Source organism: Tsukamurella sp. II2bb, assembly GCF_057815145.1.
Genome location: NZ_JBYPZI010000005.1, coordinates 266,213 through 321,411 on the forward strand (window position 1 = coordinate 266,213; position 55,199 = coordinate 321,411).

The following is a 55,199-nucleotide window of genomic DNA, read 5'->3' on the forward strand; positions in this document are numbered from 1 at the left end:
CGCGGTACGCAGACCGGGTCGGAGCGCTGCATGTCAAGGACTGCTTCGCCGACCATCTCGACGGCCGCGGCGACGGGGCCGGGTACCACGAGCTGTCGGACACCAAGCGCCTGTGGGCCGAGCCCGGGCTCGGGGTGATCGACCTCGCCGGCGTCCTGGCCGCCCTGCCCGCCGGTTTCGACGGTGACCTGATGATCGAGGTCGACGAACCGAGCGTCGCCACCCCCGTGGAGTCGCACCGGATCTCCTACGACTGGGCCGTCCGTCACCTCCCGGGCGTCGCGAGCGCTCCGGCCTGAGCGCGGCCGACAAGGCCGGATCCCAGCGGGGGTTCGCCGTCGACCCCCGCCCGCGGCTCACGCCGCGACGATGCTGCGCTTGGCGAGCCCCATCCAGAAGCCGTCGATCGGCTCCTCGGGCGCCGCTTCGGGATCCGTCGCCGCGCCGAGAGTGACGAACAGCGGCGCGAAGTGCTCGATCCGCGGGTGCGCGTAGGGCATGCCCGGCGCCTCCTCGCGGAAGCGCATGAGGCCGTCCACATCCCCGGCGGCGAAGCGCTCGTGCGCCCAGGCGTCGAACTCGACGGACCATCCCGGTGCCGCGGCGTCGGCCCGTGGGTCGGTGAGGAAGGGCAGGCCGTGGGTGGTGAACCCGGACCCGATGATCATCACGCCCTCCTCGCGCAGCTCCGCGAACCGTCGGCCCAGCCCGAACAGCGCCTCCGGCTCGAGCGTCGGGAGGGAGACCTGCAGGACGGGGATGTCCGCCTCCGGGTACATGACGGTGAGCGGCACGTACGCGCCGTGATCCAGCCGGCGCCGCGCGTCGCGGTGCACGGGCTGATCGTCGGGCGCCATCGCAGCGATCCGGTCCGCCAGCTCGGGCGCGCCGGGGGACGGGTAGACGGTGCGGTAGTACCGCTCGGGGAAGCCGCCGAAGTCGTAGGTGAGTGGGATCCGGGAATCGGTAGCGCCCACCGTGAGCGGCGCGGCCTCCCAGTGGGCGGAGACGATGAGGATCTGTTCGGGCCGCGGCAGCTCGGCGGCGAGGCGACGTAGCTGCGCGACCCACCGCTCGTCGTCGACGAGCGGCGGTGCACCGTGGCTCAGGAACAGGGCGGGCGTGGTGGTCATGGCATCCCTTTCGAGCGTGGCGAGCGCGTGACGACCGTTCCTGAGGGTCGGTAGGCCCGAGGTGTTGCGCTCACCTTTCGTCCGTGCTTCGATGGTAGCGAAAGCTTGAAGCTTCAACAATAGAACGGAGTGGTCCACATGGCCGCACAGCTCGAGCGGGGCCAAGGCCTCGCCTCCACGATCGCCCGGGTGATCCTCGGCGCCATCTTCTTCGCGCACGGCTGGCAGAAGTTCGTCACGTACGGCATCGACAACGTCGCCGCGAGCTTCGAGAAGATGGACGTTCCACTCCCCACCCTGTCCGCGTGGTTCGCCGGCCTCGTCGAGCTCGTCGGTGGCGCCGCCCTCATCATCGGCCTCGCCGTGCCGATCGTCGCGGTGCTCGGCATCATCGACATGCTCGGCGCGATCGTCTTCGTGCACTGGGACAACGGCTTCTTCGCCTCGAACCCGGGCGGCGGCGGCTACGAGCTGCCCCTGGCGCTCATCGCCGGCCTGATCGCCGTCGGGATCGCCTCGCACGGCCCGCTCGCCGCCGACACGCACCTGCTCAAGGGCCGTTCGAAGGCGGTGGCCCGATGAGGATCACCGTCTTCGGCGCCTCCGGCTACTCCGGCGGTCACATCACCACCGAGGCCCTGTCCCGCGGTATCGAGGTCGTCGGCGTCGCCCGCGACGTGGCGAAGGTTCCCGCCGGCGCCACCGCCGAGGCCGGCGACGTCACCGATGCGGACTTCGTCGCCCGCGCGGTCGAGGGCTCGGCCGTCATCGTCTCCGCCCTGCCGACCGCGGCACCGTCGGGCCACGGTACGGACCTACCCACCGCACTGGAAGCGCTGGTCGCGGCCGCCCGCTCCACCGGTGCGCGCCTCGGCGTGGTCGGCGGCGCCGGCAGCCTGCTGGTCGCCGAGGGCGGCCCCAAGCTGGTCGACACCCCGTCGTTCCCCGAGGCCGTCAAGCCGATCGCCCAGGAGCACGACCGCGCGCTGGACTACCTGCGCACCGTCGACGACGTGGACTGGTTCTACCTGAGCCCCGCCGCGAGCTACGGCTCCTTCAACCCCGGCGAGAAGCGCGGCACCTTCCGCACGAGCGGCGACCTGCTGCTCACCGACGCCGAGGGGAACTCGGAGATCTCGGGCGCCGACTACGCGATCGCCTTCGTCGACGAGATCCTCACCCCGGAACACGAGCGGGAGCGGTTCTCGGTCGCGTACTGAGAGCGGCCCGCGCCGCGCCGTCGTATCCTCGGCTCACGAGACCGAGCAAAGGGGTGTGATGGCGCGGCGCGAACCCGTCTACGAGGTGGTGCAGGCCCTGGCGAAGGGCATCGTCACGGCGCAGGGCCTGCGGGTCGACTACCGCGGCCTGAAGAACATCCCGGCCGAGGGCGGCGTGCTCCTCGCCGTCAACCACACCAGCTACGTCGATTTCCTCGAGGCCGGTCTCGCCGCCCGCCGCGCCGGGCGCTGGCCCCGCTACATGCTCAAGGCCGAGCTCAAGAAGATCCGGATCATGGCCTTCCTGATCAAGCACTGCGGCGCGATCGGCGTCGACCGCGAGCACGGGGCCGAGAGCTATCACGAGGCCGTCGCCGCCCTCGAGGCCGGCGAGGCCGTGATCGTCTACCCCGAGGCCACCATCAGTCGCAGCTTCGAACTCAAGGAGCTCAAGTCCGGGGCCGCGCGGATGTCGATCGAGGCCGGGGTGCCGATCGTGCCCGTCATCATCTGGGGCACGCAGCGCATCTGGTCCAAGGGCACGCAGCGCCGCATCGGCCGGCACCGCTTCCCCGTCGTCGTGGAGGTCGGCCCGCCCCTGCTGCCCGACGGTGACGACCCCGTCGCCCTGACGGGCCGGCTGCGCGCCGCGATGGAGAGGGCGCTCGCGAGCGCGCAGCGCGGCTTCCCGGCCCCTGCCGGCGCCGACTGGGTGCCCGCCCGCCTCGGCGGCGGCGCCCCGCCGCCCGACGAGGCGCTGCGGCTCGAGGAGCAGGAGTTCGCACTGCGGAGGGCCCGGCGGGAGGCGAAGTGACACGCCGGTAACGGTCGACGGTCCTCCTATGGTGTGCTTGTCGTGCGATTGGTAGGTTTGCCGAGATCGTTCAATGGCGAGGAGGAGACCATGACGCAGCCGCCGAACTACCCTGGTGACAACCAGGGCGGCTACCCGCAGAACCCGCAGGATCCGAACCAGGGCGGGTACCAGCCGGGGGGATACCCGCAGCAGCCCCCGCAGCAGCCGGGATACGGGCAGGGCGGTTTCCCGCCTCCGCCCGCGGGCGGCTTTCCGCCGCCGCAGGATCCGGGGTACGGCCAGGGCTTCCCGCCGCCGCAGGGCGGTCAGGGGTTCCCGCCTCCCGGTGGCCAGGGCGGCTTCCCGCCCCCGCCGCAGGGCGGCTTCCCGCCTCCTCCCGGCGGCGGCTTCGGCGGCCCGCAGTTCGGCGGGCCGCAGCCCTTCAGCATCGGTGACGCCTTCACGTGGGCGTGGAACAAGTTCACCAAGAACGCGGTCCCGCTCGTCGTCGCGGTCCTCGTCTACGTGCTCGTGGTCGGCGCGATCGTCGGCGTCGGCTACTTCCTCATGTTCTCGATCCTCCTGGGCTCGTCGACCACGGACGCGGACGGGCTCACCACCGTGTCCACCGGCGGCTCGATCGGTGCGATCGTCGCCATGGCGGTGCTGACCCTGGTGGCGGGGATCGTGGGCTGCATCGTCCAGGCCTCGCTGTACTCGGGGCTGCTCGACATCGCCGACGGCAAGCCGGTCGAGATCGGCTCGTTCTTCAAGCCGCGCAACACCGGCCAGGTCGTGCTGGTTGCCGTGATCATCGGCGTCGTCACCGCGATCCTCGGTCTCATCCCGATCCTCGGCAGCATCCTGTCGATCGTCATCGGCTTCCTGACGATGTTCGCGGTCCCGGTGATCGTGGACCGCGGGATCCCCGCCGTCGAGGGCATCAAGCAGGGCTTCGCGGTCATCCAGCGCGATATGGGCAACTCGCTCATCACGTTCGTCGTCGCGGGCCTGATCGGCCTCGTCGGCGCCTGCCTGTGCGGCATCGGCCTCCTGGTCGCCGGGCCGGTCTCGGCGCTGCTGATCACCTACGCCTACCGTCGCCTCTCCGGCGGCGTGGTGGCTCCGCTGACCCCGTAGCCGACACCCGACGTGGACCCGAGGGCCCGCTCACCGAGAACCGGTGGGCGGGCCCTCGTCCCGTCTTCGGCACCGTCGACTAGGCGCTCCGCTACCGGAGGAATTCCAGGACCGCCCGGGCGAACGCGGCGGAGGCCTCGCGGTGCACGGTGTGGCCGCCGCGCAGCTCGAGGTACTCGCCGCGGGGCAGGGCGTCGGCGACGAGGCGCAGGTACTCGGGCCGGAGGAAGTCGCGCGGCCCGCCGGAGATCACCAGCGTCTCCTGCGTCGTCCGCGAAAGCCGTTCCCACCACGCCGGATCGGGTTGGAACTGGGGCGAGACCGAGTCCATCATCGACCCGTCGAACCGGGAGAGCGCGCCGGGCGTCTGCACCACCTGCTTGAGTCCGAGCCACACCCGCCGCGGCGTCAGCGGCAGGTCCATCGACTCCGCGACCTGTCCCGCCTCGAGCGCGACCGGCGGCATCTCCTCGAGCACGAGGCGCCGGACCGCGTCGGGCAGGCGCCACGCGAGCCGCAGTGCGGCCTGGCCGCCGAGCGAGTGCCCGACGACGTCGAACCGCTCCACGCCCGTGTGCCGCGCGACGTGTTCCGCGTCCGCGGCGAGCTCGTCCAGGAGGTACTCGGGACTGTGGTCGCTGCGGCCGTGGCCGCGCTGGTCGTAGGTCACGGTGTCGCGGCCGGCGGCGTGCAGGGCGCGGACGGTGCGCCGCCACGTCCGGTGGTCGGCGGCCATGCCGTGGATGAGCAGGACCGGCGGCCCCGTCGGTTCCGGCACGCGGCGGTGCTGAACCCGGAGGCGCACGTCGCCGGCGGTGATGGTCTCCTCGCGCATCAACCCATGGTGCCAGCCGGATCAGCCCAGCGCGTAGCTCAGCGCCACGCACACCGCGGTGCCCGCGACGATGCTGAGCACCGCGTTGCGGCGCCACAGATGCGCGAGCACGGTCGCGGCGACGCCTCCGATCTGGGGCAGCCCGTGCGCCGGAGCCGCGTAGTCCACCTGCGCCATGCAGTAGACCGCGAGGACCACCACGGCGCCCGCGGGCATCCACTTCCCGAAGTCGGCGAGCAGTGGTGAATCCCGCAGTGCCGTCGCCAGTCCGAACGGTGCCAGCCGCAGCGCGACGGTGATCGCGGCGGCGATCGCGATCCCGGTCAGCAGATACCCGGTGCTAGGCATGCGCCGCCTCCTTCGACTTCCGGCGCGCCGCGACGTGCCGCACCACGAGCAGCCCGGCGAAGCCGCCCATCGCGACCAGCAGCATCGCGCCGGGCGCCGCGGTGAGTGCGACAGCACACGCGGCCAGCGCCAGCACGAGCGTCGTCCGGTCCGGATGCGCGTCCAGCGCCAGCACGACGAACAGCGCGGTCAGCACGAAGTCGACGCCGGGTACGTCGCGCAGGAAGGCGCCGCCCGCGAGCCCGCCCACCAGCGAGCCGCTCACCCACGCGACGTGCAGGCCGAGCTGGGTGCGCAGGATCATCGGCCCCGTCATCATGGCCGACGGTGCCGTGCTCACCAGGGCGTAGGCCTCGTCGGTGAGCGCGTACACCCCGTACGCGCGGCCGATGCGGCTGCGGATCCGGCCCAGCGGAAAGGTGAGGCCGTAGAACAGGTGTCGCGAGTTCACGAGAAAGGTGGTGGCGGCGATCGCGGCGAGCGGCGTGGCCGCGGCCAGCAGCCCCGCGAGCAGGAACTCGACCGACCCGGCGTACACCGCCATCGACAGCACGGGGGCGATCCACCACGGCAGGCCGTTGCCGGTGACCACCACGCCGAGGCCGATGCCGAGCACGAACAGGCCCAGCTGCACCACGGCGACCTTCGACGGAACTCCCATGGGCACAATTCTATTTCGCCTCTTGCGCAATATGCTTGCGAGAACTTTGAACTATTGGCCGCCAAAAGCAATACTTGACGGGTGGATGCACTCGATCGAGCAATCATCGACGAGTTGGTGCGTGACGGACGGCTCACCAACCAGGAACTGGCGCAGCGGGTCGGCCTCACGCCCGCGCCGTGCCTGCGGCGCGTGCGCCGGCTGGAGGCGGACGGCGTGATCACCGGCTACACGGCCGTTCTCGACCCGGCGGCGCTCGGCCGCGGCTTCGAGGTGCTGATCCACGCGGACCTCTCCGCGAACGACCGCGCGTCCGTGGAGGCCTTCGAGGCGCGCATCGCCTCCTTCGACGAGGTGATCGAGGTCCGCCGCATGTTCGGCCTGCCGGACTACGTGATCCGGGTGCGCGTCGCCGACCTCGACGCCTACGAGCGCTGGGTCACCACGCATCTCATGGGCGATCCGGCGATCGTGCGCGTGGACTCCCGGATGACGATGAAGGTGGTCAAGTGAGCGATGCCGCCGTCGCGCAGCGCATCGCCGACGGTGCGTTGCCCGGCGCGGTCGTCGAGCCGCTGCTGGTCAGCGAGAACGCCACCTTCCGGGTGCGCGGCGGGCCGCGGCCGGCGGTACTCCGGCTGCACCGGCCCGGATACGTCGGCGATGCGGCGATCGCCGCCGAGCTGGCCTGGATCGCCGCCCTGCGCCGGGATACGGCGGTGCCGGTGGTCGAGCCGCTCAGCGACGTCCTGATCGACCCGCCGACGGGACGCCGCGCGGTCCTGTTCGCGGAGCTGCCCGGCGGTCCGGTTCCCGACGAGGCCCTGGACGTCGCGCACTTCGCCGCGCTCGGCGGCATCGCCGGAGCGTTCCACGACCACGCCGAGAGCTGGCATCGGCCAGCGGGTTTCGAGCGCTTCACGTGGGGCGTGGCGGAGACGATCGGGCCGCGCCCCCGGTGGGGCTCCTGGCGCGACGGCCTCGCGGTCGGGGAGGCGCACCGTCGGGCGATCGAGCCGGCGGTCGAGCGGGTCGCGCAGCGGATCGTCGGATTCGGCCGCGGCGCGGACCGGTTCGGCCTGATCCACGGCGACCTGCGCGCCGCCAATCTCATCACCGCCGGGCCGGACGAGGGATTCACCGTGATCGACTTCGACGACTCCGGGTTCGGTTGGCACCTCTTCGAATTCGCTGCCGCGACGTCCTTCGTGGAGACCGATCCGCGGCTGCCGGACTGGGCGGCGGCGTGGACCGCGGCGTACCGGCACCGTCGGGCGCTGCCGGACGCGCACGTCGAGCTCCTGCCCGACTTCGTGCTGCTGCGCCGCCTGCAACTGCTCGGCTGGCTCGGCACGCACGGGCACGCGCTGGAGGCCGACCCGGCGTTCGCGGACGGCACCGTCGAACTGGCGCAGCGGTACCTGGCCGGGCGACTACTGTGAGCGGCGTGAGCTTCTCCGAATCCGTCGCCGCACACGTCGTGCGCTACGGCGGCACCTTCGCGCCCCTGCCCATCGACCGCGCCGCGGGCACGTACGTGTACTCGGGCGAGCGGCGCTGGCTGGACTTCACCTCCGGCCAGATGAGCGCCATTCTGGGACACAGTCATCCGGCGATCGTAGAGACCGTGCAGCGCGAGATCGCGACGCTGGACCATCTGTTCTCGGGCATGCTCTCGCCGCAGGTCGTGACGCTGGCGGAGCGGCTCGCCGCCACCCTGCCCGAGCCCCTGAGTCACGTCCTGCAGCTGACCACGGGCGCCGAGTCCAACGAGGCCGCGCTGCGGATGGCCAAGCTGTACACGGGTAAGCACGAGGTCGTCAGCTTCTCGAAGTCCTGGCACGGCATGACCGCCGGCGCCGCCGCGGCGACCTACTCGTCGGGGCACAAGGGCTACGGGCCCACCGCGCCCGGCAACTTCGCGTTGCCCACGCCGAACGCCTACCGCTCCCGGTTCGTCGACGCCGCCGGCAAGTACGACTGGCAGGCCGAGCTGGACTTCGGCTTCGAGCTCATCGACGCGCAGTCCACCGGCTCGCTCGCCGCCTGTCTGGTGGAGCCGATCCTGTCGTCGGGCGGGATCATCGACGTGCCCGTCGGCTACCTCGCGGCGCTGGGGCGCAAGTGCGAGGAGCGGGGGATGCTGCTCATCGTCGACGAGGCCCAGACGGGCCTGTGGCGCACCGGCGCGGCGTACGCCTTCGAGCGCGACGGCATCGTCCCGGACATCCTCACCCTGTCCAAGACGCTCGGCGCGGGCCTGCCCATCGCGGCTGTCGTCACCTCGGCGGAGATCGAACGGGTCTGCCACGAGCGGGGTTTCCTGTTCTTCACCACGCACGTCAGCGATCCCATGGTCGCCGCCGTCGCCACGACGGTGCTGGACGTGCTGGACGACGGTGTCGCCGCGTCCGTGACGGCGCGGGGCGCGCGCCTGCGCGCGGGCCTCGACGAGTTGGCCGCGCGGCACGAGGCGATCGGCGACGTCCGCGGGCGCGGCCTCATGCAGGGCATCGAGCTGGTCCGCGACCGCGACTCCAAGGAACCCGCGAACGAACTCGGGCTCGCCGTGACGCAGCGCTGCTACGAGCGGGGCCTGCACATGAACGTGGTGCAGCTGCCGGGGATGGGCTCGATCTTCCGCATCGCGCCGCCGCTGACCGCCTCCGACGCCGAGATCGACGAGGGCCTGGGCATCCTCGATTCGGCCCTGCAGGGGTAGCGGAAAAAAATATTCTCCGGGAGCGATGAGTTCCGCTGCGCCGACCGGTCTAACCATGTGACGGCATCCGAGAGCGGGTGCCACCGACACAGCAGGAGTCCGACATGCACAAGATGATCTTCGTCAACCTCCCCGTCGCCGACATCGACCGTTCGCGCGCGTTCTTCACCGCGGTGGGGTACACCATCAACGAGAAGTTCAGCGACGAGAACGCCCTCGCCGTCGAACTGGGCGAGAACATCGCCGCGATGCTGCTCAAGACCGACTTCTTCGGCAGCTTCCACGAGGCCACCACCGCCGCGCCCGGCGTCAAGGAGACCCTCATCGCGCTCAGCGCCGAGAGCCGGGAGGAGGTCGACGAGGTCGTGAACCGCGCCGTCGCCGCCGGCGGCACGGAGGGGCGCGCCGAGGACCACGGCTTCATGTACGGCCGCGCCTTCGACGATCCCGACGGCCACGGCTGGGAGATCATGTGGATGGATCCGGCGGCCGCCGAGGCGGGCCCGGAGCACGTCGGCGCCCAGGGCTGAGATGACCGTCACCGACCCCGGCTTCGAAGAGATCACCGCCCCGCTGCGGGCGGAGCTGCTCGCGCACTGCTACCGCATGTCGGGCTCCGCGTCCGACGCGGAGGACCTGGTGCAGGAGACCTATCTGCGCGCGTGGAAGGCCTTCCACCGCTTCGAGGGCCGGTCGTCGGTGCGGACCTGGATGTACACGATCGCCACGAACGTCTGCGTCAGCGCCGGAACCGCCCGGCGGGTGCTGCCCGTCGGGCTGGGCGGCGAACCGTCGAATCCCCTGGAACCGGTGGTCCCCTCGCCCGAGGTGCCGTGGCTGCAGCCCCTTCCGGACGCCGCGCTCGGCGATCCGGGGGAGGCGGCGGTCGCCCGGGAGGGCGTCGGCCTGGCGATGGTCGCGGCGCTGCAGGAGCTGCCCGCGAAACAGCGGGCGGCGCTCATCCTGCGCGACGTGCTCCAGTTCTCGGCCGCCGAGACCGCCGCGGCGCTGGAGACCTCGGTCGCGTCGGCGAACAGCGCCCTGCAGCGGGCGCGGGCCTCCATCGGCGACGGTGCCGGGCGCGACGGACGCAGGGCCGCTGAGCTCGATGAGCACGAGCGGGAGGTGTGGAACGAGTTCTGCACCGCCTTCGAGCGGCACGACATCGACGGCGTGGTGCGCATCCTCGCCGCCGACGCCACCTGGGAGATGCCCCCGATCCCGGGCTGGTACCGCGGTGCGGAGGCGATCGGCGAGCTGTCGCGGACGCAGTGCCCGGCCCAGGCGGCGGGGGATCTGCGGATGATCCCGACGGTCTGCAACGGGCTGCCCGCCGCCGCGATGTACCTGCGCGACGACGCGGCCGGCGGCGATGTCTGGCTGCCCTTCCAGCTGGACGTGCTCACCTTCACCGGCGGTGAGCTCACCCACGTCTCCGCCTTCCTCGACCCCGCACCGCTGTTCGCCCTCGCCGGCCTCCCGGCCTCGCTCGCGTAGAGCGGTCCGATCAGCGGCTACCGTGCCGGATCGGTCGTTCGAAGGCGGGGGCGATGACCGAGGCGATCATCATGCAGATCGCCATGCTCAGTAGCGAGAGCGCGGCGTTGCCGCCCAGGGAGGCGAGTGCGCTGTCGTGGACGATGTCGCCGCTCAGCGCGACGAACCCCAGGGACCCCGGCACCATGAGCCAGAACGAGGGCAGGTACATCACCAGAAAGCTCGGGTGCCCCTTCATGCGCGCGGCGACGGCGCGGGCGGCGATGAGTGCCACCCCCATCGCGATGCCGCCGGCGTAGGCGGGCCGGACCTCCATCTGGAGGAGGTTGTTGATCCAGAAGGTCCCGAAGGCGAACAGGATCGTCCAGCCCCACATCCGCGGTGGGGTGGCGAGATACAGGATGTTCCCGAGCCCGAACACCGGTCCGGCGATCCACAGCACCCAGTAAGGAGCCTGATTGGCGGTGATGTCCTGCAGGTGGGACTGGGACAGGCCCGTGATCTCGATCGCCAGGGCGAGGCCGAAGGCCATCGAGAGCAACATGACGACCGCGGAGATCAGCCGTGTCGCACCGGTGATCATCTCGCCGGCGGTGAGTTCGATGACCGCGGTGGTCACGGCGGCGCCGGGGATCAGCATCACCACGGGGATGACCGCCAAGCGCACGGGATCCGGCATTCCCCCGTGGATCGCCCAGAGGGCGATGATCAGGGCCGAGGCGAAGGTCAGGAGGAACGGCATGAGGGCGGAGAGGGTGACCCTCCGGCTGCTCCACAACAGCAGAGCGGCGGCCGGGATCGAGAGCGCCACCGCGGCCGCCGTCGCCGGCAGGCTCATCCGGAAACACATGGCGAATCCGAGTGCCATCAGCGCGTAGCCGAGGATCCGGACACCGGGATGGACCGGCGACGGGGACGCGGCGATGGCGCGGATGCGGGCCACCGCGTCCGGGAAGGGAACCGTGCCGCTGCGCAGTTCTCGGACGAGCGCTTCGGTGGCGGCGATCTGGTCGAGCCGGAAGGAGCCGCCGGTCGTGCTGATCGCGACCTTCCCCGTCTGTTCCTCCAGCGCGACCAGATAGGTGGCGAAGACGACGGTCCGGATCTCTCGCCGGTACACCTCGCTGATCTCGGCCAGCGTCTGGCGGACGAGGGGGACGGGATACGACGAGCGGTTGAGCGCGTCCCCGATCTCCGTGATCAGCGTCAGGCCGACGTCGTCGCTCGATGCTTCCGGACCTGCCGCACCGTTGGCCACCATGCGCTCGACCACCCTTGTCCTAGAGCTGGAGTTGCTGCGTCAGTCTAGAGACGGCCGCGACTGCGCACGGTCAGCGGGCGGCACCGTCGGCGTAGGCGGCGACGGCGAGCGTCCACGCCCGGTCCTGCGCAGCGGCGGTGCTGCCGAGCAGACCGTGCCGGTCCTTGGTGGACAGGCCCTCGAGGAGCGCACCGAAACCGAGAGCGAGCGCCTCGACGTCCGCGCGGTCGGGATTCCCGGTGAGCGCGGTGAAGGCGTCGACGAGGACGCGGCGACAGTCGTGCACCGGGTGCTCGGGCGGGATCGGCCCCGTGAGCGGTCGCGCGAACATCACGTCGATCAGGGCGGGCTCCTCCGCGGCGAAGCCGCGATACGCGGCGGCCCACGCCGTGAGCACGTCGCGGGGTGGGCCGTCCGCCGTGGGGAGGTGCTCGACGAGGAGGGCGAAGCCGCGCAGCGCGACCGCGTCGACGAGCCCGTCGCGGTTCCCGAAGAGCTGGCCCAGTGCGGCGATGTTGGTGCCGGCGGCCGCGGCGGCGCGGCGCGTCGTGAGTGCGTCGGCGCCCTCGCTGCGGACGATCTCCAGTGCGGCCGCGGCGATCCCGTCCGCGACCTCGGGTGTTCTCGTTCTCTGTCTGGGCACCTTCCCCGCCAATCGTATCAATGATATGTTTCGGCCATGACGACTTCCTTCCACGCCCTCACGCACGTTCTCGCCGCCATGCCCGTCGCTCGGTTGCTCCAGCTCTCGGTCGACGATGTCACAGCCGAGCGCGCCGTCGTGTCGATGCCCATCGTGCCCGACCTCACCTTCGACGGCGTGCACTGCCAAGGTGGCATCCTCGCCATGCTGGCGGACTTCGCGGCGGTCGGCGCCGCGTACACCGCGGTCTACGAGTCCGGACGCGCCGTCGCGACGACCGCGATGAATTCGCACAACCTGCGGCCGGCGCGCGGAGAACGGCTGGTGGCCGTGGGACGCCTCATCAGTGCGCCCGGCCGCACCATGATCGCGGCCGCCGACGTCTTCGTCGACTCGCTCGACGGCACCCGCTGTCTCACCGGCCTGTACACCGCCACCGCGATCGATCGGCCGCTGGGCCGCTGAGCGCGGATATGCGGTGCGCCGGAGGTCAGTAGTGGTAGCGGCAGGCGGCGATGAGGAGGTTGATCCGCTTGAGCGTCCTGCGGTCCTGGGCCTGCCACCAGCGGTTTACGGGATGAAGCGGTAGCCCATGCCGGGCTCGGTGACGAAGTAGCGGGGGTTCGACGGGTCCGGCTCGAGCTTGCGGCGCAGCTGCGCCAGGTAGACGCGCAGGTAGTTCGTCTCGCGCGAGTACGACGGCCCCCACACCTCGTGCAGCAGCGTCTGCTGTGAGACGAGGCGGTCGGCGTTGCGCACCAGGACGTCCACGATCCTCCACTCGGTGGGGGTGAGGCGCACGGTCGTGCCGTCGCGGGTCACCGTCCGCGCCTCGAAGTTCACCTCGAAGGCGTCGGTGCGCACGGGCGCCGGAGCGTCGACGAGCCCGGTCCGGCGGACCTGGGCGCGCACCCGGGCCAGGAACTCGTCCATGGCGAAGGGCTTGGTCACGTAGTCGTCGGCGCCGATGTCGAGCGACTCCACCTTGTCATCGCTGCCGTGCCGCGCGGAGAGCACGATCACCGGAGACGTGCAGAACTCGCGCAGCTTCGCCAGCACCGCGGTGCCGTCGAGGTCCGGCAGGCCCAGGTCGAGGATCACCACGTCGGGCGTGCGCTCGCGTGCGATCTGCAGTGCGGAGCGGCCGTCGGACGCCGTCTCCACCTCGTACCCGCGGGCCCGCAGGTTGATCCGGAGGGTGCGCAGGATCGCGGGCTCATCGTCGACCACCAGAACGAACGTCACGAGACCACCTCATCACCGGCCACCGGATGCGCGGCGGGCAGGTCCACGATCATCGTCAGTCCGCCACCCGGGGTGTCCTCCGCGGTGAGCGTGCCGCCCATCGCCTCCGTCAGCCCGCGGGCCACCGCAAGGCCCAGCCCCACCCCGTTGCCCGCCGGAGCGTCGCCCATCCGCTGGAAGGGCTTGAACATGGCCTCCCGCTGTTCCTGCGGCACGCCCGGCCCGTGGTCGCGCACGTGGACCTGCAGCCGATCCCCGTCGGGCGTGCGCACGCCGGAGACGCCGACGGTGACCGGCCCGCCCCGCGAGTGCCGCGCGGCGTTCTCGACGAGGTTCGCCAGGACCCGTTCCAGCAGCCCCGGATCGGCCAGCGCGGTGGGCGGCGCATCGGACTCGCCGCAGGAGAAGTCGAAGGCCAGGTCCGCGTCGGGGAGCGTGGTCCAGATCGCGGGCAGCACCTCCTCGATGCCCACCTCCCGGGTGAGCAGCGTCAGCGAGTCGGACTGCAGCCGCGACATGTCCAGCAGGTTGCCCACCAGCGAGTCGAGCCGGTCCGCGCTCTCCTCGATGGTCGCGAGCAGCTCGGCCTCGTCCTCGTCGGACCACTCCACGTCGTCCAGGCGCAGCGACGAGACCGCGGCCTTGATCGCCGCGAGCGGCGTCCGGAGGTCGTGCGAGACGGCGCTGAGGAGGGCGGTCCGCGCGCGGTTGCCCTCCGCCAGCGACCGCGCCTGCCGCGCCTCGGCGCTCAGCGTCTCCCGGTCCAGGCGGGCCGCGGCGTGCGCGGCGAATGCCACCAGCAGGCCGTGCTCGGAGGCGCTGAGCGGGCCGCCGTCGACGGCCAGCGCCACCGTGTCGCCGACCATCGCGGCGTCGGTGCCGTCTTCGGGCGTGAGCGGCGACTCGCGCCGCCCCGCGACCACCTGCCAGGGGGAGTCGGTGTCGTCGCGGCGCAGCAGCGAGGCGCCGCGCAGGCCGAAGGTCGCGATGGCCTCGTCGAGCAGGGCGGGGATCTCCTCGTCGTTCTCGGTGGCGAGGAGGGTGTCGGCGAGCCCGCTGAGCACATCGGCCTCCGCCCGAGCCCGCGCGGCGCGCGCCGTCTGCCGGGCCGCGATCGAGACCACGCTGGCCACCGCGATGGCGGTCAGCACGAACATGGCCACCGCGAAGGCGTTCTCGCCCGAGGCCACCGTGAACGTGTACAGCGGCGGCGTGAAGTAGTAGTTGAGCAGCATCGATCCGAGGACCGCCGCAGGGACCGCGGGCCGGATCCCGCCGACCAGCGCCACCGCCACCGTCAGCATGAGGAAGAGCATCAGCTCGGTCGGCAGCGAGTGCCAGTGCCGGGTCTGCGCGAGCGCCGCGGTGAGCAGCACCGGCCCCGCGACGGCCAGCACCCAGCCGGCGACGGTGCGCCGCTTGCCGAGCAGCACGGGGTCGGGACCGTCGATGCGGGGGAGCAGCCGCCGGCGGCCTGCGCCCGCGGCCCGCTCGTGCGTCACCACCTGTACGTCGATGTCGCCGGAGCCCTCGATCACCGCGTCCGAGACGGGCCAGCGGACCAGCGCGGTCAGCGCGCGGTGCCGGGACTTGCCGAGCACGATCCGGGAGGCGTTCACCGACGTCGCGTACTGCAGGATCGCGGCGGCCACGTCGTCGCCGGTGACGATCTGGAACGTGCCGCCCAGCGATTCCGTGAGCTGCCGCAACTGGGCGAGCGAGGCGGGCGAGGCGCCCGAGAGCCCGTCGCTGCGCGCCACGTACACCGCGCGCAGCTCGCCGCCCGCGCCCTTCGCCGCGATCCTGGCGCCGCGCCGCAGCAGGGTCCCGCCCTCGGGGCCGCCGGTCAGTGCGACGACGGTCCGGTCCCGCGTCGGCCACGCCGCCGAGATGCCCTGCTCGGCGCGGTACTGCTCGAGCTTCTCGTCGACCCGGTCGGCGAGCCAGAGCAGCGCCAGTTCCCGCAGCGCCGTGAGGTTCCCGATGCGGAAGAAGTGCGAGAGCGCGGCGTCCACCTTGGCGGGTGCGTAGATGTTGCCGTGCGCCATGCGGCGGCGTAGGGCCTCGGGTGTCATGTCGACGAGCTGCACCTGCTCGGCGCGGCGGACGACGGTATCGGGGATCGTCTCGCGCTGCCGCACACCGGTGATCGACTCCACGACGTCGCCGAGGGACTCGAGGTGCTGGATGTTCACCGTCGTGATCACCGTGATGCCCGCGTCGAGCAGCTCGGCGATGTCCTGCCAGCGCTTCTCGTTGCGCGATCCCGGGGCGTTGGTGTGCGCGAGTTCGTCGACCAGGGCCACCGTCGGGTGCGCGGCGATCACCGCGTCGACGTCCATCTCCTCCAGCACCGCGCCCCGGTACTCCACGCGCCGGCGGGGGATCACCTGCAGCCCCTGCAGCTGGGCCTGCGTCTGCGGCCGCCCGTGCGTCTCCACGTAGCCGACCACCACGGACGTCCCGCGGGACGCGCGGCGCGCGCCCTCGGTGAGCATGGCGTAGGTCTTGCCCACGCCGGGTGCGGCGCCCAGGTAGACCCGCAATTGGCCCTTCGGCATGTTCCCCCTCCTCCTCGGGCCCGGCTACTTCCCGGCGGCGAGTTCGGTGAGCGCGAGGTTCAGATTCACCACGTTAACCCGCTCCTCGCCCAGGTAGCCGAGCTGACGCCCCTGCGTGTGCGCGGCGACCAGCGCGCTCACCCGGTCCGGCGCCAGGCCGCGCGCCGCGGCGACCCGCCGCACCTGCTGCCGCGCGTAGGCGGGGGAGATGTCCGGGTCGAGGCCGGAGAAGCTCGCGGTGACCGCGTCCGGGGGTACGTCCGACGGTGCCACCCCGTCCTCCCGTGCGACCGCGGCCCGGCGCTCGGCGATGAGCTCGACCAGCTTCGGGCTGTTCGGGCCGAGGTTGGTGCCGCCGGTGGCGAGGGGGTCGTAGCCGCTCGCCGACGGCCGCGGGTGGAACCACTGCGCACCGTCGAACGTGCTCGCGAGCAGCTCGGACCCGACGATCCTGCCGCCCTGCTGGACCTGCGAGCCGTTCGCCTTCGCCGGGAAGGCGAGCTGCCCGGCACCCCAGACCACCAGCGGGAACAGGACGCCGAGGACGACGGTCATGACGATCAGCATGCGCAGGCCGGCGAGGAGCTGGCGGGGCGCGGAACTCAGCATGTCAGTGCCTTTCAGTACGTTCACGACAGGCCGGGGAGGAGCTGGACGACGAGGTCGATCAGCTTGATCCCGAGGAAGGGGACGACGATGCCGCCGAGGCCGTAGACGGCGAGGTTGCGCGCCAGCAGCTTGTCGGCCGATTTCGCGGTGTACTTCACGCCGCGCATCGCGAGCGGGATCAGCGCGACGATGATGAGCGCATTGAAGATCACCGCCGAGAGGATCGCCGACTGCGGGCTGTGCAGCCGCATCACGTTGAGCACCTCGAGTCCCGGGGCCAGCGGGACGAACATCGCGGGGATGATCGCGAAGTACTTCGCGACGTCGTTGGCGATCGAGAACGTGGTCAGCGCGCCGCGCGTGATGAGCAGCTGCTTGCCGATCTCCACGATGTCGATCAGCTTCGTCGGGTCGGAGTCCAGGTCGATCATGTTCCCGGCCTCCTTCGCGGCGGAGGTGCCGGTGTTCATGGCGACGCCCACGTCGGCCTGTGCGAGCGCGGGGGCGTCGTTGGTGCCGTCGCCCGTCATCGCGACGAGCCGGCCGCCCTCCTGCTGCTGCCTGATCAGGGCGAGCTTGTCCTCGGGGGTGGCCTCGGCGAGGTAATCGTCGACGCCGGCCTCCTGCGCGATGGCCTTCGCGGTCAGGGGATTGTCGCCGGTGATCATGACGGTGCGGATGCCCATCGCGCGCAGCTGCGCGAAGCGCTCCCGCATGCCGGCCTTCACCACGTCCTTGAGGTGCACGACGCCCTGCACCGTCGGGGCCGCGCCGGGGCCGGCGTGCGCGACCACGAGCGGCGTGCCGCCCGACGCCGAGATCTCCTCGACAGCGATCCGCACGTCGACCTCGCCCACGGTCTCGGTGACCGTGCCGCCGAGGCGCCCGGCACCGTCGACCCGGCGCTCCGTGGCCACCCACGCGAGCACGGCCGCAGCGGCGCCCTTGCGGATGCGGGTGCCGTCGGGCAGGTCCACGCCGGACATGCGCGTCTGCGCCGTGAACGGCACGACGGTGCCCAGGCGCACCGTCGGGATGGCGTGCCCGTGCTGCGTCGCCAAGTCGACGATGCTGCGCCCCTCGGGCGTCTCGTCGGCGAGCGAGGCGAGCAGGGCGTGCCCCGCCAGACCGTGCTCATCGACGCCCTCGGCGGGGTGGAACGACGTGGCCCGGCGGTTGCCGTAGGTGATGGTGCCGGTCTTGTCGAGCAGCAGCGTCGAGACGTCGCCCGCGGCCTCGACGGCGCGGCCGGACTTGGCGATCACGTTGCGTTGCACCAGCCGGTCCATGCCGGCGATGCCGATCGCGGACAGCAGCGCGCCGATCGTCGTGGGGATGAGGCAGACGAGCAGCGCCACGAGCACCACCACGTCGACCGCGCCGCCGGAGTAGACCGCCATCGGCTGCAGCGTCGCGACGGCCAGCAGGAAGATGATCGTGAGCACGGTGAGCAGGATGTTCAGGGCGATCTCGTTCGGCGTCTTCTGCCGGTTCGCCCCCTCGACCAGGCCGATCATCCGGTCGATGAAGCTCTTGCCGGGCTCGGTCCGGATCTCCACGACGATGCGGTCGGAGAGCACGCGGGTGCCGCCGGTGACGGCGCAGCGGTCGCCGCCGGACTCGCGGACCACCGGGGCGGATTCGCCGGTGATCGCGGACTCGTCGACGGTGGCCATGCCCTCCACCACGTCGCCGTCGCCGGGGATGACCTCGCCGGCGTCGACGATCACCAGGTCGCCGACCTTCAGCTCGGAGCCGGGCACCCGGCGTTCCTTGTATTCAACGGCGTCGGTGAGTCCCCCGGGTCCGGCGCCGTCGCTCCGGCGGTTGCCTCCCTCCGCAATGCGCAGCCGCGCGACGGTCTCCGTCTTGGCCCTGCGCAGCGACTCCGCCTGCGCGCGACCGCGGCCCTCGGCGACGGCCTCCGCGAGGTTGGCGAAGAGCACCGTCGCCCAGAGGAAGACAGCCACCGACCAGGCGAACACCGAGGGCTTCGTGACGGCGAGCGCGGTCGTGTACACCGAGGCGATCCACACCACGAAGACGACGGGCTGCCGGATCTGCGTGCGCGGGTCCAGCTTCGCGGCCGCGCGGGGCAGTGCCGAACGGATCTCATTCCCTGTCATCGGGTGACCTCCGAGATCGGTGCGAGCGCGAGGGCGGGGACGAAGGTCAGTCCGGCCACCAGGACCACGACGCCCACGGTCAGGCCCACGAACAGCGGGCGGTGGGTGGGGATGGTGCCCGCCGTGGCGGGCACCGGGTGCTGCTTCGCGAGCGCGCCGGCCAGCGCGAGGATCGCGACCATGGGAGCGAACCGGCCGAGCAGCATCGCCGCGCCGAGCGTGTAGTTGAACCACGGCGTGTCGACCGAGAGCCCGGCGAAGGCGCTGCCGTTGTTGTTCGCGGCGGAGGCGTAGGCGTAGAGGACCTCCGTGAGGCCGTGCGCACCGTCGTTCGCCATGGCCGCGACGCCCTGGTCCTGGACGACGGTGGCGGCGGTGCCGACGAGCACGAGCGCGGGCATGACGAGGATGTACAGCGCCGCGAGCGTGATCTCGGTGCGGCCGATCTTCTTGCCCAGGTACTCCGGGGTGCGGCCGACCATCAGGCCGCACAGGAAGACGGTGAGGACGGCGATGACGAGCATGCCGTACAGGCCCGACCCCACGCCGCCGGGACTGATCTCGCCGAGCAGCATGTTCACCAGCGCGGCGCCGCCGGCTCCGGGCGTGAGGCTGTCGTGGGCGGCGTTCACGGCCCCCGTCGACGTGCTCGTGGTGGCGGTGACGAACAGGCCCGTGCCCCACTGGCCGAAGCGCAGCTCCTGGCCCTCGAGTGCCGCGCCGGCGGCCGCGCCCGCCGTGCCCTGATTCCCGAGCTGGGTGGCGATCGAGATGGCGGTGGAGACGGCGAAGATCACCGTCATCGAGCCGAGGATCGCGTAGCCCTGCCGGTGGTTGCCGACGAGGCCGCCCAGCATGCGGGGCATCGCGACCGGGATGAGCAGGATGAGGAAGATCTGGAACAGGTTCGTCGCGGCCGTCGGGTTCTCGAAGGCGTGCGCCGAGTTGGCGTTGAAGTAACCGCCGCCGTTGGTGCCGAGGAGTTTGATCACCTCCTGGCTCGCGACAAGACCGCCCGTGAGCACCTGCTTGTGCCCGTCGAGCCCGACGATCTCGTGCCGCTGCCACAACGTCTGGACCACGCCCTGCGCCACCAGGATGACGGCGCCGATCACGGCGATCGGCAGGAGAACGCGCAGCGTGATGCGGGTCAGATCCACCCAGAAGTTGCCCAGCCGGTCGGTGCGGGAGCGGACGAAGCCGCGGACCAGCGCCACCGCCACCGCGATGCCGACGGCCGCCGAGACGAAGTTCTGCACCGCGAGGCCGACCGCCTGCGCGATGAGGTTCGTCGCGGACTCACCGGAGTACCACTGCCAGTTGGTGTTGGTGACGAAGGAGATCGCGGTGTTCAGGGCCTCGTCGAACCGCCACTGCCGCGGGTGCACGCCGGGCAGCAGACCCTGCGCGAGCAGCAGGATCGTGAGCCCGGCGATGCTCACAGCGCTGAAGGCCAGCGCCGCGACCGCGTACGTGCGGTAGCCCTGATCGGCCTCCGGATCGGCACCCACGAGCCGGTAGACGGCACGCTCGACACGCCAGTGCCCGGGCGTGGTGACGACGTGCGCCAGGTAGTCGCCGAGCGGGCGGTACGCGATCGCCAGCGCTGCGACCAGGGTGAGGATGGTCAGCAGGCCGGAGACGGTGCCGCTCATCAGAAGCGCTCGGGGCGGAGCAGGGCGTACAGCAGGTACGCCAGGGTGAGGATCGTCGCGGCCAGGGCCAGCGCGTTCGAGATGTCCATGCGTTCCACTGGACCACCGGGAACGCCTGTTCTCCCGCCCCGTTAACGCCCCCGATGCGGGTCTTGACGCGTTCTTAGCGGATGATGATTCGGTGAACTCAGCAGCTTCCGCACCCGCGCCGCAGCGGGTACCGCCGGAGGTCTGGGTCCTCGTGGCGGCCAGCTTCGTGATCGCCCTCGGCTACGGCGTGGTCGCGCCCGCCCTGCCCGCCTTCGCGCGCACCTTCGACGTCGGCATCGGCGCCGCCTCCGCCGTGGTCAGTGCCTTCGCGATCATGCGGCTCGCCTTCGCGCCCGCGACCGGCCCGTTGGTCAAGGCCTTCGGCGAGCGCTGGATCTACATGACGGGCCTGCTCATCGTCGCCGCCTCGACGCTCGCGGTGGCCTTCGCGCAGAGCTACTGGCAGCTCATGCTCTTCCGCGGGCTGGGCGGCGTCGGTTCGGTGATGTTCACCGTCTCGGCGATGGGCCTGATGATCCGCATCGCGCCCGCCGAGATCCGCGGGCGGGTGAGCGGCGTCTACTCGTCGAGCTTCGTGCTCGGCGGCATCTGCGGCCCGTTGCTGGGCGGCGCGCTCGTCGGCTTCGGCCTGCGGGTGCCCTTCGTCGTGTACGCGATCGCGCTCGTCGGCGCCACGCTCGTCGTCGGGATCGCGCTGCGCGGCAGCACCCTCGCCGGGCGGGAGGAGCAATCCTCGGGACCCGGCCCGACGGTGCGCGAGGCCCTCACCGATTCCGCCTACCGGGCCGCCCTGTTCACGGCCGTCGTCTTCGGCTGGGTCTACTCGATGCGGGTCTCGCTGCTGCCGCTGTTCTTCGCCGCGGTCCTCGATCAGCCCGCCGCGATCGCGGGCTACGCGCTGGCCACCTACGCCGCCGGCGACGTGCTCGCCATGTTCCCCGCGGGGCGCGCGTCCGATCGGTACGGTCGCCGCCCGTTCATCGTGACGGGCATGCTCGTCATCGCCGTCGGCACGGTCGCCCTGGGGTTCACCGACTCGGTGCTCGTCGCCTTCCTCGTCACCGTCGTCGCCGGGATCGGCACGGGCCTCGTCGCCCCGACGATCCAGGCGTCGCTCGCCGACGTGCTGCACGGCAAGGGGCGCAGCGGAGGCGCGCTCTCGGCGTATCAGATGGCGCAGGACGCCGGCACGATCTCCGGCCCGCTGCTCGCCGGCGCGATCGCCCAGTACCTCGGCTTCACCTGGGCCTTCGCCGTCACCGCCGTGCTCTGCGTGCTCGCCGCCGGCGCGTGGATGCTCGCCCGCGAGACCCGCACCGTCGTCCCCGCCTGAGGGCTACTGCCAGCTGGGCAGCCACAGCTCCAGGCGCCACCACCACATCGGGATGGGGGTGGCGGTGAGGATCGGCCAGAGCCAGGCGAAGTCGAGCACCACGATCGTCGCGTACAGCACTACCAGCCACCGGCCGAGCTGCAGCCGCTCGAAGCCGAAGAACCGCGCGCGACCGTCGAGGCCGAGGACCTCGCGGCAGATCAGCGCGATCATGATGCACAGGAAGGGCATCAGGGTCAGCGCGTAGAAGTAGTACATCTGCCGGTCGAGGTTGAGGAACCACGGCAGGTAGGTCGCGAAGTACATGGTCACGGGCGCGGCGTAGGCCCAGTCCCGCTTGACGACCGTCTTCCACAGCGCCCACAGCAGCACCGGGACGGCGATCCAGGTGAGCGCGGGCGTCCCGACGGCCATCACCGCGCGCACGCACGGACCGTCGCCGCACATGCCGCCGGACTGGTCCGCGGTGTAGTGGTAGAGCATCGGCCGCAGGCCCATCGGCCAGGTCCACGGCTTCGACTCCCACGGGTGGTGATTGCCCGCCGAGTTGGTCAGGCCGTCGTGGAAGTCGAGGATCGAGGACTCGAAGTAGAACAGCGACCGCAGCGCCGCGGGCACCCAGCCGAACGTGCCGCCCTCGCCGACCTGGTTGCCCACCGCGTACCGGTAGACCGAGGTCTCCGAGGAGAACCACGGCCAGAAGGTGCCGAGGTAGACCAGGATCGGCACCACGCCGAGTGACATGCCCGACGGGATCAGGTCGCGCAGCAGCACACCGCGCCACGGCCGCAGCACGCCGTACTGGCGCCGGTTCGCCACGTCGAAGGCCAGCGAGAGCACCAGGACGCCGATCAGGAAGTAGACGCCGGACCACTTCACTCCGCACGCCAGGCCCACCATGATCGCGGCGGAGAAGCGCCACCACCGGAAGCCCAGGCGCGGGCCGTACGGCGAGTCGGTGATCCGGCCCTCGACGGCGGCGCGGTGCAACCGCTCGCGCATCTGGTCGCGGTCCACCAGGATCATCGAGAACGCGGCGAAGCCGAAGACGACGAGGAAGATGTCGAGCAGCGCGACGCGCGAGGAGACCATCGTCAGGCCGTCGCAGGTGAGGAACAGCCCCGCGAGCCCGCCGATCAGCGTGGACCGCGACAGTCGCCGCGCCGCGCGGATCACCAGGAGGACCAGCACCGTGCCGCACACCGCCGACATGAATCGCCAGCCCAGCGGCGAGTAGCCGAACATCGCCTCGCCGATCGCGATCATCCACTTGCCCACCGGCGGGTGCACGATCAGCCCGAAGGCGGGATTGTCCTCGATCCACTGTCCGCCGGTGAGCACCTGCCAGCCCTGCGGCGCGTAGTGCTTCTCGTCGAAGACCGGCGTCTGCACGGGCGTACTGCCGATGAAGCCGGTGTTGCTGGGGTAGCCCAGGTTGAAGAACCGGGTGGCCGCGGCGACCGCGGTGACGATGAGGGTGACGGTCCACCCGAAGCCGCGGTCGGTGGCGCCGAAGACCGCCGGTGGCAGACGCGGCCCCGGACTCACCGTCGCGCGGTCCTCGCTACGCCCCTCGGGCATCGCCACAGCTGTCACGCGACCCATCGTAGGGTGTGTGCTGTGGGAGTAGAGGACGCGCGCGGGGCACTGATCGTCGCCGGGGTGCCGATGGGCAACCCGGGCGACGCCACCGCGCGGTTGGTCTCCGCGCTCGCCGAGGCGGACGTGATCGCCGCTGAGGACACCCGCCGCGCGCGGTCGCTCGCCGCGTCGCTCGACGTCGAGCCGCGGGGCCGGATCCTCAGCTTCTACGACCACAACGAGGCCGGCCGCATCCCCCAGCTGCTCGCCGCGCTGGACGCCGGCGAGACCGTCCTGCTGATCACCGACGCCGGCATGCCCTCGGTCTCGGATCCGGGATACCGGCTGGTCGCGGCCGTCGTCGAGGCCGGGCACCGGGTCACCTGCCTGCCCGGGCCATCGGCGGTCACCACGGCGCTGGCCCTGTCCGGGCTGCCCGTCGAGCGGTTCCTGTTCGACGGTTTCGCGCCGCGCAAGTCGGGCGCCCGGCGGGCGTGGCTGCAGGAGCTGGTGACGGAGCGTCGCGCGGCGGTCTTCTTCGAGTCGCCGCATCGTCTGGCCGAGACGCTCGCTGACGCCGCGGAGGTCCTCGGTACCTCGCGTCGCGCCGCGGTGTGTCGCGAGCTGACCAAGACCTACGAGGAGGTCCGGCGCGGGACACTCGGCGAGCTCGCCGCCTGGGCCGCCGACGGGGTGCGGGGCGAGATCACCGTGGTGGTCGAGGGTGCCGCCGCCGTCTCCGCGAACCCGGAGGATCACGTCGCCGCGGTGCTGCGGCGCGTCGACGCGGGGGAGCGGCTCAAGGATGCGTGCGCCGCCGTCGCCGCGGAGACGGGCGCCTCCAAGCGTGAGCTCTATGAGACGACACTCGCGCAGCGGCGCTCGGACCCCGACCGCTGACCCGGTCGTGGACGTTCAGCCGGCGCTCGCCGCCCGGTAACCCACGATCGACGCGGCCTTGTCGAGGCACTCCCGCCACTCGGCGTCGGGCTCGGAGTCGATGGTGATGCCGCCGCCCACCCCCAGGCGCAGCGCACCGTCGCGCGCCTCGACGGTGCGGATCGCGACGTTCAGGTCCAGGCCCGTCAGCGGGTGGTCGATGCCGATCGCGCCGCAGTAGCTGCCGCGCGTGTGCCGTTCCCACGCGGTGATGCGGGTGCGGGCGGAGAGCTTCGGGGTGCCGGTGACCGACGCGGGCGGGAAGGTCGCGTCGAGCAGATCCGCGCGGGTCGTGCCGGGCCGCTGCCGGGCGGTCACCGTCGAGACCAGGTGCCACACGCCGGGTGCCGGCTCGACGCGCAGCAGCTCCGGGGTCCGGACCGTGCCGGTGGTGGCGACGCGGCTGAGATCGTTGCGCACCAGATCGACGATCATCACGTTCTCCGCGACGTCCTTGACACTCGCGCGCAGGTCCTCCGGCGGCCTGGTCAGCGGCATTGTGCCCTTGATCGGCCGCTCCGTGAGCAGGCCGTCGCGCTCGGTGAGGAAGGTCTCGGGGGAGAAGGAGACGATCGCGCCCCAGTCGCCCTCGAAGTAGGCGGCCTTCGCCGGCCGGGTGACGGCGGCGATGTCGGCGAACAGGTCGAGTGGGTCGCCGGTGAGGGCGCCGTCGAAGCGGGTGCACACGTTCACCTGGTAGACGTCGCCCGCGCGGATGGCCTCCTGGCAGGCGAGGACGGCGGCGCGGTGATCGGCCCGGTCCGGCGCGGTCCACGTCGCGGTCCACGGTCGCGGGGCGGGCGCGGCGGCGGGGACCGGGAACGCCGGGTCGGTGCAGGTCCACCGGCCGTCGCCGGCCAGCAGGAGCAGCGGCCCGGGGTCGCCGCCGAGGACCTCCGGGACGAGGCGGGGTTCGTCGGTGGTGTCCGGATACCCGACGACGCCGAGCCACGGCGCACCGTCGGGAGCGACGCCGGGAGCCAGCCGCGGCGAGGGCGCGATCACGGCGCGGAAGCCGCCCCACGCGCCGAGCAGCGCCGCGGGCCGGTGGCCGCGTTCGCGGAGCGCCCGCAGCATGTCGACCGGTTGCACCGCGCCATCCTGTCACGGCCCCGCGACGACCGCGCCGGGCGATCTCGGGGAGGAATGGGGGTTTCACCGGATGTGCCCGGACGGTCGGGCCGGAAGAGTGGGTCTCGGCCGGCGGATCTCTCCCACCCACCCGATCCGCCCGCCACCCGAACCACGGAGGAGGAGAGATGAACCCGGTGATCGACGGCGGCGCCGACCTCGGCGGACGCCTGACCTGGGTGCACGTCGCCCACGGCGAGCGCAGCCAGGTGCGGTTCTACGCGGAGGGCGAGTACGCGGGTACCGCCGCCCCGCTGCCGACCGTCGACACCGAGGTCATCGGCGTGGACTACGACGTCGTCTACGTGCGTTACGGCAGCGATATCGCCCGCTTCCTCCTCGACGAGTCCGGCGCCGTGATCGCGCTGGACGCGGTGCCGGCGTCCGTCGTCGCCGACTGACGAAGTCGGCGCTCATCACGGATCGCTCCGGCTCTGCACGCGCTAGCTGGACATAGGCGGCGTATCCGCTGAGATGTGACGCTGAGCGGCGTGACCCCCGCGATTGAAGGGGGTCGGCGCCGCTGGGGCGCACATTTCAGCGGGTATCCCGGGTAGACGGCGTCATGGCGTGTAGTCCACCGGCCGGCGGTGATCGCCAGCGGCGATCTTGCGCGCGATCCCCGCCTCGACCTTCGGGAACTGATGGAACACCTGCTGGTAGGACAGCCGTAGCACCTCGAATCCCAGGGTGTGCAGGGCCAGGTCCCGCTCGCGATCCGCCTCGATCGCCTCACCTGCGTGATGCTCCTCGCTGTCGCATTCGATCACCAGGCTCCGACCCACCAGGATGTCCACGTAGCCGACGCCGGGAATGAACACCTGCGTCCGGTGATCCAGTCGCTTGCGCCGCACGTGCAGTCGGACGTGGGTCTCGGTGCCGGACTCCGCGCTGCCGTCGACGGCCGCGAGCGCGCGGTGCACGCGGCGCGGCGCGCCGCGAAGGACACCGGCCAGCTCGGCGGGCTGCATCACCTTCCGATGCAGGACGGAATCCAGGATCGCGACCAGCTCGTCGCCGCTGCGGCACTCGACGACGGCGCGGACTGCGGTCGCGAGGTCATCCGTCGCGCCGGACGGCTCGCCGAGTCGGCCACCGCAGGCGTGGTAGCCGCTGTGCGGGCCCGCCGACTTCCGGCGGCACAGCCGGACGTGCAGTCCGCGCGCGGACTCGGGTACCCAGACCTTTTCGCGCGCCAGGACGGACATGCAGCTCAGTGCGCCACCCAGCCGGACGGCGCGAGCGACGTCCGGATCCGCCCCGTTCTCCGCGTACCACCCGGGCCGCAGTCGCTCCAGCCGTTCGGCGTGGACGGCGACCCGGATAGCCCGCTCGGTCCAACCCGCGTCCAGGAGGTCCTCCCGCGTGTGCACCCCGAATCGGGGTGCGCCCCGTGTCGTCATCCGCTGATCCTGATGCGCCCGCCCCGCCGGAACGGTCACGCGCCGCGTGGCCTGTGGATGAATCCGGCCCGTCCACAGGCGAGCCGCGAGGCCTTGACCGGCTCACCGGATCGTGCTTGCGGCGCACCGATAAGCTGGGCGCACCATGGCTGCAGACAAGGCTTTCTACCTCACCACCGCGATCGCGTACCCCAACGGCGTGCCCCACATCGGGCACGCCTACGAGTACATCGCGACCGACGCGATCGCGCGGTTCAAGCGCCTCGACGGTTTCGACGTCTTCTTCCTGACCGGCACCGACGAGCACGGCCTGAAGATGCAGCAGACCGCCGCCAAGGAGGGCATCGAGACCAAGGCCCTCGCCGACCGCAACGCCGCCGCCTTCGAGGCGTTGCAGCGGGCCGTCGGCTCGACCTTCGACCGGTTCATCCGCACCACCGACGCCGACCACTACGAGGCGTCGAAGGCGATCTGGCAGCGGATGGTCGACGCCGGCGACATCTACCTGGGCAAGTACTCCGGCTGGTACTCGGTCCGCGACGAGGCCTACTACGCCGAGGACGAGACCACCGTCACCGAGAACGGCGTCCGCGTCTCCACCGGGACGGGGACCGAGGTCGAGTGGACCGAGGAGGCCTCGTACTTCTTCAGGCTCTCCGCCTACCAGGACAAGCTCCTCGCCCTCCTCGAGCGCGAGGGCGGCTACCTCGAGCCCGCGACGCGGCGCAACGAGATCGTCAGCTTCATCAAGGGCGGCCTCAAGGACCTGTCGATCAGCCGGGACACCTTCGACTGGGGTGTGCCCGTGCCCGGCGACCCGGACCACGTCATGTACGTCTGGGTGGACGCGCTGACCAACTACCTCACCGGCGCCGGCTACCCGGACACCGATTCGGAGCGCTTCCGCACGTACTGGCCCCCGAAGCTGCAGATCATCGGCAAGGACATCATCCGCTTCCACGCCGTGTACTGGCCCGCCTTCTTGATGAGCGCCGGGATCGAGCTGCCCGAGCGCGTCTTCGCCCACGGCTTCCTGTTCAACAAGGGCGAGAAGATGAGCAAGTCGGTCGGCAACGTGGTCGACCCGCACGCCCTCATCGCCGAGTACGGCCTCGACGCGCTGCGCTTCTTCCTCCTCCGCGAGGTCAGCTTCGGCCAGGACGGCAGCTACAGCCACGAGGCGATCGTGGGCCGGATCAACGCCGACCTGGCCAACGAGCTCGGCAATCTCGCGCAGCGCTCGCTGTCGATGATCAACAAGAACTGCGGGGGCACGGTGCCCACGCCGGGTCCCTTCACCGAGGCCGACGAGGCCATGCTCGCCCGCGCCGACGCCCTCCTCGAGACGGTGCGCCGGCACGTCGACGACCAGGCCCTGCACCTGTACCTGGAGGCGATCTGGGAGGTCCTCGCCGAGACGAACCGGTACTTCTCCGCGCACGAGCCGTGGAAGCTCAAGGCGACCGACCCGGAGCGCATGGGCACGGTGCTCTACGTGACCGCGGAGGTGGTCCGGCAGGTCGCGCTCCTGCTGCAGCCGGTCATGCCCGAGTCGTCGGAGGAACTGCTGACCCTGCTGGAGCAGCCCAAGGACCAGCGGACCTTCGCGGACGTCGGCACGCGCCTGGCGCCCCGCACCGCGCTGCCCAAGCCGCAGGGCGTCTTCCCGCGGTACGTGGAGCCGGAGCCCGCCGAGTAGTACCGCCCGTCAGGGGTTCTTCGCGAGGATCGTGTACTGCGCGGAGAGTGCCTGCTGTGCCGCCGGCAGGCTGCTGCCGCCGGCGGTGATGGCCCATCGGCCGGCCGACGTCACACAGGAGAAGCTCTCGGCGCCGACGCGCTCGGTGCAGTCCGCGTCGGGCAGGCCGGCGGGTGCGGCCGCGCCTCGCGTCGCCGCGTCCCTGATCGCCGGGGCGGAGAGGTCGGCGACCATCTGCTTCGCCGCTGCCGTGTCCCGCGTCCGGTACACGACGGCAGCGCCCTCGCCGACCAGGTCGACGCCGGCTTTGCGGTAGATGTCCGCGCGGTCGATGTTGCGGATCTTGTGCAGCAGCTGCGGGAGGCCGTAGTAGGTGTTGCCCAGTGTCTCCATGATGCCGCCTCCGGTGATCCGGAGCGTGCGCGAGAGGACGCCGTCCTTGTCGGCGGGGAGGGTCTGGATGGCGTCGGCGGGAGTGGGGGAGAAGGCCTTGACCTTGGGCATCTCCAGCTCGTAGGCCTTGCTCACGAACCGTGCGCCCTCGTCGGTGCCGGCTCCGGTGCCGCTGATGTTGATCACGAACGGACCCTCGACGGCGTAGCTGTCGACGGTGCCGGGCTTGAATTCCGCGGCCGAGACGCCGGGGGCCGTGGTGATCGGAACCGGTCGCATGCGCTGCTGCGAGGCCTTGACGGCGTCGAAGGCCCGCTGCGCGTCGGCGGGGGTCTCGAACCGGTAGAGGCCGACTCGCAGCGCGACGGTGGGCTTGTCGAAGGAGTCGCCCCGGGTGGTCGTCATGCCGACCTTGAACTTCTCCTTGGCGAAGGCGGCCGCGGTCGCATCGGGCACGCGGTCGGTGAGCTGCTCGCCCGCGAGGACGGGGAACGCGCGCAGGCCCGCGCCGCCGATCGTGAGCCGGGGATCGACCTCGTTGACCTGGATGATCGCTTCGCCCATCCGCCCGCCCTCCAGCACCCAGGCGCTGTTCACCGACGGCGGCGGAGTGATCTGCGTGGTGGTGGTCGGGAAGTTCCCGACGTCGAGTCCGGCGGGAACCGGCAGGGTGCTCGGTGCGGCACTCGACCCGATGCTCGGGTCGCCCGCGACCGTGTTCGTGCAGGAGGTGAGTACCGCCGCGGTGCCGATGACCGCCGCCGAAAGAAGGGTCTTGTTCATCTGTTCTCCTTGAGGTCCGCACGAGCAGACCAGTCGCCACTTCCCTGCCACTTAAAGACTGATTAAGACGGGTCCGGACGAACCGGGGGCGCGGGCGACCGGAACAATGGGCGGCATGGGGAAGAAGAAGCCGCCGCCTCCGCTGCCCGCGCCGCTGCCCGGCCTCGTCGACGCGCACACCCACCTCGACGGCTGCCGCGCCCGCACACCCGAGGCCGTGCGGGAGCTGATCGACCGGTCCGCGTCGGTCGGCGTCGACCGCGTGGTCACCGTCGCCTGCGATCTGGAGCAGGCGCGCTTCGTCATCGACGCGAGCCGCTGGGACGAGCGCGTCTTCGCCGCCGTGGCCCTGCACCCCACGGACGCTCACCAGCTCGAGGCCGACGGTGCGCCCGAGGAGCTCGAGCGCCTGGCCTCCGATCCGCGCTGCGTCGCGATCGGCGAGACCGGTCTCGACTGGTACTGGCTGGGCAAGCGGGAGGACGTGGCGACCCCGGCGCAGCAGCACGCGGCCTTCGCGTGGCACATCGACCTGGCGAAGCGGCTCGGCAAACCGCTCATGATCCACAACCGGGAGGCCGACGCCGACATCCTGAAGGATCTGGAGCGTTTCGGCGCCCCGGAGACGGTGATCTTCCACTGCTTCTCCGGCGACGCCGCGATGGCGCGGGAGTGCGTCGAGCGGGGCTACGTGCTGAGCTTCTCGGGCACCGTCACGTTCACCAACGCCACCGAGTTGCAGGAGGCGGCGCGGCTGGTTCCCGACGATCAACTGCTCGTCGAGACCGATGCGCCCTATCTCACACCCCATCCGTACCGGGGCACGCCCAACGAGTCCTACTGCGTCCCCTACACCGCTCGCTACCTCGCTGACCTGCGCGGAGTCGCTCCCGAGGAGATCGCCGCGGCCACCACGGCGACGGCCGAGCGGGTCTTCGGGGACGTCTTCGCCGGAACGAAATGACCTGAAGCCTGGCACGACCCCGATTTCTCCGTTACCGTGCTGTGATGTAAAGGCGACCGAAAAGTCGCCCGATCGGCAGACCACCGCAGCCTCCGTAGGGATAGTCACCAGTGCCTGAGTTCGACGCAGACGCCACCACCACGGTGGATCAGCCCACCTCGCGCCCGCGCCGTGGCGCCTTCGCACCCACCGGAGAGCGCACCGCCGAGTTCGACGTGAACCGCGTCTTCGCGCGCTTCACCGACATCGACGGCACGACGGTCGACCTCGAGGTGGACCCGGAGCTCCTCGAGCTCGAGGCCGAGGTCTACGGCGACGATGCGGTCGCGGAGGCCGAGAGCGTCGCGCTCGCCGCCGAGGCGGAGTACGAGGCGGGCCACCGCACAGCGGTCGAGCTCGACGAGCCGGCGGTTCTCGACGAGGACGAGATCGCGGACGACGAGCTTCCGCGCGACGAGATCGCGGACGACGAGGCCGAGCCCGTCGCACAGGCCGAGACGCAGGGCGCGACGCCGCGCATCCTCGACGGCCTGTCCGCCCGTCTCGAGAACACCCCCGTCCGCGCCGTCACCGGCGCGATGCTCGTGGCGCTGATGGCCTCGGGCGGCACCGCCGTCGCGCTGTACCAGGACTTCACCGTCAACGTCGACGGTCAGGTCCGCGAGGTCTCGACGATGAGCCGCTCGGTGAAGTCGATCCTCGGCTCCGCCGGGATCGCCGCCGGCGCGGACGACAAGGTGACCCCCGGCCTGGGCGAGTCCGTCAAGCCCGGCGAGCAGATCACCGTCCAGCACGCCCGCGAGATCGCGGTCAACGTCAACGGCCAGGTCCGCCACATCAAGACCACCGATCTGACGATGGGCGCCGCGCTCACCGCCGCGGGCCTGGGCGATGCCAAGAACTTCGTCTCCGTCCCGTCCGACGCGCAGGTCCCGCTCGACGGTGCCGCGGTCTCCGTGGTCACGCCCGTGCCCGCCACCGTCGTCGACGCCGGCGGCAGGGTCGCCGCCAACGCGGCCGGGCGCACCGTCGGCGAGTACCTCGCGAAGATGGGCGTCCCGCTGATCCAGCAGGACTCGGTCAAGCCGAGCGCGGAGACGCCCGTCACCCCCGGCATGACGATCACGGTCAACCGGAACCGCACCGCGACGGTCACCGTCACCGAGCCCTACACGGCCCCGCCGAAGAAGATCGACGACCCGACGCTGATCAACGGCAAGACCGAGATCAAGGATCCGGGCAAGCCGGGCACGCAGGAGGTCCAGTACCGCGAGCGCGTCGTCGACGGCAAGGTCGTCGCGCGCGAGAAGGTCGCCTCGAAGGTGATCGACGCGGGTGTCGCCGGCGTCACCGCCGTGGGCACCGCCCCGGGCGCGCCGTACGTCGCCCCCGGCTCGGTCTGGGACAAGCTCGTGCAGTGCGAGTCCACCGGTAACTGGTCGATCAACACCGGTAATGGCTTCTACGGCGGCGTCCAGTTCGACTACGGCACGTGGCTGCGCCACGGCGGCGGCAAGTACGCCCCGCGCGCCGACCTCGCCACCCGCGAGGAGCAGATCGACATCGCGCGCAAGACGCTCAGGGCGCAGGGCTGGGGCGCGTGGCCTTCGTGCTCCTCGCGGCTCGGGCTGTCCGGCAACTCGGAGTAAGTAGACTCTGCCGCTGTGACCGGCGCCGAATTCAAGAATCAGGCACGACTGCTCGGCCCCGCGGAGATCCGCGCGCTGGCCGGGCAGTTGTCCGTTCGCCCCACCAAGACGCTGGGGCAGAACTTCGTGCACGACCCGAACACGGTCCGCAAGATCGTCGCCGCCGCGGACGTGCGCCCGGACGACGTGGCCCTCGAGGTCGGCCCGGGCCTGGGCTCGCTCACCCTGGCGCTGCTCGACGCCGCCGCCTCCGTGACCGCGATCGAGATCGATCCGGTTCTCGCGGAACAGCTTCCGAAGACGGTGGCCGAGCGCGCCCCCGAGCTCGCCGGCAACCTCACCGTGATCGGCGAGGACGCGCTCAAGGTCTCGAGTGCGCAGGTGTCGGTCGCCGGATCCCCGACGGTGCTCGTCGCGAACCTCCCCTACAACGTCTCGGTCCCGGTGCTGCTGCATCTGCTCGCCGAGGTCCCGACGCTGCGCACCGTGCTGGTGATGGTGCAGCTGGAGGTGGCCGACCGGCTCGCCGCCGCGCCGGGCTCGCGGGTGTACGGGGTCCCGTCGGTCAAGGCGGCGTACTACGGGCGCGTCCGCAAGGCCGGCACCGTCGGGCGTGCGGTCTTCTGGCCCGAGCCCAACGTCGAATCGGGCCTGGTCCGGATCGACCTGCACGGTCCCGACGGGCGGCCCGACGTGGACCGCGCCCGGCTCTGGGCGGCCGTCGACGCGGCCTTCGCGCAGCGCCGGAAGACGCTGCGTGCGGCGCTGGCGGGGTGGGCGGGCTCGCCCGCGGCGGCCGAGGAGCTCCTGGTGGCCGCAGGTATCGACCCGCGCGAGCGCGGCGAGAAGCTGTCGGTCGAGCAGTTCGCGGCGCTCGCCGCCGCCCGCGCCGCGGCGGCCCCGTAGTCTGGACCGCGTGCTTTCCGTGGTCCCGACCCCGCTGACCGTGCGGGCGCCCGCCAAGGTGAACCTCCACCTCGGGGTGGGCGACGTGCGGCCCGACGGCTACCACGAGCTGGTCACCGTCTTCCAGGCGCTCTCCCTGCACGACGACGTGACGCTCACGCCCGCCGACGAGCTGTCGCTGCACGTGAGCGGTGAGGGCGTCCGCGATGTGCCCACGGACCCGACCAACCTGGCCGCGCGCGCCGTCGTCGCGCTGGCGGAGCGGTACGGCCGCGATCCGAACATGCGCATCGAGATCGCCAAGGGCATACCCGTGGCGGGCGGGATGGCGGGCGGCTCCGCGGACGCGGCCGCCGCGCTGCTCGGCGCCGCGACCCTGTGGGGCCTCGAGATCAGCCGGGACGACCTCGACGAGGTCGCCGCCGCGATCGGTTCCGACGTGCCCTTCTCCCTGCACGGGCACACCGCCCTCGGGACGGGCCGCGGTGAGCGGCTGATTCCGGCGCTGGCCCGCGGCGAGTTCCACTGGACCCTCGCGCTGGCCCGCGACGGCCTCAGCACGCCCGCGGTCTACCACGAACTCGACCGGCTGCGGGAGGCCGGCGACCCGCCGCGTGCGGGCACCCCGGACGCGCTGCTCGCTGCCGTAGCCTCGGGGGATCCGCACCGTTTGGCGCCGCTCCTGGTGAACGACCTGCAGGCCGCCGCGCTGTCGCTGCAGCCGGGCCTGCGGCGCACGCTCCGCGCCGGGATGGAGGCGGGCGCGCTCGCCGGCATCGTCTCCGGCAGCGGCCCCACCTGCGCGTTCCTGTGCGCGGGCCCCGACGACGCGGTGGACGTCGGCACCGAACTCGCCGGCGCGGGCGTCTGCCGGACGGTGCGCGTGGCCTCCGGTCCGGTGCCGGGCGCCACCGTCGTTCCGTAGGTCCACTCCTGTTTCGCACATCGGAGGTCACGAGGGCTTGCCAGATACCCCCCAGGGGTATAACTTGGAACGCATCGGATACCCACGAGGGGTATCGGCGACCGAGGAGGACCGATGAACGGCGAGCGGCGTGAGGTACCCGCGGCCATCCGGCTGGCGATCTACGGTGCGGGACTGGTGGTGGCCTTCGGCGGGGCGTACGGCCTCGCCGGCGCCCTGGTCCCGGACACCGCGGTCGCGCGGTGGAACGACAGGAGCGGACAGGTGCAGGACCACGGAGGCCACGGCGGCGCTGCGGCGCAGGGGATCAAGGGCGTCTCGCTCAGTGCGGAGGGCCTCGTGCTGTCGCCGGTGCGCACCCCGCGCACGGTCGGCGAGCCCGGTGTCCTGAGCTTCCGGATCGACGATGCGGCGGGCGTACCCGTCACCGACTACACCACCACGCACGAGAAGGACCTGCACCTCATCGTCGTCCGCACCGACGGCCGCGACTTCCGGCACGTCCACCCCGCGCTGGACAGGTCGACGGGGACCTGGTCGCTGCCGTGGACCTGGTCCGAGGCGGGCTCCTATCGCGTCTACGCCGACTTCACCGCCGCGTCCGGCACCGCGGTCACCCTGGCGCGGACCGTCGAGGTCGCGGGCACCGTCGACCCCGCGGACCCGGCGCCCTCGCGGGTCTCCGAGGTGGACGGGTACACCGTCACCCTGGCCGGAGACCTCGTCGCGGGCGCGAGCAGCCCGCTGACCCTGACGGTGACGCGCGGCGGCGCGCCCGTCACCGCCCTGCAGCCGTACCTGGGCGCGTTCGGGCACCTCGTCGCGCTGCGCCAGGGCGATCTCGCCTTCCTGCACGTGCACCCCGAGGGCGCCGAGCCGAGGCCCGGCGACACCGGCGGACCGTCGATCGCCTTCCAGGCGCAGGCGCCCACCCCGGGCCGCTACCTGCTCTATCTGGACTTCCAGGTCGACGGTGCCGTGCGCACCGCGAGCTTCGTCGTCGACGCGGCCGGGGGCACCCCGCCGAGCCCGGTTCCGCCGAGCCCGGCGCCGGCCGCACCCGTCGCGCCGACGGTGGGCGGCGACGGACACGGCCACGGACACTGAGATGATCATCGGAGGAGGCACGAGCATGAGCAGCACACCGGCGGCGACCGGGCAGTCGCACATCGAACTGGACATCGGCGGCATGACCTGCGCGTCGTGCGCGAACCGCATCGAGCGGCGCCTCGGCAAGATCGACGGCGTGACCGCCACCGTCAACTACGCCACCGAGAAGGCGAAGGTCGTGGCGCCCGAGGGCGTCGATCCGCAGCGGATCATCGACGAGGTCGTCGCGACCGGGTACACCGCGACGGTGGCCGGGGCACCGTCGGGACCCGGCGGCGAGGAGAACAGTCCCGCCGATGCCGAGCTGGCCTCACTGCGCACCCGCCTGATCGGCGCCGTCGTCCTCGGCGTCCCCGTGATCGCGATGGCGATGGTCCCGGCGCTGCAGTTCACCTACTGGCAGTGGGCATCCCTGGCGCTGGCCTCGCCCGTGATCCTCTGGGGCGCGTGGCCGTTCCACCGGGCGGCGTGGGCCAACCTGAAGCACGGCACCGCCACCATGGACACGCTCATCTCGATGGGCACGCTGTCGGCGTACCTGTGGTCGCTGTACGCGCTCTTCCTGGGCACGGCCGGGGAGCCGGGGATGAAGCACCCGTTCCGCTTGACGCTCGCCCCGTCCGACGGTGCCGCCAACATCTACCTCGAGGTCGCCGCCGGCGTGACCGTGTTCATCCTGGCCGGGCGGTACTTCGAGAAGCGGTCCAAGCGGCAGGCCGGGGCGGCGCTGCGCGCGCTGCTCGAACTCGGTGCCAAGGAGGTCTCGGTCCTGCGGGACGGGGCCGAGGTGAAGATCGGTGTCGACGAGTTGCGGGCGGGCGACGAGTTCGTCGTGCGGCCGGGCGAGAAGATCGCCACTGACGGGGTCGTGGTCGCCGGCACCTCTGCCGTCGACGCCTCGATGCTCACCGGCGAGTCGGTGCCCGTCGAGGTCGCGCCCGGCGACGCCGTCACGGGGGCGACGGTGAACGCGGGCGGACGGCTCGTGGTGCGCGCCACCCGGATCGGCGCGGACACGCAGCTGGCGCAGATGGCGCGCCTGGTGGAGGAGGCTCAGACCGGGAAGGCCGAGGTGCAACGTCTCGCCGACCGGATCTCCGGTGTCTTCGTGCCGATCGTCATCGCGATCGCCGCCATCGCGCTGGGCGGCTGGCTCGGCGCGGGCTTCCCGGTCTCCGCGGCGTTCACGGCGGCGGTCGCCGTGCTGGTCATCGCCTGCCCGTGCGCGCTCGGCCTCGCGACCCCGACCGCGCTGCTCGTCGGCACCGGTCGCGGCGCCCAGCTGGGCGTCCTGATCAAGGGTCCGGAGGTCCTCGAGTCGACCCGCCGCGTCGACACCGTCGTGCTCGATAAGACGGGCACCGTGACCACCGGCCGGATGACGCTGGTCGACGTGATCGCCGAGCGCGGCGTCGACCCGCTCGACGTGCTGCGCTACGCCGGCGCTCTGGAGCACGCCTCCGAGCACCCGATCGCGCAGGCCATCGCCGCGGGGGCCGCCGAGAAGGTCGGACCCCTCGCGCCCGTCGAGGATTTCGCGAACATCGAAGGACAGGGCGTGCAGGGCGTGGTCGACGGCCACGGCATCATCGTCGGCCGCGAAGCCCTGCTCGCCGACTGGGCGCTGCGCCTGTCCGACGAGGTGGCCGAGGCCAAGGCGGCCGCGGAAGCCCGGGGCGCGACGGTCGTGGCCGTCGGCTGGGACGGCGCGGCGCGGGGGATCCTCGTCGTCTCCGACACCGTGAAACCGACCAGCGCCGAGGCGATCCGGCAGCTCCGGGCGCTGGGCCTGACACCGGTGCTGCTCACCGGTGACAACGAGGCCGCGGCGCGGCACATCGCCGCGCAGGTGGGCATCGACGAGGTGATCGCCGAGGTCATGCCGCAGGACAAGGTCGCGGTGGTCACCCGCCTGCAGTCGGAGGGCCGCGTGGTGGCGATGGTCGGTGACGGCGTCAACGACGCCCCCGCGCTCGCCGCCGCCGACCTGGGCCTGGCGATGGGCACCGGCACCGATGTCGCGATCGAGGCCGCGGACATCACCCTCGTCCGCGGGGACCTGCGGGCCGCGGTGGACGCCATCCGCCTGTCCCGCAGTACTCTGCGCACGATCAAGGTCAACCTGTTCTGGGCCTTCGCCTACAACGTCGCGGCGATCCCGGTCGCGGCGCTGGGCATGCTCAACCCGATGCTGGCCGGCGCGGCGATGGCCTTCTCCAGCGTCTTCGTCGTTGGCAACAGCCTGCGGCTGCGCGGATTCCGCAGCTCGGCGGTGCAGGCGCCGGCCGCCGCGACCGATCCCGGCCGGGCGTCGGCGGATCCCGCGGACGATGCGACCACCTGCCCGGTGATGGTGGGCAACCCGGTGGTGAAGTCCGATGCCGAGGCCGCGGGCCTGTACCGCGACTACGACGGGCAGCGGTACTACTTCTGCTGCCCCGCCTGCGCCCCGAAGTTCGACGCGGACCCGGCGAAGTACACCGCCGACGTCGCCTGACGCGCTACTCGAGCGCTTCGGACAGCTCCAGCCAGCGGAGCTCCTGCTCGGCCAGCTCGTCCTCGAGCGCGGAGATCTTCTTCATCTCCTCCGCGAGACCCGCGTAGTCGCCCTGGTCGTGATCGGCCAGGGCGTTCTTCGCTTGTCCGATCTGGTCGGAGAGCTTCGCCATCCGCCGCTCGACCGCGGCGACCTCCTTCTGCGCCGCCCGCAGTTCCGCGCCGCTGAGGCCGGACTCGGCCGGGGGTGCGGTCACCGTCGAACCCGAGGAGGTGGGGCGGGATGCCGGGCCGGCGCCGCGCTCGGCCCGCCGGAGCGCGAGGTACTCGTCGACGCCACCGGGCAGGTGCCGCAGGCGCCGCTCGAGGATGGCGTACTGCTGGTCGGTGACGCGCTCGAGGAAGTAGCGGTCATGGCTGACCACGATGAGCGTGCCGGGCCAGGAATCGAGGAGGTCCTCCATCGCGGCGAGCATGTCGGTGTCGAGGTCGTTGGTCGGCTCGTCGAGGATCAGCACGTTCGGCGAGTCCAGCAGGATGAGCAGCAGCTGCAGCCGCCGCTTCTGCCCGCCGGAGAGGTCCTTGACCGGCGTCGACAGCTGCGCGCTCGCGAAGCCCAGCCGCTCCAGCAGCTGCGACGGGGTGAGGTCCTGCGCCTTCGACCCGTTGCCCACGGTGAAGCTCGTGGCGAGGTTCGCCAGCACCACCCGCACGGGATCGTCCCAGTGCTGCTCCAGCTCGTCGAGCCGCTGCGTGAGCGTCTGCACCTTCACGGTCTTCCCGCGCTTGACGGTGCCGGACGTGGGCTGCACGGCACCGTCGATCAGCCCGAGCAGCGTCGACTTGCCGGCCCCGTTGACGCCGAGGATGCCGGTGCGCTCGCCGGGCGCGATGCGCCACTCGATGTCGCTGAGCACCCGCTTGTCGCCGTACGCGACGCCGACGTCGAGGATGTCGACGACGTCCTTGCCGAGCCGGGAGACCGCGAGCGACTGCAGCTCGGTCTTGTTCCGGATCTCCGGGACGTCGGAGATGAGGGCGTTCGCCGCGTCGATCCGGAACTTCGGCTTGGAGGTGCGGGCGGGGGCGCCGCGGCGCAGCCAGGCCAGCTCCTTGCGGGCGAGGTTCTGCCGCTTCTGCTCGATCGACGCGGCCTGCCGGTCGCGCTCGACGCGCTGCAGGATGTAGGCCGCGTAGCCGCCCTCGAAGGGCTCGACGATGCGGTCGTGCACCTCCCAGGTGGCGGTGCAGACCTCGTCGAGGATCCACCGGTCGTGGGTCACCATGAGCAGGCCGCCCTGGTTCGCGGGCCAGCGCGTCTTGAGGTGGCCGGCGAGCCACTCGATGGCCTCGACGTCGAGGTGGTTGGTGGGCTCGTCGAGGATCAGCACGTCGTGCTCGCCGGCGAGGAGCTGCGCCAGCTGCACCCGGCGGCGCTGGCCGCCCGACAGTTCGCCGAGGCGCGCGTCCCAGGGGAGGTCGGTGAGCAGGCCGGCGAGGATGTCGCGCACCTTCGGGTCGCCGGCCCAGACGTGCTCCTCGGTGTCGCCGACGACCGCGTGGCCGACGGTGTCCTCGTCGTCGAAGAGGTCGGTCTGGGTGAGCACGCCCACCCGGACGCCGCCCCGTCGGGTCACGCGGCCGGAGTCGGGCTCGCGGGTGCCGGCCAGCATGCCGAGCAGGCTGGACTTGCCGTCGCCGTTGCGGCCGACGATGCCGATCCGGTCACCCTCGTTGACGCCGAGGGAGACCGAATCGAAGACCGTCTTGGTCGGGTACTCGAGGTGCAGCGCGTCCGCGCCGAGAAGATTCGCCATCGCGCGTCCAGGTTACGCGGCGGCCTGGCATACTGATTTAGTTGGATATGCGACTAAAAGCGAGGAGTGGGCAGTGAGCGACGCCGAGATCGTCACCACCGTGGTCGGGGGCACCGGACATATCGAGTTGAACCGTCCGAAGGCGCTCAACGCCCTCACCACGGACATGGTGCATGCGATCGACACCGCGCTGCAGGCCTGGGAATCCGACGAGGCCGTCACCCGCGTGCTCATCACCTCGGCCTCGCCGAGGGCGTTCTGCGCGGGCGGCGACATCCGCGCGATCCGTGACCAGGTCGTGGCGGGCGAGGACTTCACCCCCTTCTTCCTCGACGAGTACGCGATGAACCTGCGTCTCGCGGAGTTCGGCAAGCCGGTGGTCGCGCTGATCGACGGTGTCGACATGGGCGGTGGCGTGGGCATCTCCATTCACGGCTCGCACCGCGTGGTCTCCGAGAAGGCGCTCATCGCGATGCCCGAGGTCGCGATCGGCTTCCTGCCCGACGTGGGCGCCACCTACCTCCTCGGCCGCCTCCCGAAGGGGGTCGGCGAGCTGATGGGCATGACCGCCGCCCGGATCGGCGCCGGTGACGCGCTCGCCGTCGGGCTGGCGACCCACTTCGTGCCCTCGTCGGCGATGCCGGACGTCAAGGCCGCCCTCCTCGCCGGGGAGGAGCTCGACGGTGTGCTCGCCCGTTTCGGCGACACCGCTCCCGCCTCGACGCTGCCGCTCGACGAGATCGCCGACGTCTTCGGCCGCGACTCGGTGACCGAGATCCTCGCCGGTCTCGCCACCACCCCGGGCGCCTGGGCGGACACCGCCCGCGAGCAGCTGTCCACGGCCTGCCCCACCTCGGTCTTCGTTACCTTCGACCTGATCCAGGAGTCGCGCAACCGCACCCTGGCCCAGTGCCTGAACGAGGAGGCCGTCGTCGGCGCCCGGCTCGTCCGCCGCCCCGACTTCGTCGAGGGCATCCGCGCCGTGCTCATCGACAAGACCCGCGACCCGAAGTTCTCACCAGCCTCCGTGCACGATGTCGAGGACCGCGAGATCGAGGCGCTGCTCGGCAGCTGACGAGGCTCCTCGCCGCTCCGCGCCGGGTCGCTCGCTCCGCTCGTCGCCCGCCCTAGCGGGGCGGCCACCTCCCCAGGTCCAGGGACCTGGGGAGTGGACGACACGCGGTGGCGGAGCACGTCCCGCTAGGGAGGCCGACGGTGCCGGCGGGAGGCCGGCGGTGCCGGTGTGGCCGGCGGCGGTCGGGGGCTACTCCTGCCGGTAGTCGTAGAAGCCGATGCCTGCGGCGGCGCCGGTGCGGCCCTTGTCGATGTACGTCTCTTTGAGCCATGCGCCCAGTGCCTGCTGGTCCGGGTCGCCCGCCTGCATGATGTTGTACGGGGTGTGGAGGCCGATGATGTCCAGGATCTGGAAGGGGCCCATCGGCGCGCCGGTGCCGATCCGCCAGACGTCGTCGATCGCCTTCGGCTCCGCGATCCCCGTGGCGGCGAGTCCCATCGCGGCGGCCAGCAGCGGCACCAGCAGGGAGTTCAGCACGTAACCCGGCTGCTCCTTGTGCAGCGGGATCGGGACCATCCCGATCTCCTCCGCGAACGCGACCACCCGGTCGAAGACGGCGGGCGCGGTCGACGCCGTGCCCATGATCTCGGCGGTGTTGAACTGCCAGACCATGTTCGCGAAGTGCAGCGCCAGGAACCGGTCCGGGCGGCCGGTGGCGTCCGCGATGTCGATCGGCAGCAGCGTCGAGGAGTTCGTGGCGAAGATCGTCCGCTCCGGTGCGACCTCGCCCAGCCGCGCGAAGACCGTGCGCTTGAGGTCCAGGACCTCCGGGATCGCCTCGATCACGATGTCCGCGTCGGCCGCGGCCGCGGCGAGGTCGGTGGTGCGGGTCAGCCGGGTGAGGGCCGCGTCCGCGGCGCCGTCGGCGGCGCCGGGCACCGTCGTCCGATACGTCTCCGCGAGGCCCGAGAAGGTGGTCTCGGCCGTGGCCAGGGCCTCGTCGGTGATGTCGTACGAGGTCACGGAGAACCCCTTGTAGGCGCACTGGTACGCGATCTGCGCGCCCAGAACACCCGTGCCCAGCACTACCACTTTGTTGATGTCGCTCACGATGACGTTCGCCTTCCGATCGTTGCCCACACTTCTTGGGGCACCGCTGAAGATCATCGCCCACGCGAATCGTCACAGTCCCGGCATTGGCGATGAACCGTGACGGATCGGGCGGGACGGGTCCGGGCGACGGTGCCGCCGGCGGAGGCCAGTCACACTCGACTGGCTATGTACCGAGCGGCCGGTCCTCGTGAGGATGGACCGCATGATCGTTTCGTGGACCGCGGTGGCGGGGATGGTGGTGACGGCGTTGGCGATGGTGCTCACGCCCGGGCCGAACATGATCTACCTCGTCTCCCGCAGCATCGGCCAGGGGCGTACGGCGGGGCTGATCTCGCTTACGGGCACCGCCGCCGGCTTCGTCGTCTACCTCACGCTGGCCAACGTCGGGCTGGCCGTGGTCTTCGTGGCCGTGCCGTGGCTGTTCATGGGGTTCAAGGCGGCGGGCGCGCTGTACCTCGCCCATCTCGCGTGGCAGGCGCTGCGGCCCGGCGGCCGCGGGCTGTTCGAGGCCACCGACCTCCCGCGTGATTCGAACGCCACGCTGTTCCGCATGGGCCTGGTCACGAACCTGCTCAACCCCAAGGCGGCGATCATGTACCTCGCGCTGATCCCGCAATTCATCGACCCGGGTCGCGGCCACACCGTCGCGCAGGGATTCGTGCTCGGCGGTCTGCAGATCACCGTGTCGATGGCCGTCAACGCGGCGATCGTGATCGCCGCCGGCACAGTCGCAGCGCTGATCGCCCGCCGCCCCGAGTGGGCCGCCTGGCAGCGCCGGATCACGGGCACGCTGCTCGGCGCCGTCGCCCTGCTGCTCGCTCGGGAGGTCCCGCAGCGCGCCCACGTCTGATCGTCGTCTCGGATCACCCGACCTGATACGTGCCGGTGGCGGTGGCGATCAGCGCGTCGTCCGACTGAGCGTGCAGATCGCACCGCACATGGCTCGTCATGCGCCCCGTGGACAGGCGGTGCGCGCGGACCCGCAGGCCGTCCTCCATGAGTGGCGCGATGAAGTTCAGCGACAGGGACGCGGTGACGCCGCGCAGCTTGTCCGGGACCGGGCGTCCCGCCCAGGCCGCGACCATGATGCCGATGTCCGCGGCGGCGGCGATGAGTCCGCCGTGCATCATCGTGCCGACCGTCGTGAGCTCCGGCCGGTAGGGCACGAGCAGGGTCGCGGCACCGTCGGTGATCTCCTCCAGCTGCACGCCGAGGAGTGCCACGAAGGGGGACGCGGGGACGAACTGCTTCATGATCTCGGAGCCGTCGGCGACGGCGGCGTCGAGATGCTCGGGCGAGATGGTCATCGAGGCTCTCCTAGTCGAACTATGAAAACGAAGTGTGACTAGGATAGTGCCATGGAATCACTGCTGACGGAACCCGTCGACAAACGTCGCCGGCGCACACGAGCCGCGCTGCTCGACGCCGCGCGCGCCCTGTTCGCCCGGCCGGGCGGCTATCGCGGCACCTCGGTCGACGAGCTGGCCGCGCACGCCGATGTCGCGCTGACCAGCATTTACTCGAATTTTCCCGGCGGAAAGGCGGACCTCTACGCGGTGCTCGCCTGCGCCGTCGGGCGGCAGCACGTGGAGGCGATGGCGGCGGCGATCGCGGACGCGACGGGGGCTGATGCGGCCCGGCGCGCCTTCGACGAGTACCTCGACTTCCATCGGCGTGAGCCGATCGCCTTCCGGCTGCTCGCGCTCACCGACGTCCACGGTGAGGACTCCGAGACCGTGCGGGCCGCCCGCGCAGAGGTGCGCGGCTACCTCGCGCGGGCGCTGGAGACCGTGATCGCCGCCGTCGGCGAGCCCGCCGACGTGGCGCGGGCTGAGGTGATCCAGTGCTGGGCCGGCATCAACGGGCTGCTCGCCCTCGCCGCGCGCGGCCTGATCGACTCCGCCGAGGCGGACCGCCTCATCGACCTCGTGCGTGACCGGTGCGCCGAGGCGATCGGAGCAGGGCGATGACCAGGGGAGAGCTGAGCGTCGTCGAGCGACTCGCGCTGTCCGGGCAGGCACTGCGCGCGGCGGCGGTGGAGGTGCCGCGCGCGGCGCGCGGACCCCGTGGCGTGCTCGGACGCGGGCGGCCCATCGACGGGGCGCCCGACACGCAGGCGTGCATCGAAGCGGCACGACTGGCACGGGAGCGGCTCGCGCCGGCGGTCTTCGAGCACAGCGTCCGCTGCTACCACTGGGGGCGTGCCCTAGCATCGGTCGCCGGCACGTCGGTCGACGCGGAGGAGCTCTTCATCGCGTGCATGCTGCACGACATCCACCTCGGCGCCGCCACGGATCCGGCTGCCGGGTGCTTCGCCGTCCTCGGCGCCGACACCGCGCGCACCGTCGTGCACGGTCCGGCCGCCGAGCGGATCGCGAACGCCATCGAGCGGCACTTCGACCCCGTCGCCGAGTCGGAGCCGCTGGCGGCCGCCCTGCACGACGCGGCGCACCTCGATGTTGCCGGCTACCGGCTCGGGGAACTGGACCGCGAATTCGTTCGAGCGGTCTGCGAGAGCGCGCCCCGCGGGGACTTCTCCCGGGCGTTCCTCGCCGCGATCCGCGAGGAGGCGCGCGTGCGTCCGCGATCGATCGCCGCGGCGATGTGGTGGGCCGGCATCGCCCTGCCGGTCCGGCTCAATCCGCTCGACCGGATCACCTGACCGCGAAGTGCGGTGAACGCGTTGGCGTGACGGGATCGCGACGGCTCCGCCGATCCGGGCGATCGCCCGCGGGCGGGCCAGGTACCGACAGTCTCCGATTCCGAGCGGGCCTCCGACTAGCTGTAGTCGTAGAAGCCCTTGCCGACGGCCTTGCCGGTGCGACCCTTGTCGATGTAGTTCTCCTTGATCCACGCGGCACCCCGGCGGTCGGTCTCGTCGCCCGCCGACATGATGTTGTACGGCGTGTTCAGGCCGACGACGTCCAGGATCTGGAACGGACCCTGCGGGGCGCCGGTGCCGATCCGCCAGACCTTGTCCACGTCCTCCGGCGCGGCGTAGCCGTCGGCGGCGAGCTCGACCGCGGAGTTGAGGAACGGGATCAGCAGGGAGTTGAGGACGTACCCGGCCTTCTCCTTGTGGATCGGAATCGGGACCATGCCGATCTCGCCGGCGAACTCGACGACGGTGTCGAAGACCGCGGGCGCGGTGTCCGGCGTGGGCATCACCTCGGCGGTGTTGTGCTCCCAGATTTCGTTCGCGAAGTGCAGGGCGAGGAACCGGTCGGGACGGCCCGTGGCGTCCGCGATCGCGCTCGGCAGCAGGGACGACGAGTTCGTGGCGAAGATCGTGGCCTCGGGGGCGAGACCGTTCAGTGTGCCGAAGGTCTTCCGCTTGAGCGCGAGGATCTCGGGGATCGCCTCGATGATCAGGTCGGCGTCACGCGCGGCGGTCGCCAGATCGGCGGTCAGGGTGATGCGCGCGAGGGCAGCGTCCGCCTTGCCGTCCGCCGCACCCTCGACGTCGCGCTTGTAGGTCTCGACGAGGCCGTCGAGAGTACCGCGCGCGCGGTCGAGCGCGGCGTCGTCGATGTCGTAGGAGACCACGTCGAAGCCGCTGTACGCGGTCTGGAAGGCGATCTGGGCGCCGAGCACTCCGGTGCCCAGCACGGTGACCCTGCGGATGTCGGTCATGAACGGATCCTCACTCTCGAAGGTGTGACGAGATCCATCCTCGTCCCGTGAGCGGGACGGCGCATTGAGTCGTCAAGCACACCGCAGGGGTCGAGCTCAGTCCGCCGCGGCCACCAACGGTTGAAGCGTGAGCCCCGGGTGCTCCTTCTCGATGTACTGCAGTCGCCACTTGTCCGAGAACAGGGCGAGCAGGGCGCCGTCGTTGCGCTCGAAGACCTCGACGCCGCGCTGCCGGTTCAGCTCGTCCGCGCTCGCGGAATCGGTGCGCCGGGCCACCGAGTAGCCGAGGTGCTCGACCTGCACGTCGACGTTGAACTCCGTCTTCATCCGGGCGATCACGACCTCGAACTGCATCGGCCCGACGGCCGCCATCACGGGGGAGGCGTCGCCGCGGACGTCGTTGCGCAGCAACTGCACGACGCCCTCGGTGCCGAGCTGCTCGATGCCCTTGCGGAACTGCTTGTACTTGCCCGCGGAATCGGCGCGGACCACCGCGAAGTGCTCCGGCGCGAACGACGGGATCGGCGGGAACCGGACCTTGGCACCGTCGTACAGGGTGTCGCCGGGGGCGAGCGCGTTGGCGTTGACCAGGCCCACCACGTCGCCCGGGTAGGCGGTCTCGACGGTCTCGCGGTCCCGGCCGACCACCGTCATCGCGTACTTCGTGGCGAAGGGCTTGCCGGTCTGCGCGTGCTGGACCACCATGCCCCGCTCGAACTCGCCGGAGACGATCCGCATGAACGCCAACCGATCCCGGTGCGCCGAGTCCATGCCGGCCTGCACCTTGAAGACCACGGCGCTGAACGGATCGGTCACCTCGCGCTCGACGCCGTCCACGCTCTCGCGCGCCGCAGGGGGCGGGGCCAGCTCGACCAGGGCCTCCAGCAGTTGCCGCACACCGAAATTGAGGATCGCCGAGGTGAAGATCACCGGCGAGGTCTGGCCCGCCAGGAACATCTCCTGATCGTGGCTCTGTCCCATCTCGGTCATCAGCTCGGTCTCCTCGACCGCGTCGGCCCACACCTCGCCCTCGCGGTCGAGTGCGGCCTCGGTCGAAAGATGCTCCTCCGGAGCGATCTTCGCGCCGCCGGCGGTGCGGGTGAAGTGCACGTACTCGTCGCGGCGGACGTCGCGCAGGCCGCGGAAGTCGCCCGCGATGCCGACGGGCCAGAACAGGGGAGTGGGTGTCAGGCCGATCCGCTCGGAGATCTCGTCGAGCAGCTCCAGCGGCGTGCGGCCCGGGCGGTCCCACTTGTTGATCACGGTGATCACGGGGATGCCGCGGTGCCGGCAGACCTGGAAGAGCTTGAGCGTCTGCGGTTCCAGGCCCTTCGCGGCGTCGATGAGCATGACCGCCGCGTCGACGGCCGTCAGCACGCGGTAGGTGTCCTCGGAGAAGTCGGCGTGGCCGGGGGTATCGACGAGGTTGATCACCGACGGTTCGGCCCCGTCCGGGGCCGCCGACGAGGTGTAGTTGAACTGCAGCGCGGTCGAACTGACCGAGATGCCGCGCGCCTTCTCCATCTCCATCCAGTCGGAGACGGTCGACTTGCGGCCCGCCTTGCCGTGGATCGCGCCGGCCTCGTTGATCACCCGGGCGTGCAGCGCCAGGGCCTCGGTCATCGTCGACTTACCCGCGTCGGGGTGGCTGATGATGGCGAAGGTGCGGCGGCGGGAGACCTCGTCGGCAATGGAACTCACGACGAACGAGTTTACGCTGGTCCGCGTCAGGATCCGAACCGCTACCAGGCGTGCACCGTGTTCTGCGCGGCCTCGAGGCCGTCGCGGATCAGTAGTTCCACCGCGTCGGCGGCGTTGGTCACCAGGAGCGGCACGTCGGGCTTCTCCGTCTTGGCGAAGGGCTTGAGCACGTAGTCCGCGGGATCCTGGCGGCCCGGGGGCCGGCCGATCCCGGCGCGCACGCGCAGGTAGTCGCGCGTGCCCAGATGCTGGGTCAGGGAGCGGAGCCCGTTGTGCCCGCCCTCGCCACCGCCGCGCTTGAGCCGGACCAGGCCGAAGTCGATGTCCAGCTCGTCGTGCACGGCGATGACGTCGGTGGGCGCCACCGAGTAGAACCGGGCCAGGGCGCCCACGGGCTCCCCGGACAGGTTCATGAAGGACTGCGGCTTCGCCAGGTACACCTGGCGGCCGACGAGCCGCGCGCCCGCGACCTCCGCCCCCGACTTCTTGTGCCGGGAGAAGGAGGGGGGGGCGCGCGATGCGAGCTCGTCGACCACGTCGAAGCCGATGTTGTGCCGGGTCCCGGCGTACTTCTCGCCGGGGTTGCCCAGCCCCACGACGATGAGTGGCCGGTCGGTCATCTCGGTTACTCGGCGGCCTCGGCGGCGTCACCCTCGGCCGCGTCCTCGGACGGGGTGTCGGCGGCGGCGATCTCGGTGATGTTGATGATCAGCGCCTCGGGGTCGGTGAGCACGGAGACACCGGCGGGGACCTCGAGCTGACCGGCGGTGATCTGGGTGCCGACCTCGAGGTTGTGCACGTTCACCACGATGTTCTCGGGGATGTTCAGCGCGTCGGCCTCGATCTCGACCTCGTTGAGGTCCTGCGCGACCTGGGTGCCGCCGGCGGGCTCGCCCTCGACGAGGACGGGCACGGAGACGGTGACCTTCTCGCCCTTCTTGATGACGAGGAGGTCGGTGTGCTCGATGTAGTTGCGCAGCGGGTGCACGACGACCTGCTTGGTCAGCGCGAGCTGCTGCTGGCCGTCGATGTCGAGGTTCAGCACGGCGTTGGTGCCGTCCTTACGCAGGATGGCGGCGAAGTCGCGGGCGACCACGGTGAGGTGCTGCGGATCGGTGCCGTGGCCGTACAGGACGACGGGGACGAGGCCCTCGCGGCGTGCGCGGCGGGCGGCGCCCTTGCCGAATTCGGTGCGGACTGCTGCGGCGAGCTTGTTGGTCTCGGTCATGATGCTCCTGGAGTGCGGTACTGCGGCCTCGACGATGCCGAGGCGGTCCGCACTGCGCCACGCGGGACCGCGGGTGCACGTGCCGTTCGCGTCGATCACGGCGGCCGGGGCCGCCCTCGCCGAGAAGGTCGCCGCACACTCTACCGAACGCCCCGCTCAGGAGTGAAATCGAAGTTTCGCCGTCCCGTCATGTCCAGTTCGCCCGGAGTCCACGCCACATCGGCACCATCGACCCCGTGAACAACGCCCCGCTGTGGTCTCCCCAGGACGTTGCGGAGCGTTTCCTCGATGCGCTGGGCAGCGGCGACCACGAGATCGCCGAGCAGTTGCTGGCGAAGGACGCCGTCTACCGGCGCACCGGCGGCCGGCCCTTGCGCGGACGCGCCGCGATCGCCCGGCACTTCCGCTGGCACACGCGGACCCGGGTCGCGATGCAGGCGGTCCTGCTCAGCGCGGATCAGTCCGACGGTGCCGCCCACACCGAGCGCGTGACCGCCCTCGTCTACGGGCCGCTGTGCCTCCAGTTCCCCGTCCGGGGCACCTTCGAGGTCGACGGCGGCCGCATCGTCGCGTGGCGCGACGATGCCGATCTGCGCGCCGTCGCCAAGGCGGTAGCCCGGGCGGTGGCCGGCGCGGTCTACGCGCCCGCCCGCCCCGTCCTTCCGCGCGCCGTCCTCTGAGGGCGCGGCGACCCGCGGGGAAGGATCTCGCCGGCGAAGGTGTTGCACGGGCCATGACGAATCTGGGCAGGTTGGGGATCTGGCGCGCGGCCACGCAGGTCGACGGTGCCTTCGCGGCACGGGCGCAGGAGCTGGGGTACGGCACGCTCTGGCTGGGCGGCTCGCCCGGCGGCGACCTCGCGGTGGTCGACGAACCGCTCGACGCCACCGAGAACCTCGTGGTCGCGACGGGGATCCTGAACATCTGGAAGGACGACGCCCGCTCGGCGGCCGCGGCCTTCCACCGCATCGAGGCGCGGCACCCCGGACGCTTCGTGCTAGGCATCGGCGCCGGCCATCGCGAGGCCACCGCCGACTACCGCACCCCGTACCAGGCGCTCGTCGACTACCTGGACGTGCTCGCCGCGGAGGGCGTGCCGAGGGCGCAGACGGTGCTCGCCGCGCTCGGGCCGAAGGTGCTGCGGCTCGCCGCCGACCGCACCGCCGGCGCGCATCCGTACCTCACCTCGCCCGAGCACACGCGACTGGCACGCGAGATCCTCGGCGACGGAGTGCTTCTCGCGCCGGAGCAGAAGGTGGTCCTCGACGTCGACGACGCCCGCGGCCGCGAGATCGGCCGCAAGACCGTCGACTTCTACCTGGGGCTGCGCAACTACGTGGCGAACCTGCGGCGCCTCGGCTTCGACGATGCCGACCTCGAGCGGCCGGGCAGCGACCACCTCGTCGACGTCCTCGCCGTGCACGGCGACGGGGACGCGATCGCGGCGGGGGTGCGTGCGCACCTCGACGCCGGAGCCGACCACGTCGCGGTGCAGGCGCTCGGCGACGATCCGTGGCCCGCGCTGGAGGCGGTCGCGCACCGTCTGGCCTGAGCGCCGCCGCCCGGGGGAGCGGCGGATGCGGCACGATGGTGCCCGTGAACCTCGAAGCCGAAGCAGCCGCCCACCTCGTCGACTTCACGAAGGAGTCCTTCACCTCCGAGGGCGTGACCCACGACCTGTACCGCAAGGGCACGGGACCCGCGGTGATCGTGATCGCCGAGGTCCCGGGCATCACGCCGAAGGTGCTGGACTTCGCCCGGAAGGTGGTGGACGCGGGCTTCACCGCGGTGCTGCCGCACCTGTTCGGCACGCCCGGCCTGGATGCCGGCAATCCGAAGGCGATCGGCTACGCGGGGGCGGCGAAGAGCATCGCCAAGCTCGCCTGCTCGCTGTGCGTGAGCCGCGAGTTCACCATCCTCGCCTCGGGGAAGTCCTCGCCCGTGGTCACCTGGCTGCGGGCGCTCGCCCGGCAGGAGCACGAGCGGTGCGGAGGCAAGGGCGTCGGCGCCGTGGGCATGTGCTTCACCGGCGGTTTCGCCCTCGGCATGGCCGTCGATGACGTGCTGCTCGCTCCGGTGCTCAGCCAGCCCTCGCTGCCCTTCCGCCCGATCCCCGGCACCGGCGGCACGATCGACATCTCGCCGCAGGACCTGGACACCGTCAAGGTGCGGTGCGCCAAGCAGGGGCTGAAGGTGATGGGGCTGCGGTTCAAGGGCGACTTCATGGTGCCCGGCGAGCGCTTCGACTTCCTGCGCGAGCAGCTCGGGGACGCCTTCATCGCCGTGGAGCTCGACGACGCCGACGCCAACCCCGACGCGCTCATCCCGCCGCACTCGGTTCTCACCGAGCACCTCATCGACGAGCCCGGCCAGCCCACCCGGCAGGCCCTCGACGATGTGATCCGGTTCTTCCAGGAGACCTTGGTCTAAGTGGCGGTCGGCCGCCCGCCGACGACGTCGTCCCAGTGCCGGCGGACCGGCCCCCACCGGTCGTCGAACTCCGTGGCCCGGGCCGCCGCGCGGGTCTTCTTCGCGGGCGAGTAGAACCACCGCGCCCAGGGAGACGTCGGGCGAGCGAGCCGGACCGCGGCCACCCAGGCCGCCGGCCACGCGAACAGCCCGATGAGCGCGGTCGGGTACTTGCCCTTCAGCGCCGTGACGGCCACGAACAGCAGGTGCACGACGAGCAGCGTGGTGACGCCGCCGCGCACCCACTGCTCGGTGGCACCGAGCCCCTGCACGTTCGCGGGCGATACCCCGACCACGGCGAGCCCGACGCACGCCGCCGCGAGCGTCACCACGTTCACCGACAGCTGGCCCTCCTGCGACCAGTACACGTCCTTGAGGTGGAAGAGCATCGCGAACTCATCGAGCACCAACGAGGCGCCGATGCCGACGAGCAGTGCGGCCAGGTAGGCCCACGGCGCGCGACCCACCGCTCCGACGGAGCTGAACGCCCCGGCCACGAGCAGGATCAACCCGGGCGTCGAGTGATGCAGGTGCACCCCACCGGCACTGACGTCGTGGAACGGCCCGCGACCCGCACGGATCATCCGAGTGATCGTCCGGGTGACGGTGAAGGTGACGACGAAGGCGACGAAGCTCAGCAGCAACGGTCCCTTCTGGGCGCCGATCACCTCGTGGTGCCACCAATGGTCCAGCCAGCCCACGGCTCAGGCGATGCCCTCCTCCTCGGCGATCTCGGCATCGCCGTCGTCGTCGAGGTCCTGGCCCACGGCCTCGCGCGCCTCCAGCTCGGTCTCCCGCTCCTCGGCCGCGGCCTCGGCGGGGGTCTCGTCCAGGCCGGACAGGTCGTCGTTCGAATCGCTCATTCCAGTCGCTCCTGTTCCTCACGCTCGAGCCGGTCGCGTTCCTCCTGGGCGCGCTTGCGCTCGTGCTCGATCTCTTCTTCCCGGGCGTTCTTGTCGGTCATCCGTTCTCCTTCTCCTGCTCCGCGTTCGTCGCGGAGTCACCGTCGGTCCCGGTGGGCAGGCCGCCCTCCGAGACCGACCCGTCGGCGTGCTTCTCCACCACGGACAGCACCAGACCGTCGTCGTCGGCGTCCACCCGCACGGTGTCGCCCTCGCGGACATCACCCTTGAGCAGCATCGACGACAGGCGGTTGTCGAGTTCCTTCTGCACGGTGCGGCGCAGCGGCCGGGCCCCGAACTGCGGCTGGAAGCCCTCGTCCGCGAGCCAGTCCTCCGCCTTCTGCGTGACGTCCAGTTCCACGTCCTGGGCGCGGAGCAACCGCCGCGTGCCGTCCAGGATCAGCTCGACGATGTTGCGCAGCTGCGCCTTGTCCAGGCGGTGGAAGATCACCGTGTCGTCGATGCGGTTGAGGAACTCCGGCCGGAAGTGCGCCCGCAGCCGGTCCTTGACCTGCGGGATCACCGATTCGAAGTCGTCGTCCGGCGCGTCCAGGATCAGGTCGGCGCCGATGTTGCTGGTCAGGATCACGATCGTGTTCTTGAAGTCGACGGTGCGGCCCTGCGCATCGGTCACGCGGCCGTCGTCGAGCAACTGCAGCAGCACGTTGAAGACGTCCGGGTGGGCCTTCTCGACCTCGTCGAAGAGGATCACCGAGTACGGCTGGCGGCGCACCTTGTCGGTGAGCTGGCCGGCCTCCTCGTAGCCCACGTAGCCGGGAGGTGCGCCGACCAGGCGCGAGACCGTGTGCTTCTCCTGGAACTCGCTCATATCGAACCGGATCAGCCGGTCCTCGTCGCCGAAGACGGTGGCGGCCAGGGCCTTCGCGAGCTCGGTCTTGCCGACGCCGGTCGGGCCGAGGAAGAGGAAGGAGCCGATCGGACGGCTCGGGTCCTTGAGCCCGGCGCGGGCGCGGCGCACGGCCTCGGCGACGGCGAGCACGGCCTCGTCCTGCCCGATCACCCGGTTGTGGAGATCGTCCTCGAGGCGCAGGAGCTTCTCCCGCTCCTCGGAGGTGAGGTCCGCGACGGGGATGCCGGTGCGGCGGGAGACCACCTCGGCGATGTCGACGACGGTGACCTCGGGCTCGGCCTCGCCGCCGCCCGCCGCCGCCAGTCGCTCCTCGGCGTCGGCGATCTTCTCCTTGAGCTCGTCGGCGGCCTTGTAGTCCTCACCCTCGACGGCGCTGTCCTTCTCGCGGCGCAGGGCGGCGAGCTCGTCCTCGATCGAGCGGGTGTCGGCGTCGGGGGTCTTGGTGCGCAGCCGGACTCGCGCGCCGGCCTGGTCGATGAGGTCGATCGCCTTGTCCGGCATGAACCGGTCGGTGATGTAGCGGTCCGACAGCTCGGCGGCGGCCACCAGCGCGGCGTCCTCGTAGCGCACCTGGTGGTGCTCCTCGTAGACGTCGATCAGGCCGCGCAGGATCTCGATCGTGTCGTCCACCGACGGCTCGCTCACCATCACCGGCTGGAACCGGCGCTCGAGCGCGGCGTCCTTCTCGATGTACTTGCGGTACTCGTCGATCGTGGTGGCGCCGATGGCGTGCAGCTCGCCGCGGGCCAGCGCGGGCTTGAGCATGTTGCCGGCGTCCATGGAGCCCTCGCCGCCGCCCCCGGCGCCGATGATCGTGTGCAGCTCGTCGATGAAGACCACCAGCTCGTCGGAGTGCTCGCGCACCTCGTCGAGCACCTTCGTCAGCCGCTCCTCGAACTCGCCGCGGTACTTGCTGCCGGCCACCATCGAGCTCACGTCGAGCGCGATCACCCGGCGGCCGGCGAGCGTCTTGGGCACGTCCTCGTTGACGATCCGCTGCGCGAGGCCCTCGACGATCGCCGTCTTGCCGACGCCGGGATCGCCGATGAGCACCGGATTGTTCTTGCGCCGGCGCGAGAGGATCTCGATGGTCTGCTCGATCTCCTCGGCGCGGCCCACCACCGGGTCCACCTTGCCCGCGCGGGCCTCCGCCGTGAGATCGCGCCCGTACTCGTCGAGCGTCGGCGTCGTGCTCTCCTGGTGCGCGCCCTGTCCGCCTCCGGGCTTGCTGGGCTTGCCGGGCGCGGCCGACGCGGTGATGCCGCCGCCGCCCGCGAGCGCCTGCGCGGCCACGGTATCCGGGTTGTCGGCGATGCCGAGCAGGATGTGCTCGGGGCCGACGTAGGACTGCCCGTTCTGCGCTGCGTGCTGCTGCGCCACCCGCAGCGCGCGCCGCGAGGCGGGGCTCAGCGACGGTGCGCCGTCCATGGCGGCCGGGTTCGCGCTCGCCTGCGCGGCGGCCTGCATCGCCGCGGCCACCTTGTCCGGATCCAGCTTGAGCCGGGCGATCACGTCACGGGTGGGCTCGTTCATCGCCGCCGCGTACAGCAGGTGCTCGGGCGTGATCTCCGGGTTGTCCCAGTCCGACGCGGCGACCTGCGCCTCCGCGAGCAGCGCCTTCGCCTGCTCGTTGAGGAGGCGGTTGAGGTCCACCCGCGCCGTCGCGGGCCGGCCCACCGAGTTGCCGAAGAACCGCTGGAAGATGTCGTCGAAGACGCCGTCGAATTCGCTCATGGGAAGTGCCTTTCTTCGGGTTCTCGGAGGGGGGAGGTCTCGGAGGGCGGTAAGGAAGGCCTGCCTAGGAGGTCAGCGGCACCGACGCCTCCGCGGTGTACGCGAGGAAGGTGAAGGTCTCCTGCAGGTAGAGCTCGACCGTCGTCGCGTCGTGGCTGAGGTAGCCGATCTCGACGTCGGTGCCCAGCCGCAGCTCGTAGTCGCCGCCGCGGGTGGTGAGCACGAAGCCGCCGTCGATCGCGGGCGCCCAGATGATCTCGCCGTCCACGAGCCGCTTCAGCTGCTCGCGGATCGGGTAACCGTGGTCGGTGGTCTCGCTGATGGAGGTGTAGACGTCGGCGGAGAGCAGCACGGAGTACGGCCCGTCGACACCCGCGAGCCGCAGGTCCTCGAGGGCGCTCGCCACGGCATCGGGAACGTCGACGGGATCGGTCGGCAGGGCGATCATCTTGTTCGACGAGGAGGCGCGCAGTCCCTCGATCGACGCGGCGGCGTAGCCCTCGAAGACGGCGCGGTCCTCCGCGTAGGCGAGCTGCTTCGCCGCCTCCTTGACCGGGTCCCAATCCGCGTCCTGCGCACCGCGTTCCACCGAATCGACGGCGTCCCGCGAGACGGTGAAGGGCACCCGGAGGCGCACGAGCGGCCGGCTCTCGCGCAGTCGAGCCTGCACCCCGGCGGCGGGGCCGTCGACGGGGATCAGCCGGCCGGTGCCGACCGCGGCGGCCTCCGGCCCGTCGGGACCGGTGACGTCCACCACGCGGCGCCCGGCGATGTTCCGCTTGAAGGTGCGGGAGGCCTCGGTCTCGATCTCGGCCCAGGCCTCGGGGGTGACGGGCGCGAGGTGACGGTGCAGGTTGTTCATGACTTACCTTTCCTTCAGGCTGCCGATGCCGAGCGAGCC

Annotated in this window: 56 protein-coding genes (2 of these 56 running past the window's edge); 28 read left to right on the forward strand and 28 right to left on the reverse strand. The window is 71.5% G+C overall.

What is annotated here, in order from left to right; genetic code table 11:
- Nucleotides 1-299 carry the end of a sugar phosphate isomerase/epimerase family protein gene (locus AC21LY_RS13740; protein WP_489047047.1) on the forward strand. The gene continues 577 nt to the left of window position 1, outside the view, so 299 of the gene's 876 nt are visible here — the last part of the coding sequence; the start codon falls outside the window, past its left edge; the stop codon is at nt 297-299.
- 57 nt (nt 300-356) lie between these two features.
- Here AC21LY_RS13740 and AC21LY_RS13745 read toward each other — a convergent pair whose 3' ends face one another.
- The gene (locus AC21LY_RS13745; RefSeq protein WP_489047048.1) at nt 357-1,133 is read right to left on the reverse strand and encodes a dioxygenase family protein; all 777 of its coding nucleotides are present in this window, start codon (nt 1,131-1,133) and stop codon (nt 357-359) included.
- 138 nt (nt 1,134-1,271) lie between these two features.
- Between AC21LY_RS13745 and AC21LY_RS13750 the strand changes: the two genes are divergently transcribed.
- From AC21LY_RS13750 to AC21LY_RS13765, 4 genes are all read left to right on the forward strand, one after another.
- The gene (locus AC21LY_RS13750) at nt 1,272-1,715 is read left to right on the forward strand and encodes a DoxX family protein (protein WP_489047049.1); all 444 of its coding nucleotides are present in this window, start codon (nt 1,272-1,274) and stop codon (nt 1,713-1,715) included.
- On the forward strand, nt 1,712-2,353 hold the full coding sequence (locus tag AC21LY_RS13755; protein ID WP_489047050.1) for an NAD(P)-dependent oxidoreductase: 642 nt from the start codon (nt 1,712-1,714) through the stop codon (nt 2,351-2,353). The genes AC21LY_RS13750 and AC21LY_RS13755 overlap by 4 nt, the downstream gene beginning before the upstream one ends.
- A 58-nt stretch (nt 2,354-2,411) precedes the next feature.
- Complete coding sequence (locus AC21LY_RS13760) at nt 2,412-3,167, forward strand: lysophospholipid acyltransferase family protein (protein ID WP_489047051.1); 756 nt, start codon at nt 2,412-2,414, stop codon at nt 3,165-3,167.
- Between the two features lie 90 nt (nt 3,168-3,257).
- The gene (locus AC21LY_RS13765; protein ID WP_489047052.1) at nt 3,258-4,289 is read left to right on the forward strand and encodes a DUF2189 domain-containing protein; all 1,032 of its coding nucleotides are present in this window, start codon (nt 3,258-3,260) and stop codon (nt 4,287-4,289) included.
- Between the two features lie 91 nt (nt 4,290-4,380).
- Here the strand turns inward: AC21LY_RS13765 and AC21LY_RS13770 are convergent, their stop codons facing one another.
- The 3 genes from AC21LY_RS13770 to AC21LY_RS13780 are packed head-to-tail and all read right to left on the reverse strand — an operon-like array spanning nt 4,381 to nt 6,133.
- Nucleotides 4,381-5,124: an alpha/beta fold hydrolase gene (locus AC21LY_RS13770; RefSeq protein ID WP_489047053.1), complete on the reverse strand. Its 744-nt coding sequence runs from the start codon at nt 5,122-5,124 to the stop codon at nt 4,381-4,383.
- 21 nt (nt 5,125-5,145) lie between these two features.
- Nucleotides 5,146-5,472: a branched-chain amino acid transporter permease gene (locus tag AC21LY_RS13775; protein WP_489047054.1), complete on the reverse strand. Its 327-nt coding sequence runs from the start codon at nt 5,470-5,472 to the stop codon at nt 5,146-5,148.
- Nucleotides 5,465-6,133 carry an AzlC family ABC transporter permease gene (locus tag AC21LY_RS13780; protein ID WP_489047055.1) on the reverse strand — a complete coding sequence of 223 codons (669 nt, stop codon included), beginning with the start codon at nt 6,131-6,133 and terminating at the stop codon, nt 5,465-5,467. The genes AC21LY_RS13775 and AC21LY_RS13780 overlap by 8 nt, the downstream gene beginning before the upstream one ends.
- 81 nt (nt 6,134-6,214) lie before the next feature.
- On the opposite strand from AC21LY_RS13780, the gene AC21LY_RS13785 reads away from it, so the two are divergent.
- The 5 genes from AC21LY_RS13785 (at nt 6,215) to AC21LY_RS13805 (ending at nt 10,352) form a co-directional block, all read left to right on the forward strand.
- Entirely contained in the window at nt 6,215-6,646 is a 432-nt protein-coding gene (locus tag AC21LY_RS13785; RefSeq protein ID WP_068574881.1) for an Lrp/AsnC family transcriptional regulator, read from the forward strand.
- Complete coding sequence (locus AC21LY_RS13790) at nt 6,643-7,575, forward strand: phosphotransferase enzyme family protein (protein ID WP_489047056.1); 933 nt, start codon at nt 6,643-6,645, stop codon at nt 7,573-7,575. Before AC21LY_RS13785 ends, AC21LY_RS13790 begins: the two co-directional genes overlap by 4 nt.
- Complete coding sequence (locus tag AC21LY_RS13795) at nt 7,572-8,855, forward strand: aspartate aminotransferase family protein (protein ID WP_489047057.1); 1,284 nt, start codon at nt 7,572-7,574, stop codon at nt 8,853-8,855. The genes AC21LY_RS13790 and AC21LY_RS13795 overlap by 4 nt, the downstream gene beginning before the upstream one ends.
- A 104-nt stretch (nt 8,856-8,959) precedes the next feature.
- A complete protein-coding gene (locus tag AC21LY_RS13800; RefSeq protein ID WP_489047058.1) occupies nt 8,960-9,385 on the forward strand; it encodes a VOC family protein in 426 nt (141 codons plus the stop codon).
- A 1-nt stretch (nt 9,386) separates the two neighbouring features.
- Entirely contained in the window at nt 9,387-10,352 is a 966-nt protein-coding gene (locus AC21LY_RS13805) for a sigma-70 family RNA polymerase sigma factor (protein ID WP_489047059.1), read from the forward strand.
- A 10-nt stretch (nt 10,353-10,362) separates the two neighbouring features.
- On the opposite strand, the gene AC21LY_RS13810 is transcribed toward AC21LY_RS13805, so the two are convergent.
- Both AC21LY_RS13810 and AC21LY_RS13815 read right to left on the reverse strand, forming a co-directional pair.
- Complete coding sequence (locus AC21LY_RS13810) at nt 10,363-11,625, reverse strand: threonine/serine exporter family protein (protein WP_489047060.1); 1,263 nt, start codon at nt 11,623-11,625, stop codon at nt 10,363-10,365.
- Nucleotides 11,626-11,683: 58 nt separating this feature from the next.
- Entirely contained in the window at nt 11,684-12,256 is a 573-nt protein-coding gene (locus AC21LY_RS13815; RefSeq protein ID WP_489047061.1) for a TetR/AcrR family transcriptional regulator, read from the reverse strand.
- A gap of 36 nt (nt 12,257-12,292) precedes the next feature.
- On the opposite strand from AC21LY_RS13815, the gene AC21LY_RS13820 reads away from it, so the two are divergent.
- Nucleotides 12,293-12,721, forward strand: coding sequence for a PaaI family thioesterase (locus tag AC21LY_RS13820; protein WP_489047063.1), 429 nt, complete (start codon nt 12,293-12,295; stop codon nt 12,719-12,721).
- A gap of 105 nt (nt 12,722-12,826) precedes the next feature.
- Here the strand turns inward: AC21LY_RS13820 and AC21LY_RS13825 are convergent, their stop codons facing one another.
- From AC21LY_RS13825 to AC21LY_RS13850, 6 genes are read right to left on the reverse strand one after another with little or no spacing between them, the layout of a single operon-like run.
- Nucleotides 12,827-13,501, reverse strand: a complete 675-nt coding sequence (locus AC21LY_RS13825) for a response regulator (protein ID WP_489047064.1) — start codon at nt 13,499-13,501, stop codon at nt 12,827-12,829.
- A complete protein-coding gene (locus AC21LY_RS13830) occupies nt 13,498-16,062 on the reverse strand; it encodes an ATP-binding protein (protein WP_489047065.1) in 2,565 nt (854 codons plus the stop codon). Before AC21LY_RS13830 ends, AC21LY_RS13825 begins: the two co-directional genes overlap by 4 nt.
- A gap of 24 nt (nt 16,063-16,086) precedes the next feature.
- Nucleotides 16,087-16,671 carry a potassium-transporting ATPase subunit KdpC gene (gene kdpC / locus AC21LY_RS13835; RefSeq protein ID WP_489047067.1) on the reverse strand — a complete coding sequence of 195 codons (585 nt, stop codon included), beginning with the start codon at nt 16,669-16,671 and terminating at the stop codon, nt 16,087-16,089.
- 20 nt (nt 16,672-16,691) lie between these two features.
- Complete coding sequence (gene kdpB / locus AC21LY_RS13840) at nt 16,692-18,797, reverse strand: potassium-transporting ATPase subunit KdpB (protein WP_489047068.1); 2,106 nt, start codon at nt 18,795-18,797, stop codon at nt 16,692-16,694.
- On the reverse strand, nt 18,794-20,452 hold the full coding sequence (gene kdpA, locus AC21LY_RS13845; RefSeq protein ID WP_489047069.1) for a potassium-transporting ATPase subunit KdpA: 1,659 nt from the start codon (nt 20,450-20,452) through the stop codon (nt 18,794-18,796). Before kdpA ends, kdpB begins: the two co-directional genes overlap by 4 nt.
- On the reverse strand, nt 20,452-20,541 hold the full coding sequence (locus AC21LY_RS13850; RefSeq protein WP_074850389.1) for a potassium-transporting ATPase subunit F: 90 nt from the start codon (nt 20,539-20,541) through the stop codon (nt 20,452-20,454). The genes kdpA and AC21LY_RS13850 overlap by 1 nt, the downstream gene beginning before the upstream one ends.
- Nucleotides 20,542-20,633: 92 nt before the next feature.
- Here AC21LY_RS13850 and AC21LY_RS13855 point away from each other — a divergent pair, with 92 nt between their 5' ends.
- The gene (locus AC21LY_RS13855; RefSeq protein ID WP_489047070.1) at nt 20,634-21,836 is read left to right on the forward strand and encodes an MFS transporter; all 1,203 of its coding nucleotides are present in this window, start codon (nt 20,634-20,636) and stop codon (nt 21,834-21,836) included.
- A 3-nt stretch (nt 21,837-21,839) separates the two neighbouring features.
- On the opposite strand, the gene AC21LY_RS13860 is transcribed toward AC21LY_RS13855, so the two are convergent.
- Nucleotides 21,840-23,441, reverse strand: coding sequence for a dolichyl-phosphate-mannose--protein mannosyltransferase (locus AC21LY_RS13860; RefSeq protein WP_489047071.1), 1,602 nt, complete (start codon nt 23,439-23,441; stop codon nt 21,840-21,842).
- A gap of 63 nt (nt 23,442-23,504) precedes the next feature.
- Between AC21LY_RS13860 and rsmI the strand changes: the two genes are divergently transcribed.
- Nucleotides 23,505-24,317, forward strand: coding sequence for a 16S rRNA (cytidine(1402)-2'-O)-methyltransferase (gene rsmI / locus AC21LY_RS13865; RefSeq protein WP_489047158.1), 813 nt, complete (start codon nt 23,505-23,507; stop codon nt 24,315-24,317).
- A gap of 15 nt (nt 24,318-24,332) precedes the next feature.
- On the opposite strand, the gene AC21LY_RS13870 is transcribed toward rsmI, so the two are convergent.
- Entirely contained in the window at nt 24,333-25,448 is a 1,116-nt protein-coding gene (locus tag AC21LY_RS13870) for an aminodeoxychorismate synthase component I (RefSeq protein ID WP_489047072.1), read from the reverse strand.
- A 167-nt stretch (nt 25,449-25,615) separates the two neighbouring features.
- Here AC21LY_RS13870 and AC21LY_RS13875 point away from each other — a divergent pair, with 167 nt between their 5' ends.
- Nucleotides 25,616-25,888, forward strand: coding sequence for a hypothetical protein (locus AC21LY_RS13875; RefSeq protein WP_489047074.1), 273 nt, complete (start codon nt 25,616-25,618; stop codon nt 25,886-25,888).
- 162 nt (nt 25,889-26,050) lie between these two features.
- Here AC21LY_RS13875 and AC21LY_RS13880 read toward each other — a convergent pair whose 3' ends face one another.
- The gene (locus tag AC21LY_RS13880; RefSeq protein WP_489047075.1) at nt 26,051-26,890 is read right to left on the reverse strand and encodes an endonuclease domain-containing protein; all 840 of its coding nucleotides are present in this window, start codon (nt 26,888-26,890) and stop codon (nt 26,051-26,053) included.
- 145 nt (nt 26,891-27,035) lie between these two features.
- Here AC21LY_RS13880 and metG point away from each other — a divergent pair, with 145 nt between their 5' ends.
- Nucleotides 27,036-28,589 (forward strand): methionine--tRNA ligase, encoded by a 1,554-nt coding sequence (gene metG, locus AC21LY_RS13885; RefSeq protein WP_489047076.1) that lies wholly within the window; start codon nt 27,036-27,038, stop codon nt 28,587-28,589.
- Between the two features lie 9 nt (nt 28,590-28,598).
- Here metG and AC21LY_RS13890 read toward each other — a convergent pair whose 3' ends face one another.
- Nucleotides 28,599-29,765: a DUF7373 family lipoprotein gene (locus AC21LY_RS13890; RefSeq protein WP_489047077.1), complete on the reverse strand. Its 1,167-nt coding sequence runs from the start codon at nt 29,763-29,765 to the stop codon at nt 28,599-28,601.
- A 115-nt stretch (nt 29,766-29,880) separates the two neighbouring features.
- Between AC21LY_RS13890 and AC21LY_RS13895 the strand changes: the two genes are divergently transcribed.
- The 6 genes from AC21LY_RS13895 (at nt 29,881) to AC21LY_RS13920 (ending at nt 37,816) form a co-directional block, all read left to right on the forward strand.
- Nucleotides 29,881-30,729: a TatD family hydrolase gene (locus tag AC21LY_RS13895; RefSeq protein ID WP_489047078.1), complete on the forward strand. Its 849-nt coding sequence runs from the start codon at nt 29,881-29,883 to the stop codon at nt 30,727-30,729.
- 110 nt (nt 30,730-30,839) lie between these two features.
- A complete protein-coding gene (locus tag AC21LY_RS13900) occupies nt 30,840-32,378 on the forward strand; it encodes a resuscitation-promoting factor (RefSeq protein ID WP_489047079.1) in 1,539 nt (512 codons plus the stop codon).
- 15 nt (nt 32,379-32,393) lie between these two features.
- Nucleotides 32,394-33,284, forward strand: a complete 891-nt coding sequence (gene rsmA / locus AC21LY_RS13905) for a 16S rRNA (adenine(1518)-N(6)/adenine(1519)-N(6))-dimethyltransferase RsmA (protein ID WP_489047080.1) — start codon at nt 32,394-32,396, stop codon at nt 33,282-33,284.
- Between the two features lie 10 nt (nt 33,285-33,294).
- Nucleotides 33,295-34,209, forward strand: a complete 915-nt coding sequence (locus AC21LY_RS13910) for a 4-(cytidine 5'-diphospho)-2-C-methyl-D-erythritol kinase (protein WP_489047081.1) — start codon at nt 33,295-33,297, stop codon at nt 34,207-34,209.
- Nucleotides 34,210-34,323: 114 nt separating this feature from the next.
- Nucleotides 34,324-35,316 (forward strand): DUF8832 domain-containing protein, encoded by a 993-nt coding sequence (locus AC21LY_RS13915; protein ID WP_489047082.1) that lies wholly within the window; start codon nt 34,324-34,326, stop codon nt 35,314-35,316.
- 25 nt (nt 35,317-35,341) lie between these two features.
- Nucleotides 35,342-37,816, forward strand: a complete 2,475-nt coding sequence (locus tag AC21LY_RS13920; protein ID WP_489047083.1) for a heavy metal translocating P-type ATPase — start codon at nt 35,342-35,344, stop codon at nt 37,814-37,816.
- 4 nt (nt 37,817-37,820) lie between these two features.
- Here the strand turns inward: AC21LY_RS13920 and AC21LY_RS13925 are convergent, their stop codons facing one another.
- The gene (locus AC21LY_RS13925; protein ID WP_489047084.1) at nt 37,821-39,632 is read right to left on the reverse strand and encodes an ABC-F family ATP-binding cassette domain-containing protein; all 1,812 of its coding nucleotides are present in this window, start codon (nt 39,630-39,632) and stop codon (nt 37,821-37,823) included.
- Between the two features lie 73 nt (nt 39,633-39,705).
- Here AC21LY_RS13925 and AC21LY_RS13930 point away from each other — a divergent pair, with 73 nt between their 5' ends.
- A complete protein-coding gene (locus tag AC21LY_RS13930) occupies nt 39,706-40,707 on the forward strand; it encodes an enoyl-CoA hydratase/isomerase family protein (protein ID WP_489047085.1) in 1,002 nt (333 codons plus the stop codon).
- Between the two features lie 189 nt (nt 40,708-40,896).
- Here AC21LY_RS13930 and AC21LY_RS13935 read toward each other — a convergent pair whose 3' ends face one another.
- Nucleotides 40,897-41,757, reverse strand: a complete 861-nt coding sequence (locus tag AC21LY_RS13935) for a 3-hydroxyacyl-CoA dehydrogenase (protein WP_489047086.1) — start codon at nt 41,755-41,757, stop codon at nt 40,897-40,899.
- A gap of 205 nt (nt 41,758-41,962) precedes the next feature.
- Here AC21LY_RS13935 and AC21LY_RS13940 point away from each other — a divergent pair, with 205 nt between their 5' ends.
- A complete protein-coding gene (locus AC21LY_RS13940) occupies nt 41,963-42,610 on the forward strand; it encodes a LysE family translocator (protein ID WP_489047087.1) in 648 nt (215 codons plus the stop codon).
- 13 nt (nt 42,611-42,623) lie between these two features.
- Here AC21LY_RS13940 and AC21LY_RS13945 read toward each other — a convergent pair whose 3' ends face one another.
- The gene (locus AC21LY_RS13945) at nt 42,624-43,067 is read right to left on the reverse strand and encodes a PaaI family thioesterase (protein WP_489047088.1); all 444 of its coding nucleotides are present in this window, start codon (nt 43,065-43,067) and stop codon (nt 42,624-42,626) included.
- Between the two features lie 51 nt (nt 43,068-43,118).
- Between AC21LY_RS13945 and AC21LY_RS13950 the strand changes: the two genes are divergently transcribed.
- On the forward strand, nt 43,119-43,730 hold the full coding sequence (locus AC21LY_RS13950) for a TetR/AcrR family transcriptional regulator (RefSeq protein ID WP_489047089.1): 612 nt from the start codon (nt 43,119-43,121) through the stop codon (nt 43,728-43,730).
- Entirely contained in the window at nt 43,727-44,422 is a 696-nt protein-coding gene (locus tag AC21LY_RS13955; protein ID WP_489047090.1) for an HD domain-containing protein, read from the forward strand. Before AC21LY_RS13950 ends, AC21LY_RS13955 begins: the two co-directional genes overlap by 4 nt.
- 116 nt (nt 44,423-44,538) lie before the next feature.
- Here AC21LY_RS13955 and AC21LY_RS13960 read toward each other — a convergent pair whose 3' ends face one another.
- The 4 genes from AC21LY_RS13960 to AC21LY_RS13975 all read right to left on the reverse strand — a co-directional run bounded on the left by AC21LY_RS13960 (nt 44,539) and on the right by AC21LY_RS13975 (nt 48,322).
- Nucleotides 44,539-45,393, reverse strand: coding sequence for a 3-hydroxyacyl-CoA dehydrogenase (locus tag AC21LY_RS13960; RefSeq protein WP_489047091.1), 855 nt, complete (start codon nt 45,391-45,393; stop codon nt 44,539-44,541).
- A gap of 96 nt (nt 45,394-45,489) precedes the next feature.
- On the reverse strand, nt 45,490-47,094 hold the full coding sequence (locus tag AC21LY_RS13965; protein ID WP_489047092.1) for a peptide chain release factor 3: 1,605 nt from the start codon (nt 47,092-47,094) through the stop codon (nt 45,490-45,492).
- A gap of 41 nt (nt 47,095-47,135) precedes the next feature.
- Nucleotides 47,136-47,714: an aminoacyl-tRNA hydrolase gene (gene pth / locus AC21LY_RS13970; RefSeq protein ID WP_489047093.1), complete on the reverse strand. Its 579-nt coding sequence runs from the start codon at nt 47,712-47,714 to the stop codon at nt 47,136-47,138.
- A 5-nt stretch (nt 47,715-47,719) separates the two neighbouring features.
- Nucleotides 47,720-48,322 (reverse strand): 50S ribosomal protein L25/general stress protein Ctc, encoded by a 603-nt coding sequence (locus AC21LY_RS13975; protein WP_489047094.1) that lies wholly within the window; start codon nt 48,320-48,322, stop codon nt 47,720-47,722.
- Between the two features lie 236 nt (nt 48,323-48,558).
- On the opposite strand from AC21LY_RS13975, the gene AC21LY_RS13980 reads away from it, so the two are divergent.
- Genes AC21LY_RS13980 through AC21LY_RS13990 form a run of 3 tightly spaced genes read left to right on the forward strand, consistent with a single transcriptional unit; the run spans nt 48,559 to nt 50,752 of the window.
- A complete protein-coding gene (locus tag AC21LY_RS13980) occupies nt 48,559-49,002 on the forward strand; it encodes a limonene-1,2-epoxide hydrolase family protein (protein WP_489047095.1) in 444 nt (147 codons plus the stop codon).
- A gap of 53 nt (nt 49,003-49,055) precedes the next feature.
- The gene (locus AC21LY_RS13985) at nt 49,056-49,874 is read left to right on the forward strand and encodes an LLM class F420-dependent oxidoreductase (protein WP_489047096.1); all 819 of its coding nucleotides are present in this window, start codon (nt 49,056-49,058) and stop codon (nt 49,872-49,874) included.
- A gap of 44 nt (nt 49,875-49,918) precedes the next feature.
- On the forward strand, nt 49,919-50,752 hold the full coding sequence (locus tag AC21LY_RS13990) for a dienelactone hydrolase family protein (protein WP_489047097.1): 834 nt from the start codon (nt 49,919-49,921) through the stop codon (nt 50,750-50,752).
- Here the strand turns inward: AC21LY_RS13990 and AC21LY_RS13995 are convergent.
- The 5 genes from AC21LY_RS13995 to AC21LY_RS14015 form a co-directional block, all read right to left on the reverse strand.
- On the reverse strand, nt 50,749-51,492 hold the full coding sequence (locus AC21LY_RS13995; protein WP_489047098.1) for a hypothetical protein: 744 nt from the start codon (nt 51,490-51,492) through the stop codon (nt 50,749-50,751). The two genes, AC21LY_RS13990 and AC21LY_RS13995, sit on opposite strands and share 4 nt — an antisense overlap.
- A 3-nt stretch (nt 51,493-51,495) precedes the next feature.
- Nucleotides 51,496-51,654 carry a hypothetical protein gene (locus AC21LY_RS14000; protein ID WP_489047099.1) on the reverse strand — a complete coding sequence of 53 codons (159 nt, stop codon included), beginning with the start codon at nt 51,652-51,654 and terminating at the stop codon, nt 51,496-51,498.
- Between the two features lie 97 nt (nt 51,655-51,751).
- Nucleotides 51,752-54,298: an ATP-dependent Clp protease ATP-binding subunit gene (locus AC21LY_RS14005; RefSeq protein ID WP_489047100.1), complete on the reverse strand. Its 2,547-nt coding sequence runs from the start codon at nt 54,296-54,298 to the stop codon at nt 51,752-51,754.
- A gap of 64 nt (nt 54,299-54,362) precedes the next feature.
- A complete protein-coding gene (locus AC21LY_RS14010) occupies nt 54,363-55,160 on the reverse strand; it encodes a family 1 encapsulin nanocompartment shell protein (RefSeq protein ID WP_489047101.1) in 798 nt (265 codons plus the stop codon).
- Nucleotides 55,161-55,163: 3 nt separating this feature from the next.
- Nucleotides 55,164-55,199: the end of a Dyp-type peroxidase gene (locus tag AC21LY_RS14015; RefSeq protein ID WP_489047102.1), read on the reverse strand. It continues 996 nt past the right edge of the window; only the last 36 of its 1,032 coding nucleotides appear in the window; the start codon falls outside the window, past its right edge; the stop codon is at nt 55,164-55,166.

What these genes read in the sequence shown, in the direction of transcription:
- AC21LY_RS13745 (WP_489047048.1), bottom strand. Translation starts at nt 1,133, where the DNA reads ATGACCACCACGCCCGCCCTGTTCCTGAGCCACGGTGCACCGCCGCTC.
- AC21LY_RS13750 (WP_489047049.1), top strand. Translation starts at nt 1,272, where the DNA reads ATGGCCGCACAGCTCGAGCGGGGCCAAGGCCTCGCCTCCACGATCGCC.
- AC21LY_RS13755 (WP_489047050.1), top strand. Translation starts at nt 1,712, where the DNA reads ATGAGGATCACCGTCTTCGGCGCCTCCGGCTACTCCGGCGGTCACATC.
- AC21LY_RS13760 (WP_489047051.1), top strand. Translation starts at nt 2,412, where the DNA reads ATGGCGCGGCGCGAACCCGTCTACGAGGTGGTGCAGGCCCTGGCGAAG.
- AC21LY_RS13765 (WP_489047052.1), top strand. Translation starts at nt 3,258, where the DNA reads ATGACGCAGCCGCCGAACTACCCTGGTGACAACCAGGGCGGCTACCCG.
- AC21LY_RS13770 (WP_489047053.1), bottom strand. Translation starts at nt 5,124, where the DNA reads ATGCGCGAGGAGACCATCACCGCCGGCGACGTGCGCCTCCGGGTTCAG.
- AC21LY_RS13775 (WP_489047054.1), bottom strand. Translation starts at nt 5,472, where the DNA reads ATGCCTAGCACCGGGTATCTGCTGACCGGGATCGCGATCGCCGCCGCG.
- AC21LY_RS13780 (WP_489047055.1), bottom strand. Translation starts at nt 6,133, where the DNA reads ATGGGAGTTCCGTCGAAGGTCGCCGTGGTGCAGCTGGGCCTGTTCGTG.
- AC21LY_RS13800 (WP_489047058.1), top strand. Translation starts at nt 8,960, where the DNA reads ATGCACAAGATGATCTTCGTCAACCTCCCCGTCGCCGACATCGACCGT.
- AC21LY_RS13805 (WP_489047059.1), top strand. Translation starts at nt 9,387, where the DNA reads ATGACCGTCACCGACCCCGGCTTCGAAGAGATCACCGCCCCGCTGCGG.
- AC21LY_RS13820 (WP_489047063.1), top strand. Translation starts at nt 12,293, where the DNA reads ATGACGACTTCCTTCCACGCCCTCACGCACGTTCTCGCCGCCATGCCC.
- AC21LY_RS13830 (WP_489047065.1), bottom strand. Translation starts at nt 16,062, where the DNA reads ATGCCGAAGGGCCAATTGCGGGTCTACCTGGGCGCCGCACCCGGCGTG.
- kdpC (WP_489047067.1), bottom strand. Translation starts at nt 16,671, where the DNA reads ATGCTGAGTTCCGCGCCCCGCCAGCTCCTCGCCGGCCTGCGCATGCTG.
- kdpB (WP_489047068.1), bottom strand. Translation starts at nt 18,797, where the DNA reads ATGACAGGGAATGAGATCCGTTCGGCACTGCCCCGCGCGGCCGCGAAG.
- kdpA (WP_489047069.1), bottom strand. Translation starts at nt 20,452, where the DNA reads ATGAGCGGCACCGTCTCCGGCCTGCTGACCATCCTCACCCTGGTCGCA.
- AC21LY_RS13850 (WP_074850389.1), bottom strand. Translation starts at nt 20,541, where the DNA reads ATGGACATCTCGAACGCGCTGGCCCTGGCCGCGACGATCCTCACCCTG.
- AC21LY_RS13860 (WP_489047071.1), bottom strand. Translation starts at nt 23,441, where the DNA reads ATGGGTCGCGTGACAGCTGTGGCGATGCCCGAGGGGCGTAGCGAGGAC.
- rsmI (WP_489047158.1), top strand. Translation starts at nt 23,505, where the DNA reads ATGGGCAACCCGGGCGACGCCACCGCGCGGTTGGTCTCCGCGCTCGCC.
- AC21LY_RS13875 (WP_489047074.1), top strand. Translation starts at nt 25,616, where the DNA reads ATGAACCCGGTGATCGACGGCGGCGCCGACCTCGGCGGACGCCTGACC.
- AC21LY_RS13880 (WP_489047075.1), bottom strand. Translation starts at nt 26,890, where the DNA reads ATGACGACACGGGGCGCACCCCGATTCGGGGTGCACACGCGGGAGGAC.
- metG (WP_489047076.1), top strand. Translation starts at nt 27,036, where the DNA reads ATGGCTGCAGACAAGGCTTTCTACCTCACCACCGCGATCGCGTACCCC.
- AC21LY_RS13890 (WP_489047077.1), bottom strand. Translation starts at nt 29,765, where the DNA reads ATGAACAAGACCCTTCTTTCGGCGGCGGTCATCGGCACCGCGGCGGTA.
- AC21LY_RS13895 (WP_489047078.1), top strand. Translation starts at nt 29,881, where the DNA reads ATGGGGAAGAAGAAGCCGCCGCCTCCGCTGCCCGCGCCGCTGCCCGGC.
- AC21LY_RS13915 (WP_489047082.1), top strand. Translation starts at nt 34,324, where the DNA reads ATGAACGGCGAGCGGCGTGAGGTACCCGCGGCCATCCGGCTGGCGATC.
- AC21LY_RS13920 (WP_489047083.1), top strand. Translation starts at nt 35,342, where the DNA reads ATGAGCAGCACACCGGCGGCGACCGGGCAGTCGCACATCGAACTGGAC.
- AC21LY_RS13925 (WP_489047084.1), bottom strand. Translation starts at nt 39,632, where the DNA reads ATGGCGAATCTTCTCGGCGCGGACGCGCTGCACCTCGAGTACCCGACC.
- AC21LY_RS13940 (WP_489047087.1), top strand. Translation starts at nt 41,963, where the DNA reads ATGATCGTTTCGTGGACCGCGGTGGCGGGGATGGTGGTGACGGCGTTG.
- AC21LY_RS13945 (WP_489047088.1), bottom strand. Translation starts at nt 43,067, where the DNA reads ATGACCATCTCGCCCGAGCATCTCGACGCCGCCGTCGCCGACGGCTCC.
- AC21LY_RS13950 (WP_489047089.1), top strand. Translation starts at nt 43,119, where the DNA reads ATGGAATCACTGCTGACGGAACCCGTCGACAAACGTCGCCGGCGCACA.
- AC21LY_RS13955 (WP_489047090.1), top strand. Translation starts at nt 43,727, where the DNA reads ATGACCAGGGGAGAGCTGAGCGTCGTCGAGCGACTCGCGCTGTCCGGG.
- AC21LY_RS13960 (WP_489047091.1), bottom strand. Translation starts at nt 45,393, where the DNA reads ATGACCGACATCCGCAGGGTCACCGTGCTGGGCACCGGAGTGCTCGGC.
- pth (WP_489047093.1), bottom strand. Translation starts at nt 47,714, where the DNA reads ATGACCGACCGGCCACTCATCGTCGTGGGGCTGGGCAACCCCGGCGAG.
- AC21LY_RS13975 (WP_489047094.1), bottom strand. Translation starts at nt 48,322, where the DNA reads ATGACCGAGACCAACAAGCTCGCCGCAGCAGTCCGCACCGAATTCGGC.
- AC21LY_RS13985 (WP_489047096.1), top strand. Translation starts at nt 49,056, where the DNA reads ATGACGAATCTGGGCAGGTTGGGGATCTGGCGCGCGGCCACGCAGGTC.
- AC21LY_RS14000 (WP_489047099.1), bottom strand. Translation starts at nt 51,654, where the DNA reads ATGAGCGATTCGAACGACGACCTGTCCGGCCTGGACGAGACCCCCGCC.
- AC21LY_RS14005 (WP_489047100.1), bottom strand. Translation starts at nt 54,298, where the DNA reads ATGAGCGAATTCGACGGCGTCTTCGACGACATCTTCCAGCGGTTCTTC.
- AC21LY_RS14010 (WP_489047101.1), bottom strand. Translation starts at nt 55,160, where the DNA reads ATGAACAACCTGCACCGTCACCTCGCGCCCGTCACCCCCGAGGCCTGG.